Here is a 57,671-nt window from a genome sequence, read left to right as displayed (position 1 = left end):
CCAAAAGCGGCTCTTACCGCTATTTATGACCTTGTACATTGCTGGAAAAATCATCTATCAAATCATACGACATCATAAAATATGTATGAAAAATAGGTTTAGTTGTTGACTTTGTTTTGTTAATGCGTATAATGACTTTCTTACCAGACGCGGGGTGGAGCAGCATGGTAGCTCGTCGGGCTCATAACCCGAAGGTCGTAGGTTCGAATCCTGCCCCCGCAACCAGATTTTAAATGCCCTGTTTTTAACAGGGCATTTTATTTTGGTGTTTAATCGATACGAGCTATGCGTAAGATCTTTTATTCGGTTATGCCAGCACTTTTCATTCTCACCTAGACAGCTCTTTGCTCTTATTCAGGATTTTTTTGTTGGTGAACATTATCTAAGCGCTAAACTAGTAAGTTTGAGTTTATGTTTGCTCCATTCTGGATTAACTTTCTTGATTTCTAGTTATTTGTATTTGTTTATCAAGAAGTATCTGCAATTTATTTAATTCTAAATTTCTTAAAATATATATTCTTAATGGTTATTACCTCTGGCTGTAAATCTTGTAATTTATTAATTTATACATATATTTAATTGCTAAGCAGATTATTTATAAAAATAATTATATTAAAATATCATTTTTATGCTGGTTACCCCACTGACACATTAAATCTAAAACGGGAACCAGAGATTTTCCCCGTTCTAATAATCCATATTCTACTTTAGGCGGTATTTGTGGATATTCTTTTCGGAATATCAGTTTGTCTTGCTCCATTTCTTTTAATGTGTTGCTTAAGGTTTTATAAGATATGCTGTTGATGCGGCGTTTAAGTTCGTTAAAACGCATCACTGGCTGGTTTTCATTAAGCCAGTAAAGAATGAGTATTTTGTATTTTCCCCTGATAATAGAAAGAGTGTAGTTAAAACCACTATTTTCGAGCTCTTCTTCACTGCAATGGTGTTCTGACATCTTTTCACTTCCCTTTTGGTTAGTATCTATCTTTATTTACCGTACTTTGAATCAGTTTTTGGGTGAATTATTATATTTCGTTAATTATTAAGCTTTGGATTGTCTGTTATGAAAGAAACGCTGGTGGTTGTCGCTCATCCTGATTTAGCTTCTTCTAAAGTAAATCAATGCTGGATTAATGAACTATCTGTTTATGCTGATCAGGTAACGATACATGATTTATATGCATCTTACTTGAGTAATGTGATAAATGCTGTTTCAGAACAAATTTTGATTGAAAATCACCGAAATCTGATTTTACAGTTTCCTCTTTACTGGTTTAATTGCCCACCGTTGTTAAAATTATGGTTAGATGAGGTTTTAACATATGGTTGGGCTTTTGGGCGCAACGGGCTTAAGTTGAAGAATAAAAAAGTTGGCTTGGCGGTTTCTGCCGGTATCAGAAAAAGTGATTATGCTCCTGAAGGTCGCTTTCATGTTTCATTGGAAGATATTTTAAAGCCATTCGAATTAACTATGAATTATGTGCAGGCTAATTATCAATCTGTATTTGCTGTATATGGCGCTAATAATGAACCTGAAGCTGGTTATGGCATAACTCAGGAAGAAATTGATAATAGTGCCAGAGACTATATACACTGGATGAAAACATGTGAAATGCTGAAGTAGCTCTGATGAAGAACTAATCTTCTAGGAATGTGTGTGTATGAATTTTAAATAAGATTTTAATTTGTTTATTTGATATCTGGATAAACCCACAGTTTATGTTCATGTACTTCGGCTAGGAAAACTTCATCTAGTTTCTGTCCTAGACGGTCTAGTTCTTTTTCTAGCCATTCTTCATTATGACCCAAAGATTCAAGACTGGGATAATTGATAACGCCGTTTTCAATCACAACAACTGCCATTGCTGGGTCACCTTTTTTTACTACGGTCATTTGGCCATTGTATTCAAACCAGACATCACTGAGCATTTCCAGACTGGTATAACCACGCTGATGAAGCAGCATAATGAAATCTCGGATGGATAGTTTGGCCTGACGGAAATTCTGTGATAGTAAGATGCCGTTTTTCATCAGTCGGATTGATGTGCCGTCGACAAAATCCTTGGCGATACTGCGTTTAAATGTGGCATAACGAACCAGTAATAACAGGCCAGCCCAGAAAATAGAGGCGCTCATGAGTAAGGTGATGCTGATGGAGGGATTGTATAGGGGGCCGCCGATTATTGCACCCAATACGACGTTACCTACTTGATCAATAGCTGAAATCGGGGCAAGTGCACCTTTGCCGGATAAATTGATGTACACCAGCAGGATGCAGAAAGCGACCAGCATTTTGTAGATGATGTTGATGTAGATGGGATTCAAGGTGGCTTCCTTTGTCTGTGCGGTGGCTTTAGTCCAACATGATTTGCATTTTTGGTTTTTGCAATCATGGTTTTATCGATACCATGATGTGTTTACTGTAGCTGTTATATTTGCGGCAGACTATGGTTGACACCTGTTTTTTATGGCTTATTTACATTAATTTCCTTAAATGTTCTTTTTTGAATACATAATTTTTCTGTGTTGGTTTAAACACAAGTATTTTTATGTCTTTTTTGTGCTGAGCTGTCTCTGTGATTTGAATATATTTTTATTTCTTCGTTATATTATATTTTCGTCAAATTGTAAGCCACCATCACAGATAGAATCCCAGTTTGCTTTGGATTGAGTGTAAATATGTATTTTTTGCCGGGGGTAAATTGCTGTATTTAGTGTGCCAGCACGCAAACGATAAATATTTGGCATACTGTCTCGTGAAGTATAGAGGTTTGATCCACATTCAGAACAGAAAAAACGGTTTACGCCATTAACTGAAAATTTTTTTAGCTTATCCCGACCTGATAGGATTGTGAAAGCATCGCTATTTATTTGAACCGCTGAATTAAATGCGGAACCACTCCATTTGCGACAGCGTTGACAGTGGCAGAAGACCATTTTTTCAATTTGGTCGCTCATGGCAACCTGGTATTGGATTGCAGTACATAAACAGCTTCCTGTCAGCATATATTTCTCCAGTACTTTTCCTGTAAATTGCTATCTTCTGGTGCATTGGCACTGGCATAATATTATCAGATTGACGCTAAACATTTCTTTATTGACTAGATTTTTTGTGTGAGAGGGTTTATCCGAATCTGTAGTCAGTGATTTCTGTGCTCAATATTATTATCACTGCTAAGCTGACTGGTGTTTGTACTGATATGTGTTTATCACCGTATCATTGTGGATTAAATCGAATGATTTGCGGCAAGATTCTTTGATTGTGCTAAACATTTTATTCGTTTGCGTGAATAAATCAGAATGTGAAATGGATCATGCTATTCGTTTTGCTTAAATTACTTTTTTCAGGTATCTGGAGAAATGTTACACAAATTTTTGCTATCTGACTCTCACACCCCACAGAAAAACACCTTTTTTGATTATCTCTTTCTTTGGTTTAATTAATTCAACTGAGCTTATGTGCTGTAAGCTCAGTTGTGTACTATGAAAATAAAGTAATCAGCTTTATAGACGATGGATGCACTGGTCTAAGACATTATAAAGGTTTGAAATCCTGTCCGATAAATATTCGTTTGGGATTTCCGCGCGCTATTTGATGATGGTGCTGATGACGCTCTGCTTTGTGTTTGGCGTATAACTGTTGTTTCTGTTGCGCCAGTTTGTGTTGTATCAGTAGAACAGCCAGTTTTTTATTGGTATGTTGGCTACGAGCAGTCTGGATTTTTACGCTGATACCGCTGGCTAGGTGGGTGGCTCGGACCGCAGATTCTGTTTTGTTAATATGCTGACCTCCCGCACCGGAGGCACGCATGGTGTCGAAAATAATTTCATCAGATTGATGTTGGGTAATTGTCTCGTAACATGCGGCGCCGATAAACCAGTTTTTACGTTTGTGTTTTGGGCGGTAGGGGCTGGGACAAATCCATTGAATGGTTCCCACCCACTGTTTAGCTAAGGATCTTTCTAGTTCACCATTAAGAGCAAGCAGTACTGAGTGGAGTCCATGCTTTGACTGTTCTTGCTCCAATATGTCTATTTCAACCTGAATCTCTATGGCTTCGTGTTGCAGGCGTGCCAGTGCTTTTGCTACGGCCAGACAGCATTCAGCCGGTCCGTAAGCCGCTGATAATTGTAAAAGCAGCATTATTTCTTCTCCGTTTTTACTTTATAGGTGATAACTGGCTTGAAACGGGCTATTGGCCGGATTAATTCAGCCTGTACCATGGCAGTAATGACGCTGTCGATGGATTTATAGGCCTGCGGTGCTTCTTCATAGATAAGTTCACGGTCAGCACAAATTACACGGCTACCATGGACAGTACGGCTTAGCTGTTCGACGGTATAGCGTCGGGATAGTCTGCCTTTGCAGGCTGAGCGCTGCCATTTGCGCCCTGCACCATGTGCGAGGGAATAAAGGGCGGTTGGGGTATCCAATGGTTGTACCAGATAGCTGTAATCGCCGCGCGAACCCGGTATCACGACTAGCCCTTGTGTGGCAGGTGCGGCACCTTTACGGTGCAGCCAGCCGCTTTCGCCATGGATGCAGGCCGCTTCGATAAAGTTGTGGCTGATGTCTGCTAGTTTTTGCCCTTGTGCACGCAGATTTGTCAGTATGCGGCGGGCAATCAGTTCCCGATTTTGCCGTGCATAGGCCAATGCCTGATTATGCTGTGTCAGATAGGATTTACCGGCTTCGCTGTCTGCGATTAAGCCCTGATGACCAAACTGCCTGATGTGTTTGTCCAGAATCGCACCACCGAGTCCACGAGAACCACTGTGTACCATTAGTTGCAGGTGCTGCTTATTTAAACCGATTTGTTCGGCGATTTCCGCTACATAAATGGTATCCAACATTTGTAATTCGGCAAAATGATTGCCTCCACCTATGGTGCCGGATGCATAGTTATGCTGTTGTAGCGGCTGTATATCTGGCCAGAGGCTGGTACATTCTGATGCACTCAGTGGCTGGTCGAGATTGCCCAGTTGTTTGATTAGTTTGGCCTGATTCATAGCATGGGTTTTAAGTGATGTTTGCCATAATGACATGCCGCAGCCAATATCGCCGCCAATCAGTGCTGGATAAATAAGTTGTGTAGTAAAAAAAGCAGCGCCGACGGGATAGCCGCGGCCGGGATGAATATCCGGCATGGCTGCTGCATAGCTGATGTCAGGTAATGTTGCTGTTGTGTGCAGCTGCTTGATAGCTTCGCCTTCTAACCACAGTTCGGGGGTGGTAATGAGGGTGATGCCGGCAGACGGCTGCTGAATAGAATTGCCCATTCTGATCCATTCCAATTTATTTTATTTAAATAATAAGCAGGCGTCGTCATCCTTGTTCATTGTGTATGAACAGGTATAAACGTGCTGTAAAGAAATTGGCAGGCCGAAGCCAAGGATCAGGAGGTGATTAGCCCTGGATTGACCTGCAAGGGATAGGTAGTACAAACATAATGATTCCTTTCCGTTGCAATATGAATAATTTGATGTGTGCGGTACTTTAAATCAGCTTCTAATGGCCGTCAAATATTCAGTTGTTTTTTTCAGGTCGGCTGGTGCGTTGTGGCTGTTTCACCACTTTCAGGCTGATTCGGCACACTTGTTGGCCTTAGTTTAAGTTTAAAAAATAATAAACAAATTGTTCATCAATCTGATAGCCAGCCTGTTCATATAGGGCTCTTGCCTTGTGGTTGTCGTTGGCGGTACACAATGAAATACCACTGTAGCCATTATCACGTGCAAATTGTGTGACGTATTGCATCAGTTGTGTGGCAATCCCTTTTTGTCTGTGGTTTTCAGGGACATATAGGTCATTGAGTATGATTGTGGGCGATACGGATAATGAAGAAAAGGAGAAATATAGCTGTACAAACCCGCAAGCTTGTTGTTGATCATAGGCAATGAAGATGGCGGAATCCTGCTTTTCCAGTCTTTCTTGAATAAAATTTCTGCTTGCTGTCTGTTTGTCCTTCAGGCCATAGAACTGCCGATAGCTGGCAAAAAGCATGATGGCATCATCAAGCTGTTCTGATGTTGCTCGGATGATTGTAATTTGATTTAACATTAGATAATTTTTCTACTAATGTGATTTAAGGGACACATATTTTACAATAATTACCCGTGCGTTAGTTTCAATTGGTAATAATGTTTCCTGCATAAGTTGCAGTGCCTGCTCTGGACTAAAGCCACCTGAGCCGGCACCAATCAGAGGAAAGGCGACTGAAGTATAATTGCGAGTATTAACTATGTGCATGGCAGAAATAACTGAAGTACGAATTGAATAGGCACTGGCACGCCAGAACATGTTGATACCGGCTACGTGGATAATGGCTTGATAAGGCAATTTACCGGCACTGGTTACCACTGCGGAACCTAATTTAAGTGCACCTGTTCGGCCAAGTTCGCGAAAAGGGACATAGCCGGCTTTTTTCCTGATGGCACCGGATACCCCCCTGCGGCAACAGTAACCATCACGGAATAATATTGCGATTCCATATGTTGACGATGGCTTCGACCGGTTATTCAAGTAAATTTCTCAGGATAACTTCAAGCTGCATGATGAATTTCCCCTTTAAATTCTGTAAATTTTGCAGCGCCATTTTATGCTGGCTGTACCGCTTTACGGTCAGTCATGTTTCTTTATCAGCAATTGGCATATTTTACCTGTCAGTTTGACAGGCTTGTGTTTAGAATAGCTCTTTATTGTAATAAATGTGAAATAAGGAAGACGTGTATGGCTCAGTTTTTTGCTATTCATCCTGACAATCCGCAGGAACGTTTGATTGTACAGGCAGCGGATATTGTACGCCATGGTGGTGTGGTTGTTTATCCAACTGATTCCTGTTATGCGTTGGGCTGTCAGCTAGGTAATAAGGAGGCAATGGAACGGATTCTGCGTATCCGTGGTATTGACCAGAAACACCATCTGACGTTGATGTGTCATGATCTGAGTCAGCTTGGTATTTACGCTAAAGTGGATAACAGTCAGTTCCGGCTGCTGAAATCTTCTACTCCGGGTAGTTATACTTTTATTTTGCAAGCCACTAAAGAGGTACCGGCGCGTACGCTGCATCCGAAACGTAAAACTATTGGGTTGCGGGTACCGGACAACCGGATTGCTTTGGCGCTATTGCAGAATCTGGGGGAGCCGATGCTGTCGTGTACACTGATGCTTCCCCATGAAAATGAACCCTTAACTGACCCTTATGAGATTCGTGACCAGCTGGAACATGAGGTTGATCTGGTGATTGATGGCGGTTGGTGTGGTACAGAACCGACTACGGTAATTGATATGACCGATGGAATTGAGCTGGTGCGAGCTGGTAAGGGGAATGTTGCTGTATTTGGTTTGTAATGGACAAGCTGGTACTATGTTTTACCCACAGTGGTTGTTTATTTTAGCATCTGAAGGATTTTACCTTGCAAAACTTTGATTGGGCTTATTTTGTTCTGGCAATTCTGCCTATTTTACTGGCCATTACGCTCTCTGAAGCAGCATGTGGATATATGGCACGTTTTTGTGGTGACCGTACAGCAGAAACAATGGGTAGGCTAAGCCTGAATCCGGCCAAATACATTGATATTGTTGGCACCATTATTATTCCAATATTCACGATGATTGTTTTACAGGGCTATTTGATGGTTGGCTGGGCTAAGCCAGTGCCGATTGATCCACGCAATTTTAGAAACAGACGTAAAGGTGAACGTTTGGTAGCCATTGCCAGCCCGCTTGCTAATCTTCTGATGTGTCTATGCTGGGCAGTTGTGATGATTATCAGTCAGTGGGTACCTGAATATTTTCAAAAACCGATGGCGCTAATGGGGTTAATGGGTATTCGGTTTAATGCGGTATTTTGCTTTTTCAGCCTGCTACCGATTCCGCCTCAACCGGGTGCTCAGTTTATTGATAGTTTTCTCTCACCCCGCGCTTCGATGCAGTATCGAAAGCTGGCTCCATATGGAACGTGGATAATTTTATTTTTGATTATCAGTGGTTTGCTGATGTTTATTTTGCAGCCATTTATTAACTTTGTTACTTCACTAATGCTGTTTATTGTTAGTCTGTTCTAAGCAAATTGTTTATATACTGGTAATCATACTAGCTATTAGGCCATAGAATCTTTTCTATGGCCTAATGGTTTTATATGTGAATAGTTGATTATGGTGCTTCGCTCTTTATCTGTCCCAATGTCACTCTGTCCAGACCGGCCAAATCGGCAAGCGTCTGGATTTTTCTGAATTTATACTGCGATAATATATTTCGCACTGCCTCCCCTTGATCATATCCGTGCTCGAATAGCAACCATCCATCCGCCCGCAGAAAATCTTTGGCGCTGGCAATAATGATTTCGAAAGCACTCAGACCATTGTGATTATCTGTAAGTGCTTGCTGCGGTTCAAAACGTAAATCACCCTGCTGCAAATGCGGGTCTTGGGCGTCGATATAGGGAGGATTGGAGACAATGACATCCACGCTGTGGGGCGCTGGCTGCGGCTGTGCCTGATACCATGAACCCTGCCCGAACCGCACTTGCGCTTGCAGCGCGCTGGCATTGGCTTGTGCGACTGCCAGTGCTTCCTCACTGATGTCTGCCGCCCATATTTGTGCATCAGGTCGTTCGCAGGCTATGGTTACGGCGATGGCACCACTGCCGGTACCTAAATCCCACAGGGTGCCCTGTGCCGGCAAATGCGCCAGTACTGCGTCGACAAGATGTTCTGTTTCTGGACGAGGAATCAGCACTGCTTCTGAAACCTGAAAACACCGGCCATAGAATTCGCGCCAACCGAGTAGATAGGCCAGAGGTTCGCCTGCTAGTCTTCGCTGGCACAGTTGATTCAAACTTGCCAACTCGCTGTTGCTAAGGAGCTGTGTGCCATGGGCTATTATGTGGCTATGGCTTATTGTCAGTACGTGCTGGAGCAGCATGCGTGCTTCCAACCGCGGCAGACCGGAGTTGTTTAACCAACTTTCTAGGGTAACTGGGGTATTGGGTTTGGTCATATTCTGTTACAGCCGATTTACAACAAGAATAAGGTGGCCAGCCCCAAGAAGATAAAAAACCCGCCGGAATCGGTAACTGCGGTAATCAACACGCTGCTACCAAGCGCAGGATCGCGGCCGGATTTCTGCATACACACTGGAATTAGTACTCCAACGGTGGCTGCCAGTAACAAATTCAGCGTCATTGCTGCTACCATCACCAGTCCTATACCAACGCTGTGATAGAGAAAATAGGACACGAGCCCCATTACTGAACCCCATATCAGGCCGTTTACCAGTGCGACGCCCTCTTCTTTACGCAGCAGCCGCCACGCCTGACTGTTGCTTATCTGGCCGGAAGTCATGGCACGCACAATCATGGTGATGGTCTGATTGCCGGAATTGCCGCCTATGCCGGCTACTATCGGCATGAGGGTGGCCAGTGCAACGATTTTTTCAATTGAATTTTCAAACATGCCAATCACACGGCTGGCGATGAAAGCGGTACATAGGTTAACTGCTAGCCATATCCAGCGGTTTCTGACGGAATCGATAACGGGGGCAAACAGGTCTTCTTCTTCGCGCAAACCGGCCATGTTCAGCATGTCGTTTTCGGATTCTTCGCGAATAACGTCTACCATTTCATCTACGGTGATGCGGCCGATAAGTTTAAGGTTGTTGTCTACCACAGGTGCGGTAACCAAATCGTAACGTTCAAACGCGGCAGCGGCTTCTTCGGCATCATCTTCTGGACGAAAAGTCACCACATCATCGGCCATGACGCTGGAAACGAGTAAATCAGGGTCGGCAACCAGCAGACTACGTATGGGCAGGACGCCTTGTAGGACATCATAGTTATCGACTACGAAGATTTTGTCGGTATGATCGGGCAGGCGTTCAAAGCGACGTAGATAACGCAGTACTACTTCACAGGTAACATCCGCGCGGATGCTGACTAGCTCAAAATCCATGAGGGCTCCGACTTGATTGTCTTCGAACGACATGGCTGAGGTAATTTGTGCCCGCTCTTCTTCGTCGCGGCTGCTTAAGGCTTCGTAAACAACTTCTTTGGGTAAATCGGGTGCCAGTTCGGCCAGCTCGTCGGCATCCAGATTGCCAACTGCGGCCAACAGCTCCTGCTGCGCCATGTTTTCAATCAGAGTTTCGCGTACTGGATCCGATACTTCGAGTAATACTTCGCCGTCTTCTGTCGGGGTAGCCAACCGCCATACCAGCATACGTTCTTGTAATGGCAGAGATTCGAGTAAGGTAGCCATGTCCGCCGGATGAAGCTCATGCAGGGCGTCTATTAGCTCGTTCAGGGCCTGTTTTTGTTCCGGAGTCTGTAAATAGGACTGGGTGGGAGAATGAATATGCTCAGCAACCGGTAACAGGGTCGCTACAAGCGCACAGATGTGGTCGGTATCCAGATGCAGGCGCTCCAGCTCGCTGATGTTGCTATGGCTTTCCATTATTGAGTCGTCCTAATTGGTGTGCACCGAAGAGCAGATGAATACGTCTGCATACAGATAGTTTATCCTGTCACAACAGTGCTGTCCTGATATGATAAATTAACAGCCTGCTGCGGCAGGCTGTGGCTGCGGGTATTGTACACGGATTTTGAGTGTATGCGCTTGCTGTTTCAGAACTTAGCCGGTTCAAAGCTTCTTTAGGCGGCAGAGATTTTTTATTTTTGAACGCATTTTTATCGCCACTAGATGATTTACTAATGTTGTAGATGCGCTTGTGCACCGTTTGTGGCTTCTATTTATCAATATTTTAAAAATGAAATGTGCGCTATGCAGGGTGAGAAATGGAAATACTTAAAAAACATTTCAATGAATTTCAATACTTATTAACTGTTGCCCAAGAAAGAAGTTTTACCCGCGCGGCAAGTAAGCTGGGTATTTCGCAGTCTGCGCTTAGCCATGCAATTAAAGTTCTGGAGCAAAAATTACAGATTCGTCTTTTAACGCGGACAACTCGCAGTGTGGCGCCTACAGCTCTGGGTGCACAGATTATAGCCAGTCTGCAACCGCGCTTAGATGAGTTGGAGCAAACTTTGCAAAGTCTAGTCGAACAAAATGGTACGCCTAGTGGCTATATTCGACTGTCTGTCAGTGAACATGCTGCTCACAGTGTGCTTTGGCCGAGGCTGAAGCCATTTTTGAAGCAGTATCCACAGATTAATGTAGAACTGTTTATTGATAATCAGTTTGTGGATATTGTGCAGAATGGTTTTGATGCTGGAGTGCGTTTAGGAGAGAGTGTTGATAAAGATATGGTGGCGGTGAGGCTGAGTGAAGATATACGCTTTGCTGTGGTGGCGACGGCTGAATATTTTGAGAAACATGGAATGCCCGCTACACCGGCTGATTTGCAGCACCATAAGTGTATCAATGTGCGTTTACCTAGCGCCAATAAGTTATACCAGTGGGAATTTATTCAGGATGGCCGGCCGATGCGGGTTAAGGTAAACGGCCAGCTTACTTTTAATCAGCTACCGGAGCGCATTGATGCAACCTTATCCGGATTTGGGGTGGCTTATGTGCCGGATGATATGGTATCGCAGATGGTGGCCAATGGTGAGCTGATTCAGGTACTGAAAGACTATTGCCCAGTTTTTCCTGGTTATTACTTGTATTATCCGAGCCGGCAGAGGCATCCACGAGCCTTTGCGCTGATGATTGATGCTTTACGGCTGACAAAATAAGGAACGGCGATGTTCCTTATTTGGTTGTTGGGTCAGCGTCCTACTCGAGCTTGTTGCTCGGGAAGATACCGGTCACCAACTACAGCAATTTGATTAAGCGCCTGATTGATATCAGCTATGTCTGTTGCAGACAACTGAATATCAGCAGCACCCAGATTTTCTTTCAAACGCTCTTGTTTGGTGGTGCCCGGTATCGGAACAATCCATGGTTTTTGTGCCAGCAGCCAGGCCAGTGCAATCTGGGCAGCGGTGGCCTGATGAGCCTGTGCTAGTTTCTGCACCAGAGCGGCAAGTTTTTCATTGGCGGCCAGTGCTTCTGGAGCAAATCGGGGTACGCGCCGGCGGAAATCATCTGCACTGAATGCGGTGGAAGCATTGATGGTACCGGTAAGGAAACCTTTACCAAGTGGACTGAATGGCACCAGACCTATGCCTAGCTCTTCGAGAAGGGGGATGATTTCTTTTTCCGGCTCCCCCCGCCACCACATGGAGTACTCGCTTTGCAGGGCGGTAAGCGGTTGTATGGCATGAGCACGGCGAATGGTGGCGGCACCGGCCTCAGACATGCCGAAATGTTTCACTTTGCCTTCTGCAATCAAATCTTTGACTGTTCCGGCCACTTCTTCAATCGGTACATCTGGATCAACGCGATGCTGATACAGCAGATCGATAACATCTGTCTGTAGACGCCTCAAGGAACCTTCTACGGTCTTGCGGATGGTTTCAGGATGACTGTTTAGTATTTGCTGTTTGTTGTCGTCTCCATATGTGAAACCGAATTTGGTGGCAATCACCACTTGCTGACGATAAGGTTTTAATGCTTGCCCCACTAGCTCTTCGTTGAGATACGGTCCGTAAACTTCGGCGGTATCGAAGAAAGTGACACCTTGTGCCACGGCAGCCCGAATCAGCTCGATGGCTTGAGGAATGTCGGTAGCTGGTCCGTAGCCATGACTTAATCCCATACACCCTAGCCCCAGAGCAGATACGGCTAGCCTGTTTTTACCGAGATAACGTTGCTGCATGTTTCTTTCCTTTATGTCTGTTAAACCAAAGATGTCGTTTGACGCAGCTTACTCTGTGTGTATGTGCGGATTAAGTATTGTGATGTTTATAGGCTTATGAATAACATTCATAAATATGTGCAGAATATGGCAACCAGTTTCGCGGCTGAAAAAAAACCACCGTCCGATATTGCCGGCCGGTGGCTGAGAGGGGAAAAGTTTACGCCCAGTATTTCTTTTTCGAGGTTTTACCGATACCGGGATTGAAGCTGTTGGTTGGATCAAGCTGACGATAGAATTTTTTTAATTCCGGCTTGGCATGATACAGGTGTCCGACATTGTGTTCCGCCGGATATTGTGCACCACGCTGATCTAGCAGTACCAGCATTTCGTCTTCAACTTTATTGCAGTCAGTTCCCTTTTTGGCGATGTAATCCTGATGGAATACATGGCAGAAGAAGTGGCCGTAGTACATTTTATGGATAAAATGCTGGTTGATGCTGTCAGGTAAGGTTTCGAACCATTCTGTATCATTGCGGCGCAAAGCGACATCCAGTGCAACAATATTTTCTACTGTATCGCTGTGCACATTGCGGTAGGTAGTGGCGGCACCGGCTGCGGCAAAACGATGCAGCATGGCAGCTTCAGCTTCTTTTTCGTTACAGCGGAAATAGCTGCCGCTTTTCTGCTCAAAAAAGGTTTTTAAAAATGCTTCAGCTTCGGCAATGCCTTCATCTGCCATTTTCAATATTAGGTGATGCTCATAACGGTCTCGATAATCGCGGATGGACTGCGGTAAGTGCTGGGGCAGGAATTTGCAGATGAATACGGCAAAATGGTCAGAGAAATTCTTGGGAAAAAACGGAATTTTGGCCATGGTGCGGTCGACGAAATTCTTGAAGGCAAACAGACGCGGCATGGCATCGGTACCGAATTTCTGGATGGCTACAAATATGTCTTTGCCGTATACCGCTGCGATATCAAAAGCTTCGCGGTGCATGTATTCGCCGGATACCGGCAGATTTTTAAAGGTACCGAGAATATGGCGACGGATGTCGTCTAGCTCATGAGTATCATTGCTGCCGATGTAGAATACGGCAGAGGTTTTTTCCAGTGGGAATGTATCCAGACGTACGGCAAAAACCATCAGACGACCGGCACTGCCGGAAGCTTCATAGTGGCGCGCAGGATCGGCGTTAAAGCGCGCTGGTGTGTCGGCATCTATTTCGCGTACGTGGTTGCGGTAGTCGTGGTCATGCCCCATACCTGCATCGCGTTTGATATCTTTTTCGGTGTAATGGCGGTTTTGCAGATTAGTCAGAATGGTTTCGGGATCGTCTCCCAGCTCTATGCCAAGGTGGTTAACCAGATGTAGCTGGCTGTTTTCATCTAGCTGGGCGAAAACCGCCATCTGGGTATAAGCGGGGCCACGCTGAATAAGCGAACCGCCAGAGTTATTGCAGACGCCACCCATTACTGAAGCTCCAATACAGGATGAACCAATCACAGAATGCGGGCCGCGCTGGTATTTTTTCAGTTCTTTTTCCAGCCGGTAGAGGGTACTGCCAGGCAGACACACGACTTGTTCACCATTTTCAATCACCTGAATACCATCCAGCCGACGGGTGCTGACTATCACAATTGGCCGGTCGTAATCGTTGCCATCCGGTGTGGAACCACCGGTGAGCCCGGTATTGGCAGATTGGGTGATAACAATTACATCGGCTTCGACACAGGCTTTTAACACACGCCACTGTTCAACCAGTGTGCCCGGAAGCACGACGGCTAACGCATTGCCCACACCAAACCGAATACCCTGCCGGTATGGCAAGGTGTGCGCAGGATCAGTAAGGGTATGCTCGTTACCAACTATCCCCTGTAATGTTTGAATCAGTTGTGACTGTGTATGGACATCCATACGACTTCTCCTTGTTATAGCGTTAATTATTCAAAATCAATTGCAGCCATTGTAGAACAGTTATATGTTAACGAAAAGAGTTGTGGTACACTGGTTATATTCAGTTCTCAGGCAAAAAACCGCCGCTCTGGCGCTGCCACAACATGGCATAAACACCGTTTCGAGCCAGCAGCTCGCTATGGGTGCCTTGCTCAACTATCTGTCCTTTGTCCATGACAATCAGTCGATCCATGGCGGCAATGGTTGATAGGCGATGTGCAATGGCCACTACAGTTTTGCCCTGCATCAGACGGGTCAGGTTTTCCTGAATCGCGGCTTCTACTTCTGAATCTAGGGCGCTGGTGGCTTCATCTAACAGCAGAATCGGCGCATCTTTTAAAATCACCCGCGCAATAGCAATGCGCTGACGTTGGCCACCGGACAGTTTCACACCACGCTCTCCAACGTGTGCATCATAGCCATGTCGTCCTCGGGCATCGCTCAGAGCCGGAATAAAGCCGTCTGCAGCGGCCTGCTGTGCCGCCTGCTGCATGGCTGATTCAGAAGCATCAGGGCGGCCATAGACAATATTGTCCCGCACGGAACGGTGCAGCAACGATGTATCCTGTGTAACGAGCCCTAGTGCAGCACGCAAACTATCTTGTGTGACATCTCGGATATCCTGCCCGTCTATTAAAATGCGCCCACTCTGCACGTCATAAAACCGCAGTAACAGGTTAGTAAGTGTGGTTTTACCTGCACCACTACGTCCGACCAGACCGACTTTTTCGCCAGCGCGGATGTGCAGATTAAAATCGTTTAATAGGGGTTTGTCAGCACTGTAGGCAAAGCTGACATGCTCAAAATCAATGGCGCCGTGGTTTACTTTTAATGGCAAAGCTTTAGGTTTGTCGACTATGGCATGAGGACGGGATAAGATGTTCATGCCGTCTTCAACGGTACCAATGTTTTCAAACAGGCGCGCACTTTCCCACATTACCCAGCGTGACAGCCCATTGATGCGTGAGGCCATAGCCGTAGCGGTGGCAATGGCGCCGACTCCCACTTGCCCGTTTATCCACAGCCAGATGCCCAGACCAGCTGAGCTGACCACCAATAAAATATTGATGGCGGTACTCAGGCTGTCTAGCAAAGTTGCCAGCCTCATCTGAGCATTCACTGTAACCAGAAACTCCTGCATGGAAGCTTTGGCATAAGCTGCTTCACGCGCGCTGTGAGAAAACAGTTTCACGGTGGCAATGTTTGTATAGGCATCGGTGATGCGTCCGGTCATCAGGCTGCGTGCATCTGCCTGCTGCTGTGCCGTTTTGGATAGGCGCGGAATCAGAAAGCGCAATACCAGTACAAACAGCACCATCCACATGATAAAGGGCAGCAACAGCCAACCGTCCATACCAGCCAGTATGATGCCGCTGGTGACGAAATACACCAATACATACACCAGCATATTGGCTACTGACATCACAGTGTCACGCACCGCCAAGGCCGTTTGCATCACTTTAGCTGACACGCGTCCGGCAAATTCGTCTTGATAAAAACCCATGCTTTGGCCAAGCATTAGACGATGAAAATTCCAGCGCAGGCGCATCGGAAAGGCACCCTGAAGCGTCTGAAACTGTACATTGGAAGATAGGAAAGACCAGAATATGCTGAACACCATGATCGCTGCCATTAGCAGCAGTTCGTGGCCTTTTTCCGGCCACAATCTGGCCGGTGCATACACCCCCAGCCAATCGATAACGGTGCCGAGAAAGCGAAACACCAGTGCTTCTAGTATCCCGGTACCTATGGTCATTATAACCATCACCAGTAGCCACAGCCGCGCGCCTTCTAGACAGCTCCAGATAAATGGCAGTACACCTTTTTTTGGCGGCTGCGGCAAGGTTTCGGGGTATGCATCAATGCGGTTTTCAAACCAGCTGAAGAATCGGTTCAGTAACATACTGCATAAACTTTCTGCATAATGGTGCCAAAGCGGCGGTACACGCTGCGGGGACAGCAGGAATAATGATGAATGAAATCATTATACATAATCTGAAATATAAATCAGCTTTGAAGGTTTGTGTTAAAATCGCGCCGGCACATCAGCATACCAGACAGTCGCTGTGTACTATTGAGTGCATGGAGGAAAGTCCGGGCTCCGCAGAGCAGAATGCCGGCTAACAGCCGGGCGCCGTGAGGCGACGGAAAGTGGAACAGAAAGCATAACCGCCGATGGCTATGTTTCATAGCACAGGTAAGGGTGAAATGGTGCGGTAAGAGCGCACCGTGCCGTTGGTAACAACGTGTAGCAGGCCAAACCCCATTCGGAGCAAGACCAAACAGAATGCGCTGACGCTGCTCGCCGAGCATTCGGGTAGGTTGCTTGAGCGGCACAGTAATGTGTCGCCCAGATGAATGACTGTCCACGACAGAACCCGGCTTATCGGTTGTCTGATGTGCCCTTGCATCTTTCTAAATTTTCAGCTCTGGCTACTTTTTCTCTGGCAGCCATGTACCGGCTTATCATTTATTACCAATGCTGTCACTGTTGAGTACGGATTGGAAAAATCGTGTGAGACGGGTGCTGATCGTTTTCAGTTCACTGACCTAATCTAGTGCGTTTACCCTTTTATTATCTGCTTTGCTGCTTTATTAATTATTGTATCTTTGTCCAGTGTCAGACATATGTAATAAGAACAACAAAACGCAAAATTATGGTTTTACTTTCGTGCTGATGGAGCAAACCTAGTGTTCACAAATCGGAAAAAATTAGGTATTAGACACGATTGCCCTGATTTATAAAACATACATAACCATCAGGCAGTATCTATTTGTCTGTATTTGAAAAATTAGGTTTTTGTTTGCATGCTAAGACTGCTTACAGCTGATGCTAACGAGTATTAAGCGCGGTTAAACTTCAGGCGTAATACATGCTGTAGCAGGGGCTGGTGTATGAGCGGTTATTGCATTGTCTGTTAATTTAACGTTTATTCTGCTTGCAACAAGCTTTACACTAACGGCTGTTTTATGTCAGGCTTGGCAATTGTTTAATTTTCGGTATCAGCATGCATACACGTCAGTTTCTGTCTTTGTACGGTTCGATTTTTTTTCTGTTTTCCGGTTACGGGCTGTTTCTGAATTCGGCTGGGGTGAAACTGTCCCAGATGGGAGTCAGTAATATCACCATTGGGGTGCTGAATGCTGGCTTTTTTATTGGTGGCACCATATCCGCCATTGTCTCCCACCGTATTATTTCGCGTGTTGGTCATATTCGCAGCTTCAGTGTTTTTGGTGCGCTGTTTGCCATTGCCGCCCTCGCCCATCTGATGGTGGAACAGCTGTGGATGTGGGGTGTGCTGCGTGCTGTATTGGGGTTTTGTCATTACAGTTTGCTGATGGTGGTGGAAAGCTGGTTTACGGCGCGTAGTGTGCCACAGACACGCGCTAAGATACTGGCCTTATATGAAGTGGTGTATTACATTTCTTCTGCTACCAGTGTTTTGCTGCTGAGTCTGAATATGTCCAGCAATAACATCTTTACGCTGGCAGCAATATTGGTGATAGCGGCGACGCTGCCGGTAGGGCTAACCAGAATGAAGCAGCCGGAGATTCCAAAGCGAGAGCGGATTAGTCTACCGCATGTGCTATCGATCGTACCACTGGCGTGGATAGCCTGCTTTATGGCCGGCATATTCATCAATGGCTTTTTTACCATGGGCTCGGTGTTTATGCTGAAACTGGGCTACAGTTTGCCTAAGGTTTCTCTTTTTCTGGGCTCAGCAATGGTGGGCGGCTTCACGATTCAGCTATTTATTGCGTGGCTCTCAAATAAATTTGGCCGTCCGCGCACCATTTTCGGCTGCGCCTGTGTCGCCACGACAGCAGCAATCAGTGGCATGATGCTGTTACTCATTCTACCGGGCAATATCTGGGCACAATGTGTGATTGCGCTGGCCATCGGTTGCAGTGGCTTTCCCATGTATGCTTTGGGGCTTGCACGAGCCAATGATGTACTGCCAGCCAATATGAATACGGTGGAAGTTAACCGCTGCCTGCTGTTTGTATATGGTCTGGGTTCATTAGTGGCACCATTGCTGCTGGGTACAATGATGCAGCTATTTAACCATTTCGGTTTTTATAGCGTTTATGCAATTATGGCTGCTCTGCTGGCAATTTACGCGTTTATGCAGCCCTCTGTTCCGGTTTCCCAGCGCAGTGTTTATGTACCGGTATCGGGTAATGTGGGACCGATGACCGCTGAGCTCGACCCGCGCAATAATGCAGCTACAGACACGCCATATGATGCACATAGTGCTGAGCAGCATGTGCATGATACTTTACAAAATTCTGATAGTCAGCATGGGGATAATTAATACGTGTAGACAATTCCTGCAACTTTACAAAACAAACTGTCCGAAATAGTTAAGCTATTTCGGACAGTTTGTTTGTTGGTGTAAGAACTTTATTGTTTTAACCATGGCGATTTACGCCGGCCTAAGGCCATAAACGGTTTTTCGATATACTGATACGTGAGCGTGCAGAATATTAGTAACACAAATAAAACTACGGTAGATACTAATGTATATCTGGTTCGGCCTAAGACTATTTCGTGAACCTGTATGTATTTATTCATGCCATACCATGCAAGTCCATGCAACAAATAAATGCTGTAACTGGCATCACCCAATCTCACAAAGGCCTTTTGTTTTAATAAACCGAAAAGATCGCCGCCCATAGCAATAAATATGAATAACAAAGCAATAATTGGTAAGTAAACAATATTGTAAACTCTGTCAGCTACGGCAAGCATAAAAAGCACTGTTAGCACAATACCGATATTGCAGATTGATTTAGGGATTTGAATTTTTTCTGGTAATTTTCTGGCTAGCGCACCTATAGTGAAATAGGAAATATAAACTGCCTGATTTTGGTTAGATGGTGAAATGAAATAGACGCAGATAAACAGAATAGTAGTGATCAAAGCCATTAAGCCTATTTTGTCGCGGAGGATGCACATAATAGGCAGTGAAAAATAGAAACCCCATTCCCAGAATAATGTCCATGTAACGCCAGCATTAATTAGATGAGCATTTTCAAGACCGAATAAAGGCGGTTTATTGCCAATTACACCCATGTCCAGCCAGAAATATAAGCTGTTGAAGAACTCGTCAGTATTAAAGTTATCTTTTTGCAGACTGATGGCAATAAATATACATAAAATTGATGAAAGATAAAAAACCGGTGCGATACGACAAATCCGCTTCTGATAAAACTTAATCCATGAGGCTGGCTGGACAAGGGCAAATAAATAGCCTGAAATGATAAAAAATATAGCGACTCCTAAGCTACCCATATTGATTATAACCAGATATGCTGCGCGATTAACATCTTCAGACCAACCTTGTCCATGAAAAAAGGAAAAACACATCATATAATGAAACATGGCAACCATAAATGCCAGAAAAAATCTCAAACCATCCAGACGCTCTACTCGGTTTTGACTGTGGGTACCTTTATCCATAAAAAGAAAAATTTTGGAACCAAAGAAAAGCCAGATGAGCAATATCAGCCCGAACAGCCATAATATGAATTTATATTGAATTAGCATATAAATGTTGGATTATTAATGTTTAATTAACGGATATTATTACATTATTAGTATATGAGCTAATTTGTTCCAATTAATATTTTATTTTCTGTTTTGAATCTTTACCGAGAATCGGAATACCAGCATTCTGGTGTGAATAAATTTTTGCTAAAACTATGTTTAATGTATTAAATTTAGCGGGTGTTTTTACCTAGCTGCATAAATGGTTTTTCTATAAACCGAAAGGTTAAGGCACAGATAATCAATACAATCAGTAATACCACTGTAGCCAATAAAGTGTATTCGGTCTGACTCAAGTTAATTGTATTAATCTGAATGGTTTTATTCAGACAAAACCAACCTATTCCGTGGAGCAGATAAATGCTGTAGCTGGCATCACCCAGCCGCACGAAGGCTTTCAATCGCAGTAATCCGAAAAGATCACCACCCAACGCGATGAGGATAAAGAGTAGTCCATACAAGGGGAGAAAGCTGATTTGGTAGCGGCCATTTGTGATACTAAAAATCAGCAGCAGAATAAGCACGCTCCCGTAATCACACAATTTTTTGGGTGCTTGTACGGTGTCGGACACCGCTCTGGCAAGTACGCCGACGGCAAAGCAGGCAATAAAATACGCTTTTTGTGCATTGAATGCAGCGATTCCATAAGCTGAGATAAATAAGACAACCAATGCCAATGGTAACAGACAGGTTTTATGGCGCAGGAGACACCACAATGGCAGGGAGAAATAGAATGCCCATTCCCAGTATAAGCTCCATGCCACACCAGCGTTTATTAGGCGCGCATCCTGCATGCCAAACAGGGCAGGTTTACTGCCGCTGATGCCGGCATCAAACCAGTAATATAGGTTTAGCAGCATATCGCGGCTGATGAATGTGTGCCGTTGCAGATACAGCGCCAGCAGTACGCAACAGGCGGAGGACAGATAAAACAGCGGGGCGATGCGCAGAAAGCGCATGCGGTAAAACGTCAGCCACGAAGCCGGACTGCTTCGGGCAAACAGGTAGCCTGACAGCATAAAAAACAGGCTGACGCCGAAAGGACCCATACGCAGATTGAGCTGATTATGGCTAAATACCGCGGGTGTCCATGGTTGGCCATGTAAATAAAAGTAACTATAAACAAAATGGTGCATAGCGACGCTAAATGCCAGTATAAAGCGTAGGCCATCCAATCGTTCAACGCGCCTGTCTTCGGCTGCATCCATAAAAGCAAACAGCCGTGAACCGAACAGTATCCAAGATAGTAGTAATAATCCCAGTATCCAGACATACATCTGGCATGAATAAAGCATAATGCTGCCCAGTAATATGGTTGGCTACCACGACATATTAACGGGTTTGGTTAGGATAGTTGAATTTTTATTACCAGAATGATGCAAGGTTCAATAGACATCGCGCTGATATCGCTGCTCTTGTCTAAGTTCACTCAGGTATTCATCGGCGTCTTCGGTGCTAAGCTGCCCTTGCGCTGACACGATGTCTAAGAGCGCTTGCTCTACATCTCGTGCCATTTTAGTGGCATCGCCGCACACATAGATATGTGCACCGCGTTGCAGCCATGCCCAGATATCAGCGGCTTGTTCACGCAGTTTGTGCTGCACATAGATTTTTTCATTAGCCTGCCTGCTCCAGGCGAAATCGTAACGTGTCAGCAATCCGTTTTTGCGGTATTGCAGCCATTCAGCCTGATAAAGGAAATCATCAGTAAATTTCTGATTCCCAAAAAACAACCAGTTGTCGCCACTTGCCCCGTCAGCGTCGCGCTGCTGCATGAATGCACGGAACGGTGCGATACCAGTGCCGGCGGCAATCATGATAATAGGCGTAGTGCCGTCTTCAGGTAAGCGGAAGCGGTGGTTTTCTTCAATAAATACGCGTACGGGTTCGCCCTCTTGCAAGTGCTCTCCCAGAAAACCGGAGGCGCCGCCGGTGTATTGCTGCCCTCGTTGGCTGAAGCGTACCACGCCGACCGTTAAATGGACTTCTTCGCCAACCTCATCCTGACTGGAAGCGATGGAATACAGGCGCGGGGTCAGTGGACGAAACAAATCGTGCAGTGCTTGTGCGCTGAGTACATGGGGGTAGGTAGCCAGCAGACTCACCGGCGGGGTGGTGGCAATCAGCTGTCTGAGCGCTTCGGCATCGGCAATGCTTTCGTTCAGCTCTGTATTCTGTATCTGCTGCGCATAGGCCTGAACCAGCGCTGGCGTGTTTTGGGTAATGTCGAGCTCCTGCTGTAATGCCTGTGCAACGGGTATTTCGCGACCATCGCTCAGTCGTACTGATGCTGCTTTATCGACCTGTGTATGTTGCAAAATTTCGTCTACCAGTGTGTCTGCGTTCTGATAGTACACGCCCAGCGCATCCCCAGGTTGATAGTGGATACCGGAGCCACTGAGATCTATTTCGACGTGTTCGACATCTTTATTGGCATTGGGGGTAGTAATACGTTGACGCAGGCTCAGGCTGGCAGTAAAAGGCTCAGCTCGAGTGAATACCGCGGTCTGAGCGGCTACAACGCTTTTCTGAACCTCTGTATTTTCGCCAGCCTGAGTAGTGTTCAGCTCACTGATGATGGCAACAATTGTGTCCTGCCACGCAGCTGCACTGCTCTGGTAGTCAACGTCACAATCTACCCGTTCGGCCAGACGCTCGCCACCAAGCTGTGCCAGTAGTTGGTCAAAATCCTTGCCACACTGGCAAAATTGCGGATAGCTGCTGTCACCTAGGCCTAGCACGGCAAAGTGAAGCTGATTCAGCACAGGTGCTTTTTTACCAGATAGATATTTATATAACGGCAAAGCTTCTTCCGGCGGCTCGCCCTCGCCCTGTGTAGAGGTGACAAGTAGAAGAATATCTTCACTGACCAGTTGTTTGTTTTTGTAATCGCCGCAAGCAGTTAGGGTGGCACTGATACCGGCTGCTTCTAGTTTCAGTTGCAGGTTTTCAGCCACGCGGCGAGCATTACCGGTTTGTGACGCAGACAATACCCGTACGTTGCGCGCTATTGGTGCTGTGCTGTTGATGGCGGCTGCGGTCGCCGTGGCAGAGGAGGTGGTAACTGTCTGCTGGCTTTGTGCCCATGTATAGCCAGAGAGCCACGCCAGCTGCGTTGGCGACAGCTGATTTAAAGATTGCAACAATTCGGGAGATAGAGGGATGGTCATGGTTTGTGCTCAGTAAGGTGATGATTAATGTAATTATTTGGCGGTAGAATTCCATCCGGCCATACTAGCAAGCACCGGGAAGTTTGAGAAAGAAATGGCACTTATTTAGTTAGAATCGGCAAGCATATATAAAAAGGCAGCCCGCAGGCTGCCTTGAGAAGAGGAATCTGGATTGTTTTAAGACTGTCTGTTTTAACGCTCAATACCGATTTCGGGAAAGGCATTGCGCATCACTTCATCCAGATGGCTGGCGGAGGCACTCATCAGACTTTGCTCTTTTTCGTTTAGGGGAATTTCTATAACCTGACGCACACCGTGACGGTCAAGCACTGCAGGGGTGCCGATATACATGTCTTTGACACCATACTGGCCATTGAGATAGACGGAAACCGGTAGTATGGTGTTTTCATCATCCAACAGCGCCCGACATATACGCGCCAGTGCAGCACCTACTCCATAATAAGTAGCCCCTTTGAGACGGATGATGTCGTAGGCTGCATTGACCACGCGGTCGGCAATAATATCAAGGTCTGCTTCGGTAAAGCGTGGATCGCCTTTAATCCACTCTTCCATTGTCAGGCCACCAACACTCAGATGTGACCATGCCGGAAATTCTGTGTCGCCATGTTCTCCCAGTATGTAACCGCTTACGGTACGCGGATCAACATTGAGAAGATAGCCAACATATTTGCACAAGCGGGCTGAATCCAGTGAGGTACCAGAACCGATTACACGCTCGGCCGGAAAACCTGACAGTTTCCATGTGGCATAGGTAAGGATATCCACGGGATTGGAAGCCACTAGAAAGATGCCGTTAAAACCGGATTCGACGACATGTGTAACAATACTTTTGATAATATGCAAATTACGGTTAACCAGATCCAGACGGCTTTCACCTGGCTTTTGCGCTGCACCGGCGGTAATCACAACAATATCAGCATCGGCGGCGTCGCTGTAATTGCCGGCGTAAATGTTTTTGGGGTAAGTAAAGAGTAATGCATCTGCAATATCTTTTGCATCTCCATGCGCCTTATCCCGCGCTACGTCGACAATCACCAGTTCCTGACCGATACCTTGCAGCGTGGCTGCATAGGCAAATGTGGAACCTACGGCACCGGCACCAACCAGAACAATTTTCTGATGATTTTTGGCATTGGTGGGCTGTAACATAATTCAACCTCTTTCTAACGTAAATGCAAATCTATGCGAATTTATGCATAAATTGTAGCAAATTTGTACATGCTATATGCATTTTTTATTTATATTCATCATTAATTACATTTTTTGGTGAAATATGTCATTAAATATTTTTTTGTATGATTTTTTTATGTTTTCAGCTAATTTTATGGCATTTTGTATATTTATGTTTAATTTTGAATAATAGCAAACTTCTGCCAGCTAACATTTGAATAATTGTTTTTACTGGTTTAGAGCCGCTTTTCTTATTTATGATTACGGTAGGTTTAAATCAGCTGAATTCAATTGTTCAGATTCTAATAAACACATGCAAGAGGCGATGGATTGAAATAAATGTTGAATGAGATGTGTGATTCGGTTTAACGAATTTAAGATTTGCTGATATAGTTTGTCTGCAAAAATGAGAGAATAGAAGATAGTAGGTGATGGGGTAAGCGGTTGGGATGCATTTGCCGGCTATATTCTGCTTAGGCTTTTCCAAACTGGTAGATATTAAACAAAATCAGCCTCTCTGAAACCCGGCAGGCAACCCGTTTGGCCAATGTAAGAGCAGAAAAAAGTGCATCCTGCACCATCTCTTGAATATGACAGTCTGCAAGTAGAGTGTGCATTTACAGCTCTACGGCATAATAAAATACTCGACCAATGATGATGATCTGTTTGACAGGGGCGCATTCATCCTGATACTCAGCAGTATTGTAAGCGTGCAGTCGTACTTCTTCATTCGGCATGGAATACAGTTTCCGGACGCGATAGCGGTGATTTTGCTTTATCAAATACAGGTTGCCATCGATGATGCTGGTACGGTTTAAGTCGACAGCAAAAATGGTCCCGTGCGGAAAAATCGGTTCCATGCTGTTGTCGCTCACTGGAAAACATACTACCATCTCTGCATTGATTTTTTTACGCTCTAAAAGCTCGGTACTCAGGCTGAATTTTTTGCAATGCTGTTTATGTGCCTGTTTGGAACGCACACAGCCGGCCAGCTCAATGGAGGGGTACAGGCAGACAGCTACCTCATCCTGATTATACGGGCCGGAATCTATAGCAGCAGGAATATCGTCTGTTTGCGCTGGAAAAGGATTACCGCGACCTTCACGCAGCCAGGTAAGACTTACACCCAGTATGTTGGCCAGTATGTCCAGATTTTTGGGTTCGTAATTGCCGTTTTCCCATTTGAATACTGCGGTTTTGGAGACGCCCATTTTATCGGCTACCTGTTGCTGTGACAGGGCGATACGCTGCCGCGCCTGTTTGATGCGATCGCTTAACATCTGTTATCTCCCGATTAAAAGACATAATGATGTTAACTTAATTTGTGTTATGTTTTGTTTATAGCAATAGTTATTTTCAATATATAAAACATGTCAGTTTATTCCCTATTTCACTGTAAAAATTATACCATCCACTTTATATAATAATATTAAGATGATAATTCACTAGCAGGCTTAGTTAACATTCTCTTTCTTCTCTCAGCCCAACATCAAAAAAATTAATTTTTACATCATTTTTATCTGTTTTTTACACAAACCTCTTATTCAAATTCAATTATGAAGCTGGATTGATTTTATCCATATAACATATTTTTACATAATATTAACTCGTTTGTCGTATATGTGTGTTTTTATCAACACCTGCCACCTAAACTGCTGCACCTATACCTGCAAAGCATAAACAAGATGCAACAGCATTCATGATTTCTGCATACTGTGTTGCGCGGAGACAGTATATTTTCACCGCGAACTTTTATGCATGTGACGCCTAAGATAAGGCAACAATCATGCCGGCTGCAACGGTATGATTGGTCGCTTCATCGATTAGGATAAAGGCACCAGCCGCCGGATTGGCCTCGTAGGTAGTGGCAATAAGTGGTTTTTGCACGCTGATTTGTACCCGTCCAATGTCGTTTAGTTGCAGGCTGTCGGTGTCCTCCTGATGATTGAGGCTTTGCACATCCAGCAGATATTCAACCTTTCTGATTTTTGCATACACCGTTTGCGTACCATGCTTGAGCCAGTACCGTCTGGCTGAGTTGAGTGGTTTACTGTCAAACCAGCACAACGATGCACTGATGTTGCTGACCGGATGCAAATCACTGCCGGCAGCGACAATACTGTCTCCACGGGATACATCTACATCATCAGCCAACACTAAAGTGAGCACATCACCTGTCTGAGCCTGATCTACGGCACCATCCGGACTGTATATGGCTGCAATGGTGCTACTCTGGCCGGCTGGTTCGATACGTACGGGCTCGCCTATTTTCAGGCACCCTTGTTCTAGCCGACCCTGATAGCCGCGAAAATCATCAGCACTGCTGCCATCCAGCCGTGCGACGCGCTGTACTGGATAGAGAGCGGGTGCCTTCAGCAACTGACTATGACGATTAGCAGCGGGCAGGCTTTCCAACAAAGGCAGCAGCGGTTGCCCTTGATACCATGGCATGTGTGCACTGGCAGTGACAATATTGTCGCCGTTTAGCGCCGATATTGGTACATAACTGACGCGGCGCAAATCTAAAGCGGCGGCCAGCTCGTTGTAGGCGCGTTTAATCGCGTTGAATTTTTCTTCGCTGTAATCCAGCAAATCAAGTTTGTTTACCGCTACGATGATGTGCGGTGTACCCAGCAGTTTCAGAATGGCGCTGTGGCGACGGGTTTGCGGCAGTAATGCCGGTGTCTGTTCGCTGAAATCCAACCGTGTGGCATCTATTAGAATGATGGCGGCATCGGCAGTAGAGGCACCGGTCACCATATTGCGGGTATATTGTTCATGGCCGGGGGTATCAGCAATGATGAATTTGCGTGCCGGCGTTGCAAAATAGCGGTAAGCTACATCAATGGTAATGCCCTGCTCACGCTCGGCCGCCAACCCATCAGTAAGCTGGGCAAAATCAGGGACGCCCTCGGCAGTGCGCTTGTGCTTGCCTCGATACAGTGAGGCTACCTGATCAGCCAGCAAAGACTGGCTGTCAAACAGCAGACGTCCAATTAGTGTGGATTTACCATCGTCCACGCTGCCGGCTGTAATAAATCGCAATACGGAATCAGTACTCATTCGATGTCTCATTGGTTGGTGGTAACGACCTGCGTCAGCATCTGCTTCAGGCTATGCCACGCTGGAGTCAATTCGCTGAAGCCGTCTTCAGCCATTAGATGGCCGCCATTTGGTACATAATCGATGTGGCTGTGCAGTGATGCTGCAATGGATCGGCTGGCGGCTTCTGGCACATAGGGATCGTTGGTGGAAATAATACTGTGCACCGGCATGCTGATGTGCTGCAATGCACTGAAATCAGGCTGGCTGGCATCGATATATTCATCCAGTATATGCAGCGTAGGCAGGCGCGAGGCAAAGCCAGCGGCCAGTATCAATCCGCCCAGCTTTGCAGGCTGGTGACGGCTGAGAAAACGCAGCAGGGTAATAACGCCGAGGCTGTGGCCGACCAGTATGGTCTGAGCTTCAGGCTGGCCGATAATCCGATCCAGTGTCTGCTGCCATACCGCTGCTTGCGGATAATCGGGTGCAGGCATTGCCGGTATGGTGACAACGGCACCGGCAGAACGCGCCTGCCGAGCCAGCCACTCAAACCAGTTATCGTGCGGGCTGCTTTGAAAGCCATGCACAATATAGACCTGTGGCGCTGAAGCGGTGAGTGTGGGAGCCATCAGAAATAACCTGCTTTCTTACGCTCTTCCATGGCCGCTTCCGAAACTTGATCGTCCATGCGCGTGGCGTTGCGCTCGGAAATAGTGGTTTGCGCCGTCTCGGCTATTATTTCAGCGGCGGTTGCGGCTTCGCTCGCCACCGGACAAGTACAGGAAATATCGCCTACTGTACGGAAACGTACACTGCGTACCACGCTCACTTCGCCCTCTTTTTTCGGTGTCAGTGGTGTTACCGGCACCAGCATGTTTCCGCGTTCCACCACCTCACGCTTGTGAGCATAATAGATGGCGGGTAAAGCCAACTGTTCACGCGCGATGTATTGCCAAATATCCAGTTCGGTCCAGTTTGAAATCGGGAATACGCGCATATTTTCGCCCGGATGGAGACGAGTATTATATAAATCCCATAATTCCGGACGCTGGTTTTTCGGGTCCCACTGACCAAATTCGTCGCGGAAAGAGAATATGCGTTCTTTAGCACGCGCTTTTTCCTCATCACGACGTGCACCGCCCATTAATGCATCAAAGCCGTTGGCTTCAATGGTTTCCAACAAGGTGACAGCCTGGGCGGCATTGCGCGAATCGGTAGCTCGGCGCAAGGTAACACTGCCTCGGCGAATGGATTCTTCCACACTGCCCACCACCAGTTTCGCACCCAGCCGCTGTACAGTGGCATCACGAAAGGCAATCACTTCGGGGTAGTTGTGGCCAGTATCGATGTGCAACAGTGTTAGCGGTAATTGCAGGCTGTGGCCAGGTATCTGAAACGCTTTTACTGCCAGTGCCAGCAGCACTACCGAATCCTTGCCACCGGAAAACAGCAGCGCCGGATGGCGTGCTTCAGCGACCACTTCGCGGATAATGTAGATGGATTCCGCTTCCAGCCAATCCAGATGTTTGTTTTGAATACTCATTGGTTTATTCCGTAGTGGCTGCAGCGCATGACAGCGCACCTGCAAGCCTGAGTTAAATTCTGCTTATTTATGCAAACCACATTCTTTACTATCGCGGCTCTCCCACCACCAGCGGCCAGCCCGAATATCCTCACCCACTTTTACAGGACGCGTACACGGCTCACAGCCGATGCTCGGATAGCCCTGCATATACAAAGCATTTACCGGCAGTTGCTTCGCTTCGGCATAAGCCCACACATCAGTTTCCAGCCAATCAGCCAGCGGATTGTATTTGGCCATCGCATGAGTCTGATCTTGCTCAACCAATGCCAGCTCGGTACGGGTGCTGGACTGCTCGCGCCGCTGTCCCGTAATCCATGCATCTGCATCACTGAGTGCACGGTTGAGCGGTTCGATTTTGCGGATATGGCAGCATTCGCGCCTCAGAGCAACGCTGTCATAGAAAGCCAGCTTGCCATGTGCAGCCACATACGCATCAACAGCCGCCTCATCTGGCCGATATTCAACAATTTGGATACCCCAGTGCCGGCCGGCGGCGTCTAACAACTGACAGGTTTCACTATTGAGCGCACCAGTATTAAGAGTAAATACCTCTACAGGCAGCTGCGCGCGCACAATCACATCGGTAATCACCATGTCTTCAACGGCCAGACTAGAAGCAAATTTAACGTGCTGATGCTGGCTGACAATCTGCTCTAAACGGTTTTGTAGTTCGGCAGTAAGTACCGGCAAGCGTTGGGTGGCGGCCGCATCATGCGGTGGGCTCCACAAGCGGGGGCGCAACATATTCTTTTACGTTCCTGAAAGCACAATTTATTAATGCCAGCAACTGTTTAAGCAGCTTACTGTCTGTCTGATTCAGATAGTAGCAAGCGTAGCCTGCGGCAAGGAAAGAATAAAAATTTCTTTCTTTATAACCAAACTTCCGTCCCGAACATGGCCCATACAGATATAACCGCCAACGATTTGGTTAGAAAAAATGCTTCTTTTTCAGCCACACAGCGGCACTTATAAGATAGTGTGCACACAACAAAGACAAACCAACATGAATCACTACCCCATATTTACTCAATTACACCAGCGCAAAGTGTTACTGGTAGGCGGCGGACAGGTGGCCGAACGCAAGGCCAGTGCCCTGTTACAGGCTGGAGCTCAACTAAAGGTGGTGGCACAGCAAACCACCAGCCGTTTTCAGGATTGGTTTGCCGCACAGCAAGCCGAACACATCGCCACAGAATTTAGCCCTGCGCTGCTAAGTGGTGTGTTTCTGGTAGTGGCCGCTACTAACGACCCAGCCTTAAATCGGCAGGTATTTCTGGCAGCTGAAGCAGCGACAACATTCTGCAATTGTGTCGACCAGCCGGCATGTTGTTCGTTTATCGTGCCGGCATTGATTGATCGCAGTCCAATACAGGTAGCCATAAGCAGCGGCGGCCACGCACCAGTGTTGGCGCGGCTGATTCGTCAGCAAATAGAAAAGCTACTGCCGTTTTCAATCGGCAAAGCAGCGGCGCTGGCCGGACGCTGGCGGACACAGGTAAAACAAACCTTGCAGCATTTGAGCGAACGCCGCCGCTTCTGGGAGCAATTATTTCAGCACAGCCGCTTTTCCCAGTATGTGGCCAGTGGTGATGAAAAGGCAGCGGAATCGCTGTTGCAGCAGCAGCTAAATGCCCACCAGCCCCTACCACAGGGTGAAGTGGTGCTGGTTGGTGCCGGCCCAGGTGATGCCGGTCTGCTCACTTTGCACGCCTTACAGGCACTTCAGGCAGCAGATGTGGTTTTATATGATGCATTGGTATCGGCAGAGATACTTGAGCTGGTACGCCGCGATGCCCTGAAAATCAGCGTTGGCAAGCGCTGTGGCAACCATAAGGTACAACAGCAACAAACCAATGAGCTGCTGGTAAAGTGGGCACAGCAAGGTAAACGTGTTGCGCGCCTAAAAGGCGGTGATCCTTTTGTATTCGGCCGTGGTGGTGAAGAATGTGCGGTATTACAGGCAGCAGGAATTCCTTTCAGAGTCATTCCTGGCATCAGTGCTGGCCTAGGCGCTACCGCCTATGCCGGTATTCCGCTTACCCATCGCGATTATGCCCAAAGTGTGCTGTTTATAACCGGCCATCAGCAGCTGGCTGCACAGTCACATGGCTGGCACACACTGGCTGGTGCTCAGCAAACACTGGTTATTTATATGGGTACCCTCACGGCAGCGGAAATCAGCCGCCAGCTAATTGCCCACGGACGAGCCGCCACCACACCGGTAGCAATCATCTCGCAAGGCACACTACCACAGCAAACCGTATCAACCGGCCAGCTTCACCAGCTAGCCTCACTGGCACAGCAAGCTACCACACCGGCATTGATTGTGATTGGTGAAGTAGTCAGTCTGCGCCAGCAGCTGGAATGGTTTCAGCCCAGCAGTGCACACGAAAGCGTAGCAGCCGCTTAGTATCAGCGCCTACAGCAAGCACAAAAAACAGCACTTGCGTAGCAAGTGCTGTTATCCTGTTGGCCGAAACCGTTCAATCTGTTACTGCCGCAGACTGCGCATAATTATTCAATCCAACTTCTTCAATCAGATCAAGCTGCGTACCCAGCCAGTCTAAATATTCCTCATTCACCGCTTTTTGCTGTTCAAGCAAATCACGTGACACAAAATCCAGCTGGTTTTCACACACAGCTATGGCATCAGCCAGAGCAATGTGTTTGGCCTGCTCTGCCCGTTGGTCACACTGCAGAATCTCAGTAATATTCTCACCCACCAGAATTTTGCCGTACTCCTGTAGATTCGGCAGACCTTCCAGAAGCAGGATACGTTCAATCAGCGCGTCTGCGCTCTTCATATCGCGAATCGAATGCTTATATAAAGCCTCACCCAGCTCGTTGAAACCCCAGTTGCGCAGAATACGAGCATGCAGAAAATATTGATTGATGGAAACCAACAACAAACCCAGATTTTTATTCAATGCCTGAATGGCCAAACGATCTCCCTGCATATCGTTCTCCTTACAGCTGGCTTTGCAGATAATTGGGCAAGCCCATCACCTCAATTTGGCGCAACTGTTGTTCTAGCCAGTGTGCATGGTCTTCTTCCGTATCTTTCAGCTGAGCCACCAGAAACTGACGCGTCACATAATCCTGCTCCTGCTCACATAGCTTAATCGCATCTTTTAAATTCTGGCGCACGCTTAGCTCTGTAGCCAGATCATTTTCCAGCATGCTGACTACATCCGTGCCCACATTAATCGCATCCGGTACCATTTCCGGTTTGCCGTTCAGCATCAGAATACGATGAATAAACTGGTGCGCATGGTCGGTTTCTTCCTGCATCTCATGGTCTATACGCTGAAACAGCTTCATATAGCCCATATCTTCATACATCCGCGAATGGGCAAAATACTGGTCACGTGCGGCCAGCTCTCCTGCCAGTAAACGGTTTAAACAATCCAATACAACCTTTTTGCCTTCCATGTTTGCATCCTTTTTACTCAAAACTGCTGCATTTTACTTACCAAGCAGTTGTGATGAATCACTAAACCACTACCAGCCTGACGCGACAAGCATCAAGCGCAGATAACCATTTAATGAAAAATTATGTCTGTTATTTTTCTACCCGTGAGCAGCGTATTTGTCTTGCTTCTTAAGCAAAAAACCACGGTTGGATAGTAACTTATACGTAGAGGATAAATATCTTGCACCAATATTTTCTGCAGTCTGGGGTTGCAGGCTAAAATTAACCTGCAACCCTTTTCCCCCTTGAACAGTTGCACTAAATCAGGTGTTAAAATTACATTACCCTAACCAATACAACTGTTTGGGCTTATCATAACATTAAATATCATGACTATTTTTAATCTAAATAAGAGTAATTTTCATAATAATTAATTGAAAAAATCAAAAATTAACAGAAAAATTCCATAAAAACATAGTATTAAAACAATAATGGTTATCACACTTTATTAGAATCATTCAACTAAACCATCACAGACGGCAAATTTATAATAAAATTTATATAAATTAACATAATTTCACGCTTAGTCTGCATCCTTAGCGGCCACAATATATAGGATCAACAAGCAATTAGCGTAAAACATAACCATTTTCATTCCGTCCTGCTCTATACCTCAGCCTGCCTTTTATTCCCTTTTCAATGAGATCAATTATTCCTTTAGCATCATTATTAATCCTGCCTGTAGCAACAGCCTTTCAGTAGCGCTTATAAATCAGCTCAATCACAGCCAAAACAGCTACCTGCCTTTTATTTCGGCAGGAAATCTAGGCACCCTCTCCTGAACACAGCTTGCTGCGCATCCTGCTGACACATGCTTCTTTCTTATCCAGTACATAAGTGAATTGCGGCAAAAAGGAAATATCACTACTGCTTCTTTACTCCCAATTTATCCTCCGCGATGCAAAATATCATTTTTTTATCTATTGTATGAAAAAACAAAAAATGAGAAATATAAATATTACAAATAAATATTCCTATGCACCAATAGCAAAACAAATATGGTTTTTGCTCACAGAAAAAAATAAAAATCCGTACTAAAACTCATTTTACTGCCGGTATTACACCGGTACAGAAACCGAATTTCAGTACGGATTTATTAGAAAAACAACAAAATGTCTTACAGCAAAATACCGCCGGTCACACCATAAACCTGAGCGGTTACATAGCTGGATTCATCCGACATCAGGAAAACATAAGTAGAAGCCAGTTCGGCAGGCTGGCCGGCACGGCCAAGAATAGATTCGCTCTGACCAAATTTTGGAATGGCTTCAGGCGGCTGACCGCCGGTAATTTCCAGAGCAGTCCAGATAGGGCCGGGAGCCACAGAATTCACGCGAATTCCTTTAGCAGCTACCTGTTTAGCAAGACCCTGCGTAAACGCCACAATAGCGGCCTTTGTAGAGGCATAATCTATCAGATTCGGGCTGGGTTCATAAGCCTGTACAGAGCTGGTGGTCACAATAGTGGCACCGGCAGGCAAATGCGGCATTGCAGCCTGAATCACCCAAAAAAGAGAGAAAACATTAATTTCGAATGTTTTTTTTAACTGTTCCGTACTGATATCACAAAACCGCTCAACAGCCGTCTGCTTTCCAGCCACCAAAGTCAGACCATCCAGACCGCCTAACTGCTGATGCGTTTTTTCTACTAACTGTTTGCAGAAATGCTCATCACTTAAGTCACCCGGCAGGCACACAACCTTACGGCCGGCTTCCTGTACCAGTGCTGCAACCTGTTTAGCATCCTCTTCTTCTTCCGGCAGATAATTAATCGCCAGATCCGCACCTTCACGCGCATACGCAATGGCAGCAGCACGACCAATACCGGAATCGGCACCCGTTACCAAAATCTTGCGTCCACACAAACGGCCATGACCTTCATAGCTTTTTTCACCACAATCAGGTACAGGGTCCATTCTGCTTTGCAGACCAGGCGCTGGCTGACGTTGTTTGGCATAATCCTGATGGTAGTACTTGGTTTTAGGATCTTGTAAACCTTCTTGATGCTTCATGATACATCTCCTTGTTTAACAATGCTTTATCCAGATGGAACAGCAAAACCATCATACGACAGATTATGAAACAGAAAAGAAAACTACTTGTAATTTATGTCAATATTCTAGTTAAAATTTATTAATCTCAATGGCTTGAGAACGAAAAGACAAATCATGCAAAACTAGTGGGCAAAACAAATGCAGGACAGTACCTATACTGTCCTGCATGTATACTGCCTAGGCTGATATCAGAAGCGATGCGTATACGAAACACCAGCGATATGTGCATGCGAACGGTAATCCGCCTCTCCACGCACATTACTCGACACGTGTGCCCCATCATCCTGCTGATTCATTCGCGTATGCTGGATATGCAGATAGGCATACGACACCGCCACCGTATCCTTTTTATTTACATCATATTTAGCACCGGCGCCAAACAGCCAGCGATTACCATCTGGAATAGTAGACAGGCGTGTAGACGAACTGCGTACCGGCGACTGATCATAATTCACACCAAAACGCCATTGCAGGCGTGGGGTTTGCTGATAGGAAGCCCCTACACCAACTGCATAGGTATCACGCCAGTTGGTCGCAATATGCGTGGTATGCGAAGTGGCACCATGTACCGGATCAATCGCCTTATCATTTTCAAAATTGATATCCAGCTCATGCAGGCGTGAAGAGCGCGTCCAGCTCACATTACCAAATAGATTCCATTGTGGATTCACTTTCCACATCCCGTGCACCGATACCACTTCAGGCGTGGTAATTTGTACCTGCGCCCCTTCCAGCTCTTTAAAACCAAACTGCGCAAACAGAGGCGCATACTGTTTTGCATACTTTCCTACCGGCTGCCAGCGCGCTGTACCATGCAGATGCTGATTAATCTTTGAGCGATAGCTCACACCCACCCGCACATCATCATTCACATCCCATAGCCAACCCGCATTGAAACCATAGCCCCAGTCATTACCTTTTACCGTAGCACGAGCATCAAATGCACCTGGCGCCCGCTGATGCAGCATCGCTGGAGGAATCCCAGACTGCGCACTGCCTACCGGCGTGAAATCAGCGTATTTCTGCACTTCTGCATGCAGATACTGCGCGATCAGCCCCACACCCAGCGAATGCCGGTCATTGATTTTAAAAGCCACAGCCGGATTGATATCCAGTGCCTTTACATTGGTTTTATTCACGTTATAGCGCAAAACCGAAGCGGAACTATCATTGGTTCTGGCCGCATACGGTATATAAACACCCAGCCCCACACCCCATCGTTCATTCAGCCGATGAGAAAAATACAGCTGCGGCACCAACTGAGCCGTATTGGCAATATTACCGTGTGCCGGACCACTGACAGCAGAACCATCCGAAAACGTTCCTCGCGCATTCTTATATTTAATATCCGGTTTAATCACAAACAGATTAGTATCAATCTGCGTACCCTCCACATGCACCAAGCCAGCCGGATTACTAACAATCGTCGTAGCATCAGCAGCTTCAGCCGCTGCCGCATTACCGGATGCTACCGACGTCACCGACTGCAAACCCAAATGATATCCGGAAGCCAAAACAGGAGAACTCAAAACTGCGGCACTGATCACAACAGCGCTCATTTCAAACACAACTGGCAAACGTCTTGTCATTATGTCTTTTCTCAAAAAGCAGAAAATAAAAAAAGACCTTTTCACAAGGTCAAAATTAAAAATAAAAATCAAATTCGAGTGTTTATTCTAACCCAAAAAAACTTTCATTGCCGTTTACCGTCCTTACAATTATTCAGATAAATTAAATTGCTTATATCTGAATACAATTATTTTTTACCCTAAATGCATAATCAATCCAACTTTTATTAAGAAACACAACTGAAAATCAATATCTTTCAGCATTCTAAAATATCTCTCTATCCCAATCACAAATGAATAAAAAATAACAGGCACCACCCATTCCATTGATAGAAAATATCAGAACGCCATATAATTGCTTTATTCAGCCTTCTATTGAAATATAGATGCTGCGCTTCTTCTGCCGGCCTCTGGCTCTGTATGACAGCTTTCGCGGCAAACAAACAATTACCGCGTACAGAATAAATATTTACTGGTCATGCATTCATGTGCTAAAGCTTGCTCCGGATGCACTGCTGCCACGGCCATTTACACCGCTTCTGCTTTTGCCCGACTTTGCAATCATTAAATATTTTTTATACATAACATCCAGCAAATAAGCGGCATCAATCAGCCATACTGTCTACCTATTTGCATTCGTTTTTATCAATCTGGCCGCAGCATCTGCTGGTTTTCTAAGCAGAAACATCTACCAGACAGCCATTTACAGCAGCACACAGCAATGGTTACACTGTCGCATTATTATCTGTTCTCATGGTAAGACAACAATGTTTCAACGCTTGAAACGCACCTGGCCGTTAATGCTGCTCTGGCTGGATTTGATTTACAGTTTCATCCTAAATATTGGTGCCAGCGTCTCACTAGAACAAACACCTGCATCAGGCAACAGCTTACCCCTATCACCGGATATTGCCTTCAGCTGGCTACAGGTCATCGCCAACGGCGGCATGGTACTGACTCTTAGCTTCGCCTTCATCGTTCTGCTGCAACTTAACCGCGCCATGCAGCAGCATCAATTCTGGCCGCTCACACCCGTCCGCATTGCCGCTTTACTGATTGTGCTCGCGTTTAGCCTGCCCGCATGGTGGCAATGGCTATGGGCAGGATGGGCACTGGCACACGGGCAAATGGTTGTAGAATGGCACAATTTGCGCTACCTGATCGTTTCCATTCTCTTGCTTTATCCTGCCTATCTTTGCCTGCGCTTAATGTGGATACGCAACCGGCAACATACCCGCAAGCCAGATTCTGGCCATACCATTAGTCCTGATCAAATGCCGCCATCAGCCTAAATTTCGGTTTCCGCCCGCCCCATTAGCCAGTTCATTGGCCAATATAGGGTAAAATATGCGCCAGAAATTCAGCAGCGGATTAAAATTGCATGGACACACAATCCCTTACCACCCTGATTAACAGCATCACCCTGCCAGACAGCAACCGGACACTCGGTAGTGAACAAGCTGTCCGCAACGTTATCATCGACAACGACGGCATCCACCTTGAGCTCGTCTTTCCCTATCCAGTTGCCCACCTCATTCACGAGCTGCAACAGCGCATCGATCACGCCATCACCGCCAAATTCGGTGACAAGCCCCTGTTCGTAAAGGTACAGCTGGCCATCGGCACACATAAAGTTCAGCTCGGCGTCCAAACCATCGCCGGCGTTAAAAACATCATTGCCGTCGCTTCCGGAAAAGGCGGCGTCGGCAAATCCACCACCAGTGCCAATCTGGCTGTAGCTTTAAGCCGCATGGGCGCACGCGTTGGCGTGCTTGATGCCGACATTTACGGCCCCAGCCAGCCAACCATGTTTGGCGTTGCCGGACAAGAACCGTGTCAGCATCAGGGTAAAATGATACCGATCATGGCTACGGGTGAGATTCAGGTAATGTCCGTCGGCTTTCTCGTCGATACCGATCAGGCCGTCATCTGGCGTGGCCCTATGGTCAGTCAGGCTTTACAGCAACTCCTGTTTCAAAGCCAATGGGATGATGTAGACTACCTAATTATTGACCTGCCGCCCGGTACCGGCGACATCCAGCTAACACTGGCACAGAAAATACCCGTAACAGGCGCCGTCGTCGTTACCACACCTCAGGATGTAGCCTTAATCGACGCACGCAAAGCCGTCAACATGTTTCAGAAAGTTAACATTCCCATTTTCGGCGTACTCGAAAACATGTCCGTCCATATCTGCTCCCACTGCGGACATGCCGAATCCGTATTTGGACACAACGGCGGCAAGGAACTAGCACACAACCTCGGTGTTCCCCTGCTCGGCCAATTACCACTTACCTTATCCGTCCGCGAAGCCATGGATAACGGTCAGGCCTACGCACTAGCAGAGCAAAATCCGCAAATTGCTGCCCTGTACCAGCAGGCAGCATGGCAGCTGGTACAGGCATTGGCCGATCAGGGCAAAGACTATAGCCAGCGTTTTCCAAAAATCGTGGTCGAATAAACCGCAGAAAAAGATACTTTCACCAAACCATGCGATAATATTCACATTGATTGTGAACACACAGCCACAAATAAATCCTGCTTGCATCCGGCCATGCAGCAGACCAGCCCCTTAAACCAAACCATTGTTATCAGCAAAACAATGGCCATGCCATTTTATGAACACACCGTTTTGGCCTTTACTGGCCCTGCTTGCCGATGGTCTGGCGCATGAAGTACAGACACTGGCAAAAACCCTGAACTGCAAAATACCCCAGCTCAACGCAGCCTGGCAGGAAATGCCTGCCCATATCCAAAGTCTTCTGCGTCAGCGCAATGGCGTCTGGCAGCTTACCAAAACACTGGCACTGATACCCGAAAACACCTTCAATCACTGCGCGCGCCAGTACGGCTTTGATCCGCATCTACTGGCTCAGACCACCTCCACCAACACCATTCTGCTGGAACAGGTACGCCACGCACCCATAGACAGCCCACCACAAATCTATCTGGCCTACGAACAAACAGCCGGACGCGGCCGTCAGGGCAAAGCATGGCAAAATCGCATTGGCGAATGCCTGATGTTTAGCCTGAGCTGGACATTCCAGCGCCCACAAGCCGAACTTGGCGGACTGGCACTTATCGTAGCAGTGGCCATCTCCCAGACCCTGCGCGAACTCGGCATCCCCGCTCAAATCAAATGGCCCAATGACCTGATGCTGGACAACAGCAAACTTGGCGGCATCCTGATTGAAACCGTCACTCATCAGCAACAAACCACCGCTGTTATCGGCATTGGCCTCAACTTCAGCATCCCCGATCAGGTTGGCACCGCCACCGCCATCCTGTCCCTGCTACCTCAGGCACAAGTCAGCCGAATTTTTCAGGGCATTCTTGCCAAACTGGCTCAATTCCTGCCCCGCTTCAATCAGCATGGGCTCAGCCCATTTCTGGCTGATTACAATCAATTACACCGCGATCAGGGACGGCTGGTACATCTGCTGACAGGCGGCCGCACCCTAGCCGAAGGCACTGTCAGCGGCATCGCTCCTTCCGGTGCTCTGTTGCTACAAACTGCCAACGGAGAACAAAGTTTTGTCAATGGCGAAATCAGCCTGCGCCCAGGTGCAGCAGCTACCGAAACCCAAAACGCCACCAAAAAACGCTGCCTGCTACTGGATGCAGGCAACAGCAAGCTTAAATGGGCATGGGTAGAAAACGGCTGCATACTCAGCTATGGCAAAGCCGCCTATTATGATCTGCAACCCCTCATACAAGACTGGGCCAAACAGGGATGCGGCACAGAACGCATCATAGGCTGCGCGGTCTGTGGAGAAGCTCGCCAGCAGCAAATTGCCGCCATTCTGCCACAACCGGTACTGTGGCTGCCCTCCATGCCTGAAGCCCTCGGTATCTGCAATCATTACCGCAATCCAGCCGAACACGGTGCCGACCGTTGGTTTAATCTTATCGGCAGCCGGCGATACACCAAACAGGCATGTGTTGTGGTCAGCTGTGGCACAGCTGTCACAGTTGACGCTCTTACCGACACCAATCATTACCTCGGCGGCAGCATCCTGCCGGGATTTCATCTGATGAAAGAAGCATTATCCAGACGTACCGCCAACCTCAACCGCCCGCTCGGCAAAGCCTATGCTTTCGCCACCACCACCCCAAATGCTATGGCCAGCGGCATCATGGATGCCGTCTGCGGCGCCATCGTCCTCATGCATGAGCGCCTGCAACAGAAAATCGGCACTGGCAAACCAGTTGACATCATCATCACCGGCGGTGGAGCCAATAAAGTAGCACAGGCCTTACCCAATACATTTGTCTTAGACAACCGCATTGAAATTGTGGATAATTTAGTGCTTTACGGTTTACTCAACTGGGTTGAATACGCATGAAATGGCTGTTTGCAATCTTGGTAGCATTAAATATCATCGTTTTCGGCAGCATGATAGCCGGCAAACTGGTACACGGTATTTCAGCTTCTCCCGCTGCGTCCGGCGCCACCAGCGCAGCCACTGATACCATCGCACCGGCCAGCCCCGACATCAGCGTGCGCCGTGCTACCGATACAACAGCCGCTGCCGGCAGCGCTGTACCTGCTGCGAAAGCTGCCAGCAAGACCGAAACCACCACTGCCGGCAAACAGAAAAGCGACACGGCCGACAACTCCGACAAAACTACCGCTGCACCAGCCAGCACCTGTACCGCCACCGTTACCCTCCCCGAAGACGACTTTCACCGCATCAAAGGCTTGCTCAACCACTGGCCGTTTACCACCAGCCGCTTCATAGAACAAGTAAACGCACCGGCTCGAACCCGTACCACACCCGCACCCACCCGTTACATGGTAGCGCTTTCATCCAGTGGCGATAGCACCACTCGTGCCCGTCTTCAGGAGCAAGGCTTCGACTATGGCATCAATCAGGGCAGAGTCAGCTTAGGTGTATTCAACCGGAGGGAAGATGCGGAAGGATTGATGGCACGCGCCAAAATGCAAGGATTCAGTGATGCCTTCATTACCACATTGGGTGGCAGTAGCGACAGCGATTCAGGCAACACCCCCACAAGCATAGCCAAAATGCGCGTTGTATTCAGCGGCGTAGACAACTCAGCCATGAACGACATCAACGCCATTACCGGCCGCTACGGCCGCATGCAGCGCAGCGGTAACTGTCACTAAGCCGGCACTATCCATTAGAGGCTTCATGAGCACCCGTGCCGTAATCCTGAAAAACATCTCTGCCAACCTACTGCTGCAACTGATCACCGCACTGGGCGGCTTTATCCTGCCGCCCCTGATTGTCGTAACCTACGGCTCAGCCACCAACGGCATGCTCGCATCCGTTAAACAGTTCATCGCCTACCTCACCTTACTGGAAGCAGGCATCGGTGCGGCCGCAATCGTCGCCCTGTATCAGGCGCTTACTGCCCATGACAACCAGCTACGCAACCGTATCCTTGCCGCAGCCCATCATTTTTACCGGATTTCCGGTAGCCTGTTTGCCGTCGCCCTAGTAGTACTGGCCACCCTGTTTGCATGGCTTACCCGCCATGAAATCAGCGCCAACCTGACCTTTTGCATCGTACTGGTCATGGGTGCCGTCAACATCCTTGATTTCTTCTTTTTCGGCAGCTACCGCGCCCTCCTTACCGCAGACCAGAAAACCTACATCATCTCCGGCATACAAGCAGTCAGCATTCTCGCCAACATCGCCATCTGCTACTGGCTCATACGCGCCGGTTACAGCATCCTGAGCGTACAGACAGCATCTACCCTGATACAAGCTGCAAAATTCCTCCTCTACCGCCGTTATGTCCGCCATCACTACTCCGGACTAAACCAGCACTACGACAAACACCATCCCTACCACCTGCAACAAACCTGGGACGCCCTCACCCATCAGCTCACCGGCCTGCTTATCTTCAGCTCGCCACTGGTACTCATTTCACTTTTCCTGTCCCTAAAAGACGCCAGTATTTACGCCGTTTATGCCCTCATTTTCGGCGCCATCAAAATGGCATTGCAATCCTTGTCACAAGGCATGCAGGCCATATTCGGCCATAGCCTCAGCACCAATCCCGCACAGACCCGCCACAACTTCTGCCGCTACAATCGCCTCTTCATGTGCTTTCTCGGCTGGGTCTACACCTGCACTGGCCTACTGCTGGCACCGTTTATCCAGCTTTACACCCACAACATGACCGATGCCAATTACCATCAGCCCCTACTTGCCATCCTATTTCTATTTGTCGGCATCATCGAAAACAGCCGAATTCCAGCCATGACCATCATCATGGCCGCCGGCCGCTACAAAGCCACCAAACCACAAGCCCTGCTTGAAGCCGGCATCAACATCACCTGTTCCCTGTGTTTTATCCAGATATGGGGCAGCGCCGGCATTCTACTGGCCGCACTCATCTCATTTCTGTACCGCAGCACCGAAATGCTCCATTACAGCTGCCGCCATATCCTCTCCCTGTCCTTCAGCCGTCCACTCATATTATGGCTGGTCATATTCATCACCATCGCCGTAGCCATCAGCATCGGCTGGCAGCCCATTAGCAACATCAGCGTGCACAACTATCTCGACTGGATTAAACTGAGCCTCATCACCGGCCTGATTGCAGCCTTACCCTTCAGCTTCCTCCTATTGCTCATTTACCGCCGGCCCGTCCAATGATACCCAAACTCATACACTACTGCTGGTTCGGTCCACAGCCATTACCCACCACCACCCAACGCTATCTGCACAGCTGGCGCCAGTATCTGCCCGACTACGAGCTCCGGCTGTGGAACGAACAAAACTTTGACTATCAGGCCAATCCCTACGCACGCGCCGCCTACGCCGCCGGCAAATACGCCTTCGTCGCCGACGTGTGCCGCATTCAGGCACTGTATCAGCAAGGTGGTATTTATCTGGATACCGACGTCCAAATGGTGGCCTCATTCGACCCCTTCTTGCATCACCACTGCTTCACCGGCTTCGAACAAGGCATGAATCCTTACACCCGCCAGCTCACCTGCAACCCGCAGGCCGGCGTAATGGGATGTGAAGCCGGCAGCGCCTTGATGCACGACATCTGGCAACAATACCAGCAGCTCGAATTCAACCCACAGCAGCTCATCACTATCAACCAAATATTCAAACAGCTATACCAACGGCACGGCATCATCCTCAACAATCAGATGCAGGAAATTCCAGACTACGTCTGCGTCTATCCCAGCGACTACTTCATGGCCAAAAACGCCTATACCCATGAACTAAACCGCACCAGCAACACAGTCTGTATCCATCACTACGATGGCAGCTGGCTCAGCGACAGCAAACACACCGACCAGATCAAACGCTTTCTACTCAGCCTACTGCGCACCACACTCGGCGCCAGCAACAGTCAAAAACTCATCGCCCTGCTCAAACGGAAACTTCGATGAACACCAGCTCAGACCATACCCCCATTGACTTCGTCCTGCCTTGGGTAGATGGCGGCGATCCCGCATGGCTGGCCGAAAAAAACCGCTGGCTGCCACAGCATCAGGGGCACAGCGACGCCGTCAGCAACAACCGCTATCAAGATTTCGGCACCTTGCGCTACGTTTTACGTTCAATTGAGCAAAACTGCCCGTGGTATCACAAAATCTATCTGATTACCGCCAACCAGCGCCCAAACTGGCTACAAACCAACCACCCGAAAATCGAAATTGTCAGCCATCAGCAGCTTTTTATCAGACCCCAGCACCTGCCCGTATTCAACTCATCTGCCATCGAGATGAATCTGGTCAATCTCAAAGGCCTGAGCGAGCACTTCGTCTACCTCAATGACGATACTGTCATCCTTCGTCCCACCCCGCGCGAGCGCCTATTTCAGCACGGCCTGCCCGTCGACTTCCTTTGCCATGGCTGGCTCAAGCGCGGAGCCCTTTTCAGCCGTCTGCGTGGCCAAAACAGCTGGGTAGATGCCCTCAACAACAACATCCGCCTCATTAACCGTCAATTTCAGCCAGCCAGCCTCAGCAAACAACAGCTTTTCGCCAGCAGCTACAGCCTGCGTGAAAAAATTAGCAACATCCTGCTCAAATATTTTTACCGTCATTACTTCTGGTTTGCTCACTGGCATCTACCCCAGCCCTATACCCGCCATACCCTGCAAGAAGTCTACCAGCACTTCGCCCCCGAAATTCTGGCCAGCACGGCCAACCGCTTCCGTGCTCCCAACGACCTCACTATCTACCTCAACCGTTACTGGCAACTGGCCAGCGGTGCTTTCATCCCGCACAAATATAACGATGGGTACGTACGCAACATCAGCAATCTTGCCGACCTTAGCCATGCCATCGACCACTTGAATCAGCATCCCGAAATCCGCTTCGTCTGTCTCAACGACACCTGCACCAGCCCAAACAGCAACGAAGTAGCTCAGCTTATCCACGCGCAGCACACCTTCTACCAGCACTACCTCCCCAACCCAGCCTCATTCGAACTGAACAATAGCCAGACCCTGCTGTAACAGACACAAATGTAAAAAAATCAATACCAATCCTTGATTTTTCAGCACAACCCCACAGCACCCAGCAGGCAGCAGTCACCAGACAACATTGTTGCGATATAATAAACAAATCTTGACAAACCACCGGCATACCTGCCACTGCTGCCAAGCCAATGAATACGCAACACTTTTCCGTTTTGCTCTCACTGTATGCACAGGAACAGCCACACTGGCTCAGTGCCTGTTTTGACAGCCTGTGCACGCAGAGCATACAGGCAGAAGAAATCATCGTCGTACTCGACGGCCCCATCGGCAGCAACCTGCAAGAGATACTTAGCCAATACCAAACCCGCCTGCCCCTGCACATCATCCCGCTGCCTCAGCATGTTGGCCTTGGCCATGCCCTCAATGCCGGCCTCGAACACTGCCGGCATGAATGGATTATGCGCATGGATACGGACGACATCTGTGCACCCGAGCGCTTTGCCCGCCAGTGGGCGTACATACAACAGCACCCCGATATTGCCTTCTTCAGCGGCCAGATAGCAGAATTCAATACCACCCCTGAACACACCAGCACCGTGCGGCAGGTACCCCTTAGCAACAATGCCATCAGACACTATGCCCAATGGCGAAACCCCATTAACCACATGGCTGTTGCCTACCGCAAAAGCGCCGTACTTGCCGTAGGCGGCTACCAGCACCACCAGTGGATGGAAGACTACAACCTGTGGCTGCGCTTGCTTGCCGCCGGCTATCAGGCTGCCAACCTACCTGAAACCCTCGTTTACGCCCGTGCTGGCCACAACATGCATGCACGCCGGCGCGGACTGAGCTACCTCAGCAGCGAATGGCAACTGCTGCGCCTTAAACGCCGCCTCCGCAGCCAGCCCCTGCTGCCAGCACTCAGCTGTTTTGCCCTGCGCGGCAGTAGCCGCCTATTGCCCACCAGCATGCTCACCCACCTCTACCAACATTTGCGCCTGAATAAATAAACCCACTATCATGCGAAGTTTACTTTCCTATAAAAGCCGCCTCTTTTTCGGTTCCCTGCTGGTCATGCTACTCCCTCTGGCCATCATGGAGCCCATCAAAGGCTTCTCACAAGGTCGAGCCGCCTTCATCACCAGCATCATCCTTGCCGGTATCGCCCACCTACTCAACACAAAATCTCTGTCCGTATTCAGCAACTTTCCCGGCCGCAAATCCGCCGTTATCGCCCTGCCACATACTTTCTTCTGGTTTTTCGGCATGTGGATGGCAGCCAAATTCTTCAACCTGCCTTACACCGTATGGTTCCTATTCATGGCCGGCTGCCTATCCCTCTTCCTGTGCATCGCCTACATCTACTACCGCAACAAATTTATCACCACCTATGCCTATTTACCCTACGGCCGCGCTATTAACGCAGATCAGCTACCCAACGTTAATTGGATCAAACTTACCAGCCCAGACCTCCCCGTAGCCACAAATATCAACGGCATCGTAGCCGACTTGCACGAACCCGAGCTTGACCACCATTGGCAAAAATTTCTCGCCAGCCAGACCCTCGCCGGCATGCCCGTATACAATATTCGCCAAGTAGAAGAATTCCTTACCGGCCGCGTTAAAATTCATCATCTGTACGAAAACGATCTAGGTTCACTCCTACCCTCACCAACCTATGTACTGATAAAACGCTTAGCCGATATCCTACTTATTCTTTTGTCTTGTCCCATTACCTTACCAGTAATGCTTGTCACAGCCATCGCCATCAAACTTGAAAGCCCGGGTAGCGTTCTCTTTCGGCAAAACCGTGTCGGCCGCGGTGGCCATGAATTCTGCATATACAAATTCCGCAGCATGTGCAGCGATTCCGAAAAAAATGGTGCCCAGATGGCACAACTAGGCGATAGCCGCGTTACCCGCATCGGCCATATCATCCGCAAAACCCGCATCGACGAATTGCCCCAGTTCTGGAACATTCTCAAAGGCGACATGAGCCTCATCGGCCCCCGTCCCGAACAAAAAATATTTGTCGACCGGTTTATTCAAGAAATTCCCTTTTACGACTACCGCCACATCGTCAAACCTGGCATCTCCGGCTGGGCTCAGGTCACACAGGGCTATGCCGCCGACACCGAACAAACCCAAATAAAAATCGAGCATGATTTTTACTACATCAAACACTTTTCCTTTTCACTCGACATTCTTATCTTCTTTAAAACCCTCAAAACCATGCTCACCGGCTTCGGAGCACGCTGATCAAACAAAATATAAAAATGCTATCCATCAACTTTATAATCTAGATAATCAAAATTAAGAAAATTAATTTTTATCACCAGAAGGAAACAAAAAATGTTTAAACCTAATAGCGTTATTGTTTATGTCAAAGATGTCGATACTAGTACAGAATTTTACACAAAAATACTAGGGCGTCCTCCTATCAATACTTATCCTGGCTTCGCTGTATTTTTATTGAATGATAATTTTATTTTAGGGCTACAAGAGGCTGATAAAATAACGCCAAAGGCACCCAATCATTACGGTGGTTTTGAATTGTCATTTAATGATGTAACAAAAAATGATGTAGATGAGATTTATTCGACATGGAAAGAATTAAACGTCAATATTGAACTTGAACCACAAATGCTCGATTTCGGATACACATTTGTAGGAAATGATCCAGATGGTCATCGACTTCGTGTTTGCGCTACCGACACTTCAAAGTTTGAATAAAAAATATCTTAAGAAATTAAAACAATGGGGGATTCATTATGTAGCCATTATTTATGATGAATCCATTTGATTAAAAAAGTATAGTTGATTACAGGAGCATCTCATGGCTTGGGTTGCGCTTGGGCAAAATCTGCTCTGGCTCAAGGTGATTTGGTAATCGGTGTTGCAAAAAATATTAATAATTTAGATGTACTAAAACAAGAATATTTCTCAAATTTCATTTCAGTTCAGATGGGTGTTATTAGTGAAGCATCAAGTAAAAGAAGGCATTAAATTACATAAAAGAATCGATGTAGTGAATTGGTAGCATTCCAGCTCAGAAGTAAAATAGTGCAATTTGTTTGCAAACAGGCATAACTCAACAGACCAAAAACAAATTAAATACAAAAAGCATAAAATAAAGCTAAAACCTATTTTTATATAATGATCCGTATAATCAATTGATACATAAAATCATATAATTACACAATTATCAATTTTTGATTGCTTGTATAGTATTAATTTTAAAATAAAATACCAAATATCGAATACTGAACCAGAAAAAAAGAATTTTTTTATTAAAAATAATAATATACAAAAATTATTAAAAAAATTTAGCAATTAAATTAAAACAAATTTATTTTGGAGAAATTATGTATGACATAGCTATAGTTGGATTTGGGGCGACTGGAGTTAGTTTAATCAAGCAGATATAAGATGAAATATATTCTCTTAATCTAGATAAACCTAAAATTGCTATAATGAACCCTTTAAATAGCTTTGCCACAGGCCACGCTTTTGGCGATGCTGACAGCATTCATAAAGTTAACACCATTCCTCATTTATTGCCAGTTTCATCCTATGAACCTGACAGCTTTTATCACTGGTTGAAAAAAAATAAAATTATTACAGATAACTACCCAGCCAGACTACAATTTTCTCGGTTTCTATCCCAGCTTTATCATCAAATGAATTCCGCTGATACACTTCACATTACAGAATTTCATAGCTCAGCTACCTCCATAGCCAAAGCAAAAGATAAATTTGTTATTGAAGATAGCAACCATCAAATTATACATTCAAAAACAGTCGTAATGTGCCTAGGTGCCAAGTCTTCAGATAATTTTCCACAATTTTCTACCCAAAAAGGATTTATCCGTCATTTTAAAGAATATGACGATACTGACGGTAAAATCCTGATTGCTGGCAGTAGCCTAACAGCAATAGATGCTTTTAGATATGCTTATAGTAAGGGAAATCAAGATATTAACTTATTTTCAAGAAAAGGTTATTTACCTACCTGCATAAGCAGCAGCAACCAATATCACCCTGTATATTTAACTTGGCAAAATATCATAATAAACAGTAAAAAATCTGGAGATATACTGAACACATTCATACATCTACTGAATAAAGAGATGGGTCAATTAAAAGTAGTAGGAGAATTCAGACAAGCCATGAATCTTTTACAAAAGGGGAAACATCAAGACTATTTTGAATTTTTACTGCAACGTGCCCAAGAAGCGAATCTTCCTTGTCAGGATATACTGGTTAGCACAAGACCCTATATGCATAAAATCTGGGCTTTGATGAATATCAAACAAAAACAGAAATTTATAAACACTTTAGGATCAATTTGGGCAGCATGGCGCCATCCTGTTCCACAAAAGGTATTCGAAGAAATACATGAAGCTATCATAAATAACAGATTAAAATTTCATAAACTGATATCCGCTCCTACATTTAAAAAAAATAAATATATAATTTCAACGAAAAAAGGCACAATCAGCTCAGGAACATTCTGGGATGCTACTGGTGGCGGAAATAATCTTACTCTTATGAAAGATAGCTTATTAAGCTCTCTCAAAGAAAAAAATCTTATTGAACCTTGTCAAAGTGGTGGCATCAACATAAATGTCTCTACTATGGAATGCATCGTTAACAATCAAGCCGTAAAGGGGCTATATAATCTAGGCCCATTAAATAAAGGATGTTTGTTTTCAACTAACGCCTATTGGTTTAATACCCAATGTGCGAATATTGTAGCGAAAAATATAATTCGACAGCTTTCATTAGCGGAACAAAAGGAAAACATATGAACTTTTTCCTACCACTAATTTACTTGCTATGTGGTTTGATCGCAGGGAAAACAAGCTTTGATTTCAAACCACTACTTTCAAAGCTACTGACCAAATTCATTATCCCTATTGTCATCATCTATAATATAGCCACTAACTTTAGCAGTATGAGTGTCGTGCTTGTCACCACTATCATTGTGATGACTTTGATGCTATTGCTAGGAAAAATAATTAAAATCAACCCTGTTGATAATCTATGCTTCACTTACCTAAATATTGGCTGGCTGGGTCTACCCATAGCCGCCTCCCTTTTCGGTAATCAGGCCGCCACTATTTTTATTTCTGCCTATATCGGCAGTTCCATTATTGGCAACTCACTTGGTGCATGGCTACTTACAGGTATCAGATTTAATATACGCAAACTAATTCAAATGCCTCCTGTAATTGCGCTAATAATTGGAATAATTCTTTTACCATATAGCAGACAGATTGATTTAGAATTCAAGTTTATCTATAACATAGCTAAATTTTTAATGAGTTTTTTGGGTATGGCTGTACTTGGCATGTGGTTAGCCAAAGCCAAAATTACCTTAAAAGATCTACGTACCACTCTTTTTTTATTCCTAAAAAAAGTCGCCGGTTATTGTGGAATCATAACCATCTTGCTGGCCTTTGCTCATCTATTCAAACAAAATCTTATTTTGCAAAACAGTCTAGCACTTTATTTGTTTTGCTTACTTCCCCCTGCGGCAAATATCATCGTATTAGAAACTCATTATTTAGGCACCGGCCGCTCAGTTAAGCCCATCTCCTGTGGAACCTGTATTAGTGTCATAGCTATTAGTATTTATTCTTTATGCATAATAATCATTAAACATATTACCTAATCAACTAAAGCAACCAACAGCTATCTGCGTTTGGATCTGAACTTTAAAAGCCTAATAATGATATATTAATAATTAACTTGCTTATTCAATTTTCTTGTATCTTTCACGTATCCCTTTAACACAATCAGGCTATAATTAAAAGTTACTTATACATGAATTGAGGATTTATGTATAAACACTATTGGATAAGTTGTATCTCTTTAATATTAATTAATTTTATTATTTTTTTCCATTATTACGGATAATTTATGGCCATTTTGGTAACAGGTGGTGCTGGTTTTATTGGCTCTCACACTACAGTTCAGTTGTTAAATGCCGGCCACGATGTGGTTATTATTGATAATTTGTGCAACGCTTCAAGTGTAGTTTTAGAGCGTATCAAAGAGATTACTGGCAAGGAAGTCACGTTTTATCAGGGGGATATTCGTGATCGTGGTTTGCTGCAACAGATCTTTGCTCAGCACAGAATTGAAAATGTTCTGCATTTCGCCGGTCTGAAAGCGGTGGGCGAAAGTGTGCGCGAGCCTCTGAAATATTATGATAATAATGTCAGCGGCAGTTTGATTCTGGCAGAAGAAATGGCTAAAGCTGGTGTATTTAATCTGGTATTCAGCTCTTCGGCTACGGTTTACGGTACGCCAGCTACTGTACCTATTGATGAATGTGCAGCTACCGGCGGCACAACTAACCCTTATGGTACGTCGAAGTATATGGTGGAACGGATGCTGATGGATATTCAGGCAGCCGATGCACGCTGGAGTGTGACGCTACTGCGTTATTTTAATCCGGTGGGTGCGCATGAATCGGGACTGATGGGTGAAGACCCGAACGGAATTCCGAATAATCTATTGCCTTATATCTGTCAGGTAGCGGTGGGTAAGCTGGCTCAGTTGTCGGTATTTGGTGACGATTATGAGACAGCGGATGGCACAGGAGTGCGCGATTACATTCATGTGATGGATCTGGCTGATGGCCATTTATCTGCTATGCAGGCTACTGCAAATCGCTCCGGTGTACATATTTACAATCTGGGTACAGGTCAGGGCTATTCGGTGCTGGAGATTGTGCGTGCTTTTGAAGCAGCCAGTGGACAAAAAATCCCTTATCAGATTGTACCACGTCGCGCGGGTGATATTGCTGTATGTTTTGCCAACCCTGAGCGTGCGGCGCAGGAGCTGGGCTGGCAGGCACAGCGTGATCTTGCCTGTATGATGGCGGATGCATGGCGCTGGCAACAGCAAAATCCGCAAGGCTATGGGGCTGATGCTGTAGCTTGAATACCTAAACTATGTTTAAAGCACCAGACCCACTGATTATGCAGTGGGTCTGGTGTTTTCGGTTTTTGAGTTTTGATGCAAAATTTAACGCTAATCGCTAAGCCGCTCCTGAGATAAAGTTGAAAGATGCTTGAGGTCTTTACCGGTTAACTATTGCTAACTAACTGGTGATGCTTATTATAATATAATGAGAATTATTATCAATAACAATTTTTGTTTTTACATATTGTTTTTGTATCATGGGCATAAAATGCTGCTTGTGTTTGAGGGTGGTAGCTGGCATTTACCCAGACACTTCTTGTTTTCGGTATAATTGCCCACAGTTATTTTGTGTTTAAACCCTTTCTCTGTTTGTGCTTTTTGTCACAATTCTATCTGTTATCACACATGCCTATTTCTACTCCAACCGCTCAACTTGTACATCAACAGTTACTGGCCGATAACGAGCTGGCTGTTGCTGACTTTACTCATGCGCTGTCTTTGATGAGCGCACATCATATTGATTATGCCGATATTTACTGTCAACGCAGTACTTATGAAAGCTGGCATTTGGAAGAAGGCATGGTGAAGTCGGGCAGTTTTCAGATTGAGCAGGGTGTAGGGGTACGTGCAGTCAGCGGAGAAAAAACGGCGTTTGCTTATGCGGATAATCTAAACGTGCAGGCGTTAACCGATGCGGCGCAGGCGGTACGGGCAATTGGTCAGGCTGGCCAGCAACGCTCAGTTGGTTTACAAACGCGAAATCTGGCCAAGCCGCTGTACGGAATGGCTAATCCGATGCTGAGCTTGGATGCGGCTGCGAAAGTGGCTTTATTGCAGCGGGTAGAAACGCTGGCTAAAGCTGCGGATCCGCGCATTGTGCAGGTAATGGCTGGTCTGGTATGTGAACATGAGCTGATTTATCTGGCACGGCTGGATGGCCGGATACACACTGACGTCCGTCCGCTGGTGCGTTTGTCGGTTACAGTGATTGCGAAGCAGGGTGAACGGCGTGAACAAGGCAGTAGCGGTGGAGGTGGCCGCTTTGATCTGGGCTATTTCGATGAGGCCAAAGTTAAAGAGTATGTGGATATTGCTGTGGCACAGGCGCTGACCAATCTGGAAGCACGGCCGGCTCCAGCCGGATCGATGACGGTGATATTGGGCAACGGCTGGCCGGGTGTGCTGCTGCATGAGGCAGTTGGACATGGTCTGGAAGGTGATTTTAACCGCAAGGGCACCAGTGCCTTTGCTGGCCGTCTGGGTGAGCGGGTAGCGGCCAAAGGCGTAACGGTGGTGGATCAGGGTAATATAGCTGAGCGCCGTGGTTCGCTGAATATAGATGATGAAGGCAATGCCACCCAGCGCACGGTGCTGATTGAAGATGGTATTTTATGTGGCTATTTACAGGATGAAACCAATGCTCGTCTGATGGGTGTACCGGTTACCGGTAATGGGCGCCGTGAAAACTATGCTTCGGCACCGATGCCGCGCATGACCAATACTTATATGGAAAATGGTGTGCTTAATCCAGAAGAAATTCTTGCTTCTGTGGATAAAGGTTTGTATGCGGTGAATTTTGGCGGTGGGCAAGTTGATATTACCAGTGGCAAATTTGTTTTCAGTGCTTCAGAAGCTTGGTGGGTTGAAAATGGTAAGCTGCAGTATCCGGTAAAGGGCGCCACTATTATCGGCAGTGGACCTGAAGTTTTGAAACATGTGAGTATGATTGGTAATGACAGCCGTTTAGACAGTGGTGTAGGTGTGTGCGGTAAAGACGGACAGAGTGTGCCGGTAGGGGTGGGACAACCAACGCTACGCATTGATGCCGGACTAACTGTGGGCGGCAGCCAGACCTGAACGGAGTAAAACTGGTAAATCATAGCGGGCACCATTTGGTGCCCATTTTTGTTTTTAGCAGGCTGTAGTGTAGTTTTATAATGGATTACGTGTAAATTCTTTTAGCAACAGAGTGCTCAGATTTTCATGGCGGTTGTTGAAGCGGAATTCACACTCTTTCAGGTGTAAATAATATTTATCTACATTTATTCCGTTGAACATCGCTAGCCGCCGTGTCACAAAAGACCAGAAGGCAGCAATCTGATGGATTTTTTCCTCATGCGCCAACAGGCTTTCATCGCTATGATGCAGGCGGGCTCGTTTATTTTCTTCAACGTCAATCAGCATATCATACGGATACCAACTGCGTGCAGGCTGCACGGTACGAATATCTCGCTTACCTCGAATTACCTCCTGTAGCATTAGACGATATCGTTCGGGGATAATTTCTACATGGACTTTGTCATTACGCCACAATAGTCCACACACGAAATTTTTATCCGCGATGCCGTCGTGGTTGTCACTGAACGGTTGAATGTAATCATCAGTGATAGTCATGTCAAAATCTACAGGCGAATCCATAGCTGTGAGCAACACGATGCGGCTGCGCAGTTTATACATCAGTTTATTGACACTAATTCGGCTCACGTCACTTAACTGAGCAATCTTTGATGCAGGTAAATCTTCTACAAACAAGCGTATAATATGGCGAAATTTTGCCTCATTTATGTGAGCATGATAGTAATATTTGTTAAATACTTTCATAATACTACTTTACCATATTATTTATTTAACCTAAGTTACCCTGTGAGCGACAACATGCGTATTAACCGTATCATTAAATCGAATCTAAGTCTAATTAAACCTTTGATAATGTGTGTAATTTTAAGCCTAAACTTTAGTTCTGTTATGGCGCAGGAGGCTTCCTCTGAGATGGCACCGCAGGCCCGTATCCGCCTGTACGGGCAAAACCAAAAACCCACCAATATGAGATACAGCTATGAGGGGCACTTGGTGAAAGAAACAGCTGGCGGCAATCTGAGCGGAGCTTTTACCTCTTTTTTGCACATAGCCCGAAACAGCAGTATTGGTATCCCTGCAACGTCTACGATAGAAACGATGAAACAGCATAATCATAATCTGTCTAAGCTGTTTTATCGCGAATTCACGATTCCGGCCAATATACCGATAACCATTTCTAATGCTTATATGGGTCTGACTACCGTCAATGATACTCATCAAAACGGATCCGTTATTTATAACGAGCCGTCCTGCCAGAGTAATAAATTAACATTTGTAGCCAAACCTGGTCATGATTATGAGGCGATTGCATCTTCTGCTTCGGCACAATGTGGTGTAACGCTGTTGGAGGTACATGCAGATGGTTCGACTACGCCATTGGTAAATGTACAGGCTGGTGGCAATTGATTTTTATCAAGTGCTGACTGAATAGTTTTTCATCCTGCTGGTATTCCAGCCGGCAGGAACATAGTGCGTTAACATAAACATATCAGCTAAAACAAAACAGCTGGTATTTATATGTTTGAGATGAGTTGAGCCGATTACTTTAGTGTGGTTAAAGGAGAAGATACGATATCTGTTTTTAGTGGATGCGGTAACCAATATCGCTGGATTATGCCGGCATCTTAATATGATTGAGTTAATTTTTCTTTTTTATTGGCTAAACAGAATTATTTGCAGCTATGATTTTTCTGGTCTGACAAAAAGATTATGCTCAGACCGCAAGAATTTTTTTCCGGCAGTTGAGTTTGCTTCAAGACAAAATGGCAATCACTGCGACAGATTTACTACCATCAAATATAGAAATAAAAAAGTGGTATGTCCGCCTGATTTGTGGTCAGGCAAGCATACCACTTACTTATCTGTAACGCTTAGTTAGATTCTACTGCAGCCTGTACATCGCTGTAAGGAGCGGCTTTGGTACCAGAATCTGTGGTTGCACAAGCAGACAGTAACAGAGCAGCTAAAACTGCACTCAATCCCAATAATTTTTTCATCATTGTGTCCTTTATGGTTGGTTTGAAAAGCTGTTTTATTAATCTAGCTTAACTTTATTAATATAACAATTACTCTAGGTAAATTTTTCACTTTCAAACTGCATAATATATCCATTTTACGACACTATTGGCTTAACCTGCTAAATTGTTCGTATTCCAACAAAATTTACTTGACCTATAAATTTAATGACTGGTATGAGACGTTTCCACGCCGCCTTTGAGTTGGCCGTAAACTTCTGTATGGCTGCTATTACCTCCGTCAGCAGCACAACCTGCCAGTAAAAATGTACAGCACAACAGGCTTAAAGACAGAATTTTTTTCATGTTAGCTTCCTTATTCAATATGCTTTATATTCTGGGTTGATTGGTGATTCTGCATCAATCTGACATAATGCGCAGCAGAATATTTTAGAAATTCGCGTTCTTTTTCAGTTAAAGGGCGGATCTGCTGTACGGGAGAACCCATGTACAGATAGCCACTGGCCAGACGTTTGCGTGGTGGCACTAGACTGCCAGCGCCAATCATCACCTCATCTTCGATTACGGCATCATCTAGTACGATAGAACTAATTCCTACTAGCACGCGGTTGCCTATGGTGCAGCCATGCAAATTTACATGATGACCGATAGTGACATCTTCACCCATCCGTAACGGTGAGCCTTCAGGCTTGTCTGCGCTTTTATGGCTTACATGCAGCATACAGTGATCCTGAATATTGCTCCGAGCACCTATCTGCATACTGTTTACGTCGGCACGTATCACCGCAAACGGCCACACGGATACCTGTTCGTGCAAAATCACATTGCCGATAACCACTGCTGTATCGTCGATAAAGCAATCTGGCGCAATTTGTGGTTGCGTATCTAAATAAGAACGAATATTGTTTTTCATGTTTTTGACCTTATCCTGTTGCATTATGCAACAGTGTTTATAGCAGAAGATAAACAGCAGCTCCTGCCTTTTCCACCCGATTTACCTGAAAAACCGCAAATTTACAGGTATTTTTCTCAAGAGAATACTATGTCTGAAAATGTTTTGTTGAATCTGGACAGCGAACCGCGATTTGATGCCATTCGTGCCGCTGATATCGAACCGGCTATGACTGAAGCCATGCTTCAGGCCAATGAAGCCATTAAAAAGCTGAAAGCACAACCCGAAGTAAACTGGAATAATACGGTAGAAGCGCTGACCAATATTACCGAACGTGCCGGCCGTATCTGGGGAGTGATTGCCCATTTAAACAGTGTGGCTGATACACCTGAGCTACGTGATGCCTATAATAGCCTGATGCCGAAAGTAAGTGAGTTTTTTACCGCCATCAGTCAGGATATTGATTTATACGAACGCTTTAAGAGTATTAAGGCCAGTGATGAATATGCTCATTTGAGTGCCGCTCAGCAAACCAAGCTGAATCACGATTTACGGGATTTTGTACTGAGCGGTGCGGAACTGCCGGCAGCGGAACAAGCTGAATTTGCCGCTTTACAGGCAGAGGGCGCTCAGCTTTCCGCTACTTTCAGCCAGAATGTACTGGATGCTACAGATGCTTTTGCTTTGTATTTTGCCAATGGTGAGGAGCTAGCAGGTAAAGAGAATACTTCTAGTGGTTGCAGCAGTAAGGCTGATTTTGCTCGCGACAGTGAAATTAGCGGTCTGACGGAAGAAGCGCTGGCCATGTTTGCTGCTGCGGCAGAAGCCGAAGGTAAAACTGGCTATAAAATCGGCCTGCAGATGCCGCACTATCTGGCTGTGATGCAATATGCACATAATCGCGAGCTGCGACGGCAGCTTTATCATGCTTATTCTACCCGTGCCAGCGAATTAGGTGAGGCTAAATGGGACAATACAGCTAATATTAACCGTATCCTTGAAATAGCCACTCGTGAAGCACACTTATTGGGCTTCCAGAATTATGCTGAGCTGTCTTTAGCCACCAAAATGGCTGATACGCCACAACAGGTGCTGGCCTTTTTACAGGATCTGGCTAGCCGCGCCAGACCATTTGCTGAGAAAGATCTGGCCGAAGTGAAAGCATATGCGCATGAGCATCTGGGATTGGATGAGTTACAACCATGGGATGTAACCTACGCCAGCGAAAAGCTGCGGCAGGCCAAATATGCTTTCAGCCAAACAGAAGTGAAAAAATATTTCCCGGCAGACCGCGTGCTGG

General features: G+C 46.3%; 53 protein-coding genes, 1 tRNA gene and 1 other RNA gene (2 of these 55 running past the window's edge). 26 read left to right on the top strand and 29 right to left on the bottom strand.

Annotated elements, in window-relative coordinates; all coding sequences use genetic code 11:
- Positions 1–78: the final stretch of a DNA mismatch repair protein MutS gene (mutS, locus tag ACQP6D_RS07455; RefSeq protein ID WP_427857832.1), read on the top strand. 2,547 nt of this gene lie to the left of the window's left edge; 78 of the gene's 2,625 nt are visible here — the last part of the coding sequence; the start codon falls outside the window, past its left edge; it ends in the stop codon at positions 76–78.
- A 70-nt stretch (positions 79–148) separates the two neighbouring features.
- Positions 149–225, top strand: a tRNA-Met gene (locus ACQP6D_RS07450).
- A 382-nt stretch (positions 226–607) separates the two neighbouring features.
- Here ACQP6D_RS07450 and ACQP6D_RS07445 read toward each other — a convergent pair.
- Positions 608–955, bottom strand: coding sequence for a winged helix-turn-helix transcriptional regulator (locus ACQP6D_RS07445; protein WP_267390891.1), 348 nt, complete (start codon positions 953–955; stop codon positions 608–610).
- 108 nt (positions 956–1,063) lie between these two features.
- Between ACQP6D_RS07445 and ACQP6D_RS07440 the strand changes: the two genes are divergently transcribed.
- Positions 1,064–1,624, top strand: a complete 561-nt coding sequence (locus tag ACQP6D_RS07440; RefSeq protein WP_267390893.1) for an NAD(P)H-dependent oxidoreductase — start codon at positions 1,064–1,066, stop codon at positions 1,622–1,624.
- A 65-nt stretch (positions 1,625–1,689) separates the two neighbouring features.
- Here the strand turns inward: ACQP6D_RS07440 and ACQP6D_RS07435 are convergent, their stop codons facing one another.
- The 6 genes from ACQP6D_RS07435 to ACQP6D_RS07410 form a co-directional block, all read right to left on the bottom strand.
- A complete protein-coding gene (locus tag ACQP6D_RS07435) occupies positions 1,690–2,325 on the bottom strand; it encodes a DUF421 domain-containing protein (RefSeq protein ID WP_427857831.1) in 636 nt (211 codons plus the stop codon).
- A 279-nt stretch (positions 2,326–2,604) separates the two neighbouring features.
- The gene (locus tag ACQP6D_RS07430; RefSeq protein WP_427857830.1) at positions 2,605–3,006 is read right to left on the bottom strand and encodes a GFA family protein; all 402 of its coding nucleotides are present in this window, start codon (positions 3,004–3,006) and stop codon (positions 2,605–2,607) included.
- A gap of 529 nt (positions 3,007–3,535) precedes the next feature.
- Positions 3,536–4,144, bottom strand: coding sequence for a peptide chain release factor H (gene prfH / locus ACQP6D_RS07425; RefSeq protein WP_427857829.1), 609 nt, complete (start codon positions 4,142–4,144; stop codon positions 3,536–3,538).
- A complete protein-coding gene (locus ACQP6D_RS07420) occupies positions 4,144–5,280 on the bottom strand; it encodes an RNA ligase RtcB family protein (protein WP_427857828.1) in 1,137 nt (378 codons plus the stop codon). Before ACQP6D_RS07420 ends, prfH begins: the two co-directional genes overlap by 1 nt.
- Before the next feature lie 325 nt (positions 5,281–5,605).
- Positions 5,606–6,061, bottom strand: a complete 456-nt coding sequence (locus ACQP6D_RS07415) for a GNAT family N-acetyltransferase (RefSeq protein WP_427857827.1) — start codon at positions 6,059–6,061, stop codon at positions 5,606–5,608.
- Positions 6,062–6,076: 15 nt separating this feature from the next.
- The gene (locus ACQP6D_RS07410) at positions 6,077–6,523 is read right to left on the bottom strand and encodes a macro domain-containing protein (RefSeq protein ID WP_427857826.1); all 447 of its coding nucleotides are present in this window, start codon (positions 6,521–6,523) and stop codon (positions 6,077–6,079) included.
- A 207-nt stretch (positions 6,524–6,730) separates the two neighbouring features.
- Here ACQP6D_RS07410 and ACQP6D_RS07405 point away from each other — a divergent pair, with 207 nt between their 5' ends.
- Positions 6,731–7,351: an L-threonylcarbamoyladenylate synthase gene (locus tag ACQP6D_RS07405; protein WP_427857825.1), complete on the top strand. Its 621-nt coding sequence runs from the start codon at positions 6,731–6,733 to the stop codon at positions 7,349–7,351.
- Between the two features lie 65 nt (positions 7,352–7,416).
- Positions 7,417–8,067: a site-2 protease family protein gene (locus ACQP6D_RS07400; protein WP_267390902.1), complete on the top strand. Its 651-nt coding sequence runs from the start codon at positions 7,417–7,419 to the stop codon at positions 8,065–8,067.
- Positions 8,068–8,155: 88 nt separating this feature from the next.
- Here ACQP6D_RS07400 and prmC read toward each other — a convergent pair whose 3' ends face one another.
- Together prmC and mgtE are read right to left on the bottom strand one after the other, a co-directional pair.
- Positions 8,156–9,001 (bottom strand): peptide chain release factor N(5)-glutamine methyltransferase, encoded by an 846-nt coding sequence (gene prmC / locus ACQP6D_RS07395; protein WP_427857824.1) that lies wholly within the window; start codon positions 8,999–9,001, stop codon positions 8,156–8,158.
- Between the two features lie 17 nt (positions 9,002–9,018).
- Positions 9,019–10,452, bottom strand: a complete 1,434-nt coding sequence (mgtE, locus tag ACQP6D_RS07390) for a magnesium transporter (RefSeq protein WP_367431905.1) — start codon at positions 10,450–10,452, stop codon at positions 9,019–9,021.
- 341 nt (positions 10,453–10,793) lie between these two features.
- Between mgtE and ACQP6D_RS07385 the strand changes: the two genes are divergently transcribed.
- Positions 10,794–11,693, top strand: a complete 900-nt coding sequence (locus ACQP6D_RS07385; protein WP_427857823.1) for a LysR family transcriptional regulator — start codon at positions 10,794–10,796, stop codon at positions 11,691–11,693.
- Between the two features lie 32 nt (positions 11,694–11,725).
- Here ACQP6D_RS07385 and ACQP6D_RS07380 read toward each other — a convergent pair whose 3' ends face one another.
- From ACQP6D_RS07380 to ACQP6D_RS07370, 3 genes are all read right to left on the bottom strand, one after another.
- On the bottom strand, positions 11,726–12,718 hold the full coding sequence (locus tag ACQP6D_RS07380; RefSeq protein ID WP_427857822.1) for an aldo/keto reductase: 993 nt from the start codon (positions 12,716–12,718) through the stop codon (positions 11,726–11,728).
- A 199-nt stretch (positions 12,719–12,917) separates the two neighbouring features.
- Positions 12,918–14,615 (bottom strand): D-lactate dehydrogenase, encoded by a 1,698-nt coding sequence (dld, locus tag ACQP6D_RS07375; RefSeq protein ID WP_100141091.1) that lies wholly within the window; start codon positions 14,613–14,615, stop codon positions 12,918–12,920.
- A 100-nt stretch (positions 14,616–14,715) separates the two neighbouring features.
- The gene (locus ACQP6D_RS07370; protein WP_427857821.1) at positions 14,716–16,557 is read right to left on the bottom strand and encodes an ABC transporter ATP-binding protein; all 1,842 of its coding nucleotides are present in this window, start codon (positions 16,555–16,557) and stop codon (positions 14,716–14,718) included.
- A 142-nt stretch (positions 16,558–16,699) separates the two neighbouring features.
- Between ACQP6D_RS07370 and rnpB the strand changes: the two genes are divergently transcribed.
- An RNA gene (gene rnpB, locus ACQP6D_RS07365) (RNase P RNA component class A) lies at positions 16,700–17,056 on the top strand.
- A gap of 606 nt (positions 17,057–17,662) precedes the next feature.
- Positions 17,663–18,970, top strand: coding sequence for an MFS transporter (locus ACQP6D_RS07360; RefSeq protein WP_427857820.1), 1,308 nt, complete (start codon positions 17,663–17,665; stop codon positions 18,968–18,970).
- Between the two features lie 89 nt (positions 18,971–19,059).
- On the opposite strand, the gene ACQP6D_RS07355 is transcribed toward ACQP6D_RS07360, so the two are convergent.
- The 9 genes from ACQP6D_RS07355 to ACQP6D_RS07315 all read right to left on the bottom strand — a co-directional run bounded on the left by ACQP6D_RS07355 (position 19,060) and on the right by ACQP6D_RS07315 (position 29,940).
- Positions 19,060–20,118 carry an acyltransferase family protein gene (locus ACQP6D_RS07355; RefSeq protein ID WP_427857819.1) on the bottom strand — a complete coding sequence of 353 codons (1,059 nt, stop codon included), beginning with the start codon at positions 20,116–20,118 and terminating at the stop codon, positions 19,060–19,062.
- Between the two features lie 260 nt (positions 20,119–20,378).
- Entirely contained in the window at positions 20,379–21,500 is a 1,122-nt protein-coding gene (locus ACQP6D_RS07350) for an acyltransferase family protein (protein ID WP_427857818.1), read from the bottom strand.
- A 90-nt stretch (positions 21,501–21,590) separates the two neighbouring features.
- Entirely contained in the window at positions 21,591–23,375 is a 1,785-nt protein-coding gene (locus ACQP6D_RS07345; RefSeq protein WP_427857817.1) for an assimilatory sulfite reductase (NADPH) flavoprotein subunit, read from the bottom strand.
- Positions 23,376–23,567: 192 nt separating this feature from the next.
- A complete protein-coding gene (locus ACQP6D_RS07340) occupies positions 23,568–24,545 on the bottom strand; it encodes an L-lactate dehydrogenase (RefSeq protein WP_267390912.1) in 978 nt (325 codons plus the stop codon).
- Positions 24,546–25,183: 638 nt separating this feature from the next.
- Positions 25,184–25,846: a S24 family peptidase gene (locus ACQP6D_RS07335; RefSeq protein WP_367420645.1), complete on the bottom strand. Its 663-nt coding sequence runs from the start codon at positions 25,844–25,846 to the stop codon at positions 25,184–25,186.
- Between the two features lie 487 nt (positions 25,847–26,333).
- Positions 26,334–27,629: a sulfate adenylyltransferase subunit 1 gene (locus tag ACQP6D_RS07330; RefSeq protein ID WP_427857816.1), complete on the bottom strand. Its 1,296-nt coding sequence runs from the start codon at positions 27,627–27,629 to the stop codon at positions 26,334–26,336.
- Positions 27,630–27,637: 8 nt separating this feature from the next.
- Positions 27,638–28,240, bottom strand: coding sequence for an RBBP9/YdeN family alpha/beta hydrolase (locus ACQP6D_RS07325; protein ID WP_427857815.1), 603 nt, complete (start codon positions 28,238–28,240; stop codon positions 27,638–27,640).
- Positions 28,240–29,154: a sulfate adenylyltransferase subunit CysD gene (gene cysD / locus ACQP6D_RS07320; RefSeq protein WP_427857814.1), complete on the bottom strand. Its 915-nt coding sequence runs from the start codon at positions 29,152–29,154 to the stop codon at positions 28,240–28,242. Before cysD ends, ACQP6D_RS07325 begins: the two co-directional genes overlap by 1 nt.
- 63 nt (positions 29,155–29,217) lie before the next feature.
- Entirely contained in the window at positions 29,218–29,940 is a 723-nt protein-coding gene (locus tag ACQP6D_RS07315; protein ID WP_427857813.1) for a phosphoadenylyl-sulfate reductase, read from the bottom strand.
- Between the two features lie 259 nt (positions 29,941–30,199).
- On the opposite strand from ACQP6D_RS07315, the gene cysG reads away from it, so the two are divergent.
- Entirely contained in the window at positions 30,200–31,606 is a 1,407-nt protein-coding gene (gene cysG, locus ACQP6D_RS07310) for a siroheme synthase CysG (protein WP_427857812.1), read from the top strand.
- A 73-nt stretch (positions 31,607–31,679) separates the two neighbouring features.
- Here the strand turns inward: cysG and bfr (ACQP6D_RS07305) are convergent, their stop codons facing one another.
- The 4 genes from bfr (ACQP6D_RS07305) to ACQP6D_RS07290 form a co-directional block, all read right to left on the bottom strand.
- Positions 31,680–32,153 carry a bacterioferritin gene (gene bfr, locus ACQP6D_RS07305; RefSeq protein WP_100156642.1) on the bottom strand — a complete coding sequence of 158 codons (474 nt, stop codon included), beginning with the start codon at positions 32,151–32,153 and terminating at the stop codon, positions 31,680–31,682.
- A 10-nt stretch (positions 32,154–32,163) separates the two neighbouring features.
- Positions 32,164–32,628 (bottom strand): bacterioferritin, encoded by a 465-nt coding sequence (bfr, locus tag ACQP6D_RS07300; protein ID WP_100141077.1) that lies wholly within the window; start codon positions 32,626–32,628, stop codon positions 32,164–32,166.
- 1,157 nt (positions 32,629–33,785) lie between these two features.
- Positions 33,786–34,679, bottom strand: a complete 894-nt coding sequence (locus tag ACQP6D_RS07295; RefSeq protein WP_267390921.1) for an SDR family oxidoreductase — start codon at positions 34,677–34,679, stop codon at positions 33,786–33,788.
- Between the two features lie 230 nt (positions 34,680–34,909).
- On the bottom strand, positions 34,910–36,280 hold the full coding sequence (locus ACQP6D_RS07290) for an OmpP1/FadL family transporter (RefSeq protein ID WP_427857811.1): 1,371 nt from the start codon (positions 36,278–36,280) through the stop codon (positions 34,910–34,912).
- Positions 36,281–37,056: 776 nt separating this feature from the next.
- Between ACQP6D_RS07290 and ACQP6D_RS07285 the strand changes: the two genes are divergently transcribed.
- From ACQP6D_RS07285 to tldD, 15 genes are all read left to right on the top strand, one after another.
- On the top strand, positions 37,057–37,581 hold the full coding sequence (locus tag ACQP6D_RS07285; RefSeq protein ID WP_100151516.1) for a hypothetical protein: 525 nt from the start codon (positions 37,057–37,059) through the stop codon (positions 37,579–37,581).
- 89 nt (positions 37,582–37,670) lie between these two features.
- Entirely contained in the window at positions 37,671–38,750 is a 1,080-nt protein-coding gene (gene apbC / locus ACQP6D_RS07280; protein WP_427857810.1) for an iron-sulfur cluster carrier protein ApbC, read from the top strand.
- A 157-nt stretch (positions 38,751–38,907) separates the two neighbouring features.
- Positions 38,908–40,635 (top strand): biotin--[acetyl-CoA-carboxylase] ligase, encoded by a 1,728-nt coding sequence (locus ACQP6D_RS07275; protein ID WP_427857809.1) that lies wholly within the window; start codon positions 38,908–38,910, stop codon positions 40,633–40,635.
- Positions 40,632–41,420 carry a hypothetical protein gene (locus ACQP6D_RS07270; protein ID WP_100156636.1) on the top strand — a complete coding sequence of 263 codons (789 nt, stop codon included), beginning with the start codon at positions 40,632–40,634 and terminating at the stop codon, positions 41,418–41,420. Before ACQP6D_RS07275 ends, ACQP6D_RS07270 begins: the two co-directional genes overlap by 4 nt.
- Before the next feature lie 25 nt (positions 41,421–41,445).
- A complete protein-coding gene (locus ACQP6D_RS07265; protein ID WP_427857808.1) occupies positions 41,446–42,921 on the top strand; it encodes a lipopolysaccharide biosynthesis protein in 1,476 nt (491 codons plus the stop codon).
- Positions 42,918–43,673, top strand: coding sequence for a glycosyltransferase family 32 protein (locus tag ACQP6D_RS07260; RefSeq protein ID WP_427857807.1), 756 nt, complete (start codon positions 42,918–42,920; stop codon positions 43,671–43,673). The genes ACQP6D_RS07265 and ACQP6D_RS07260 overlap by 4 nt, the downstream gene beginning before the upstream one ends.
- Positions 43,670–44,746, top strand: a complete 1,077-nt coding sequence (locus ACQP6D_RS07255; RefSeq protein WP_427857806.1) for a stealth family protein — start codon at positions 43,670–43,672, stop codon at positions 44,744–44,746. Before ACQP6D_RS07260 ends, ACQP6D_RS07255 begins: the two co-directional genes overlap by 4 nt.
- A 152-nt stretch (positions 44,747–44,898) precedes the next feature.
- Positions 44,899–45,720 (top strand): glycosyltransferase, encoded by an 822-nt coding sequence (locus ACQP6D_RS07250; protein ID WP_427857805.1) that lies wholly within the window; start codon positions 44,899–44,901, stop codon positions 45,718–45,720.
- A 10-nt stretch (positions 45,721–45,730) separates the two neighbouring features.
- Positions 45,731–46,969 carry an exopolysaccharide biosynthesis polyprenyl glycosylphosphotransferase gene (locus ACQP6D_RS07245; protein ID WP_100141067.1) on the top strand — a complete coding sequence of 413 codons (1,239 nt, stop codon included), beginning with the start codon at positions 45,731–45,733 and terminating at the stop codon, positions 46,967–46,969.
- A 93-nt stretch (positions 46,970–47,062) separates the two neighbouring features.
- Positions 47,063–47,443 carry a VOC family protein gene (locus ACQP6D_RS07240; protein WP_367431829.1) on the top strand — a complete coding sequence of 127 codons (381 nt, stop codon included), beginning with the start codon at positions 47,063–47,065 and terminating at the stop codon, positions 47,441–47,443.
- A gap of 84 nt (positions 47,444–47,527) precedes the next feature.
- Positions 47,528–47,716 (top strand): hypothetical protein, encoded by a 189-nt coding sequence (locus tag ACQP6D_RS07235; protein ID WP_427857804.1) that lies wholly within the window; start codon positions 47,528–47,530, stop codon positions 47,714–47,716.
- A 428-nt stretch (positions 47,717–48,144) separates the two neighbouring features.
- Complete coding sequence (locus tag ACQP6D_RS07230) at positions 48,145–49,521, top strand: FAD/NAD(P)-binding protein (RefSeq protein ID WP_427857890.1); 1,377 nt, start codon at positions 48,145–48,147, stop codon at positions 49,519–49,521.
- Positions 49,518–50,387 carry a permease gene (locus tag ACQP6D_RS07225; protein WP_100141065.1) on the top strand — a complete coding sequence of 290 codons (870 nt, stop codon included), beginning with the start codon at positions 49,518–49,520 and terminating at the stop codon, positions 50,385–50,387. Before ACQP6D_RS07230 ends, ACQP6D_RS07225 begins: the two co-directional genes overlap by 4 nt.
- Positions 50,388–50,635: 248 nt before the next feature.
- Entirely contained in the window at positions 50,636–51,664 is a 1,029-nt protein-coding gene (gene galE / locus ACQP6D_RS07220; RefSeq protein WP_367419226.1) for a UDP-glucose 4-epimerase GalE, read from the top strand.
- A 387-nt stretch (positions 51,665–52,051) separates the two neighbouring features.
- A complete protein-coding gene (gene tldD / locus ACQP6D_RS07215) occupies positions 52,052–53,503 on the top strand; it encodes a metalloprotease TldD (protein ID WP_267403951.1) in 1,452 nt (483 codons plus the stop codon).
- A 75-nt stretch (positions 53,504–53,578) separates the two neighbouring features.
- Here tldD and ACQP6D_RS07210 read toward each other — a convergent pair whose 3' ends face one another.
- On the bottom strand, positions 53,579–54,247 hold the full coding sequence (locus tag ACQP6D_RS07210) for an IS1595 family transposase (protein WP_100156625.1): 669 nt from the start codon (positions 54,245–54,247) through the stop codon (positions 53,579–53,581).
- A gap of 168 nt (positions 54,248–54,415) precedes the next feature.
- On the opposite strand from ACQP6D_RS07210, the gene ACQP6D_RS07205 reads away from it, so the two are divergent.
- Positions 54,416–54,910, top strand: coding sequence for a hypothetical protein (locus ACQP6D_RS07205; RefSeq protein ID WP_144340436.1), 495 nt, complete (start codon positions 54,416–54,418; stop codon positions 54,908–54,910).
- 464 nt (positions 54,911–55,374) lie between these two features.
- Here the strand turns inward: ACQP6D_RS07205 and ACQP6D_RS07200 are convergent, their stop codons facing one another.
- The 3 genes from ACQP6D_RS07200 to ACQP6D_RS07190 all read right to left on the bottom strand — a co-directional run bounded on the left by ACQP6D_RS07200 (position 55,375) and on the right by ACQP6D_RS07190 (position 56,392).
- On the bottom strand, positions 55,375–55,500 hold the full coding sequence (locus tag ACQP6D_RS07200) for a hypothetical protein (RefSeq protein WP_257377984.1): 126 nt from the start codon (positions 55,498–55,500) through the stop codon (positions 55,375–55,377).
- 183 nt (positions 55,501–55,683) lie between these two features.
- Positions 55,684–55,824 (bottom strand): hypothetical protein, encoded by a 141-nt coding sequence (locus ACQP6D_RS07195; RefSeq protein ID WP_180297426.1) that lies wholly within the window; start codon positions 55,822–55,824, stop codon positions 55,684–55,686.
- 10 nt (positions 55,825–55,834) lie between these two features.
- Positions 55,835–56,392: a gamma carbonic anhydrase family protein gene (locus ACQP6D_RS07190; protein ID WP_427857803.1), complete on the bottom strand. Its 558-nt coding sequence runs from the start codon at positions 56,390–56,392 to the stop codon at positions 55,835–55,837.
- Between the two features lie 129 nt (positions 56,393–56,521).
- Here ACQP6D_RS07190 and ACQP6D_RS07185 point away from each other — a divergent pair, with 129 nt between their 5' ends.
- Positions 56,522–57,671: the 5' portion of a M3 family metallopeptidase gene (locus ACQP6D_RS07185; RefSeq protein WP_427857802.1), read on the top strand. The gene runs 950 nt beyond the window's last position; only the first 1,150 of its 2,100 coding nucleotides appear in the window; its start codon is at positions 56,522–56,524; its stop codon lies beyond the right edge, outside the window.

This window comes from Snodgrassella sp. CS2 (genome assembly GCF_050310315.1).
In the GTDB taxonomy this organism is placed as follows: domain Bacteria; phylum Pseudomonadota; class Gammaproteobacteria; order Burkholderiales; family Neisseriaceae; genus Snodgrassella; species Snodgrassella alvi_E.
Note: the sequence above shows the minus strand (reverse complement) of the source record. Positions and strands in the feature narration are given on the sequence as shown.

Excerpts from the sequence above, each read along its gene's own strand:
- ACQP6D_RS07330 (WP_427857816.1), bottom strand. The coding sequence starts at position 27,629 with ATGAGTACTGATTCCGTATTGCGATTTATTACAGCCGGCAGCGTGGAC.
- ACQP6D_RS07290 (WP_427857811.1), bottom strand. The coding sequence starts at position 36,280 with ATGAGCGCTGTTGTGATCAGTGCCGCAGTTTTGAGTTCTCCTGTTTTG.
- galE (WP_367419226.1), top strand. The coding sequence starts at position 50,636 with ATGGCCATTTTGGTAACAGGTGGTGCTGGTTTTATTGGCTCTCACACT.
- dld (WP_100141091.1), bottom strand. The coding sequence starts at position 14,615 with ATGGATGTCCATACACAGTCACAACTGATTCAAACATTACAGGGGATA.
- bfr (WP_100141077.1), bottom strand. The coding sequence starts at position 32,628 with ATGGAAGGCAAAAAGGTTGTATTGGATTGTTTAAACCGTTTACTGGCA.
- ACQP6D_RS07315 (WP_427857813.1), bottom strand. The coding sequence starts at position 29,940 with ATGTTGCGCCCCCGCTTGTGGAGCCCACCGCATGATGCGGCCGCCACC.
- ACQP6D_RS07350 (WP_427857818.1), bottom strand. The coding sequence starts at position 21,500 with ATGCTTTATTCATGCCAGATGTATGTCTGGATACTGGGATTATTACTA.
- prmC (WP_427857824.1), bottom strand. The coding sequence starts at position 9,001 with ATGACCAAACCCAATACCCCAGTTACCCTAGAAAGTTGGTTAAACAAC.
- ACQP6D_RS07200 (WP_257377984.1), bottom strand. The coding sequence starts at position 55,500 with ATGAAAAAATTATTGGGATTGAGTGCAGTTTTAGCTGCTCTGTTACTG.
- ACQP6D_RS07445 (WP_267390891.1), bottom strand. The coding sequence starts at position 955 with ATGTCAGAACACCATTGCAGTGAAGAAGAGCTCGAAAATAGTGGTTTT.
- ACQP6D_RS07210 (WP_100156625.1), bottom strand. The coding sequence starts at position 54,247 with ATGAAAGTATTTAACAAATATTACTATCATGCTCACATAAATGAGGCA.
- ACQP6D_RS07345 (WP_427857817.1), bottom strand. The coding sequence starts at position 23,375 with ATGACCATCCCTCTATCTCCCGAATTGTTGCAATCTTTAAATCAGCTG.
- ACQP6D_RS07275 (WP_427857809.1), top strand. The coding sequence starts at position 38,908 with ATGAACACACCGTTTTGGCCTTTACTGGCCCTGCTTGCCGATGGTCTG.
- cysG (WP_427857812.1), top strand. The coding sequence starts at position 30,200 with ATGAATCACTACCCCATATTTACTCAATTACACCAGCGCAAAGTGTTA.
- mgtE (WP_367431905.1), bottom strand. The coding sequence starts at position 10,452 with ATGGAAAGCCATAGCAACATCAGCGAGCTGGAGCGCCTGCATCTGGAT.
- ACQP6D_RS07385 (WP_427857823.1), top strand. The coding sequence starts at position 10,794 with ATGGAAATACTTAAAAAACATTTCAATGAATTTCAATACTTATTAACT.
- ACQP6D_RS07325 (WP_427857815.1), bottom strand. The coding sequence starts at position 28,240 with ATGGCTCCCACACTCACCGCTTCAGCGCCACAGGTCTATATTGTGCAT.
- ACQP6D_RS07270 (WP_100156636.1), top strand. The coding sequence starts at position 40,632 with ATGAAATGGCTGTTTGCAATCTTGGTAGCATTAAATATCATCGTTTTC.
- tldD (WP_267403951.1), top strand. The coding sequence starts at position 52,052 with ATGCCTATTTCTACTCCAACCGCTCAACTTGTACATCAACAGTTACTG.
- bfr (WP_100156642.1), bottom strand. The coding sequence starts at position 32,153 with ATGCAGGGAGATCGTTTGGCCATTCAGGCATTGAATAAAAATCTGGGT.
- ACQP6D_RS07335 (WP_367420645.1), bottom strand. The coding sequence starts at position 25,846 with ATGTTAAGCGATCGCATCAAACAGGCGCGGCAGCGTATCGCCCTGTCA.
- ACQP6D_RS07225 (WP_100141065.1), top strand. The coding sequence starts at position 49,518 with ATGAACTTTTTCCTACCACTAATTTACTTGCTATGTGGTTTGATCGCA.
- ACQP6D_RS07430 (WP_427857830.1), bottom strand. The coding sequence starts at position 3,006 with ATGCTGACAGGAAGCTGTTTATGTACTGCAATCCAATACCAGGTTGCC.
- ACQP6D_RS07340 (WP_267390912.1), bottom strand. The coding sequence starts at position 24,545 with ATGTTACAGCCCACCAATGCCAAAAATCATCAGAAAATTGTTCTGGTT.
- ACQP6D_RS07245 (WP_100141067.1), top strand. The coding sequence starts at position 45,731 with ATGCGAAGTTTACTTTCCTATAAAAGCCGCCTCTTTTTCGGTTCCCTG.
- ACQP6D_RS07295 (WP_267390921.1), bottom strand. The coding sequence starts at position 34,679 with ATGAAGCATCAAGAAGGTTTACAAGATCCTAAAACCAAGTACTACCAT.
- ACQP6D_RS07195 (WP_180297426.1), bottom strand. The coding sequence starts at position 55,824 with ATGAAAAAAATTCTGTCTTTAAGCCTGTTGTGCTGTACATTTTTACTG.
- apbC (WP_427857810.1), top strand. The coding sequence starts at position 37,671 with ATGGACACACAATCCCTTACCACCCTGATTAACAGCATCACCCTGCCA.
- ACQP6D_RS07355 (WP_427857819.1), bottom strand. The coding sequence starts at position 20,118 with ATGGATAAAGGTACCCACAGTCAAAACCGAGTAGAGCGTCTGGATGGT.
- ACQP6D_RS07190 (WP_427857803.1), bottom strand. The coding sequence starts at position 56,392 with ATGAAAAACAATATTCGTTCTTATTTAGATACGCAACCACAAATTGCG.
- ACQP6D_RS07260 (WP_427857807.1), top strand. The coding sequence starts at position 42,918 with ATGATACCCAAACTCATACACTACTGCTGGTTCGGTCCACAGCCATTA.
- ACQP6D_RS07285 (WP_100151516.1), top strand. The coding sequence starts at position 37,057 with ATGTTTCAACGCTTGAAACGCACCTGGCCGTTAATGCTGCTCTGGCTG.
- prfH (WP_427857829.1), bottom strand. The coding sequence starts at position 4,144 with ATGCTGCTTTTACAATTATCAGCGGCTTACGGACCGGCTGAATGCTGT.
- ACQP6D_RS07265 (WP_427857808.1), top strand. The coding sequence starts at position 41,446 with ATGAGCACCCGTGCCGTAATCCTGAAAAACATCTCTGCCAACCTACTG.
- ACQP6D_RS07380 (WP_427857822.1), bottom strand. The coding sequence starts at position 12,718 with ATGCAGCAACGTTATCTCGGTAAAAACAGGCTAGCCGTATCTGCTCTG.
- ACQP6D_RS07370 (WP_427857821.1), bottom strand. The coding sequence starts at position 16,557 with ATGTTACTGAACCGATTCTTCAGCTGGTTTGAAAACCGCATTGATGCA.
- ACQP6D_RS07405 (WP_427857825.1), top strand. The coding sequence starts at position 6,731 with ATGGCTCAGTTTTTTGCTATTCATCCTGACAATCCGCAGGAACGTTTG.
- ACQP6D_RS07420 (WP_427857828.1), bottom strand. The coding sequence starts at position 5,280 with ATGGGCAATTCTATTCAGCAGCCGTCTGCCGGCATCACCCTCATTACC.
- ACQP6D_RS07250 (WP_427857805.1), top strand. The coding sequence starts at position 44,899 with ATGAATACGCAACACTTTTCCGTTTTGCTCTCACTGTATGCACAGGAA.
- ACQP6D_RS07415 (WP_427857827.1), bottom strand. The coding sequence starts at position 6,061 with ATGTTAAATCAAATTACAATCATCCGAGCAACATCAGAACAGCTTGAT.
- cysD (WP_427857814.1), bottom strand. The coding sequence starts at position 29,154 with ATGAGTATTCAAAACAAACATCTGGATTGGCTGGAAGCGGAATCCATC.
- ACQP6D_RS07240 (WP_367431829.1), top strand. The coding sequence starts at position 47,063 with ATGTTTAAACCTAATAGCGTTATTGTTTATGTCAAAGATGTCGATACT.
- ACQP6D_RS07255 (WP_427857806.1), top strand. The coding sequence starts at position 43,670 with ATGAACACCAGCTCAGACCATACCCCCATTGACTTCGTCCTGCCTTGG.
- ACQP6D_RS07205 (WP_144340436.1), top strand. The coding sequence starts at position 54,416 with ATGGCACCGCAGGCCCGTATCCGCCTGTACGGGCAAAACCAAAAACCC.
- ACQP6D_RS07360 (WP_427857820.1), top strand. The coding sequence starts at position 17,663 with ATGCATACACGTCAGTTTCTGTCTTTGTACGGTTCGATTTTTTTTCTG.
- ACQP6D_RS07440 (WP_267390893.1), top strand. The coding sequence starts at position 1,064 with ATGAAAGAAACGCTGGTGGTTGTCGCTCATCCTGATTTAGCTTCTTCT.